A 57,671-nucleotide genomic window follows, 5' to 3' on the forward strand; every position below is an offset into this window, starting at 1 on the left:
GGTCTTTCCCTAAAGAACTGAACTCTACAATACAAAAATTTGAAAATCAGAACTAAACCAAAAATTTAGACATAAAAAAACCCGCTAATTTAGCGGGTTTTTTGTTTTAAGAGGCATCTAGCGGATTCGAACCGCTGTACGAGGTTTTGCAGACCTCTGCCTAGCCACTCGGCCAAGATGCCATTCTTGTAACGGTTGGCAAATTTACATATATTTTGCAGTAACGCAAGTAAATTGAAATTAATTTACATTCAAATTTTATCTTTCTTAAGATTGGCTTAAGAATTTTATAATGTTAAAATTATCTAAAAATAAATTTATATTCGCAAAAATTTATAAGATATTTTAATGAAAAGACTGTGGTACCTAAAATCTGTTTTTAATTTTATAGTAATAGGATTAATTATAACAACCCTGAGCAGGATTATCCTGTTTTCAATTTTTAGCAGCAGGATATTAGATACCCCTCAGTATTGGAAAGTTTTCCCCATAGGTATACGGTTCGACCTCATACTGTTATGCTACCTTTCTTTTCTTCCTTTTGCAATTATAACCTTTGTACCGGCGCGTTTTAGCAGGTATTACAAAGGTTTTTTAAATTTTTACTACACTCTGTTCTTAGTGCTGCTTTTGTTTATGGAGCTTGCAAGCCCAAACTTTATACAGCAATATGATACCAGGCCCAACAGGATATTTTTAGATTACTTAATGTATCCTAAAGAAGTAGTGGGTACGCTGTTTAAAAGCTACCTGCCATCAATAATCATAGCGGTTGTAGTGGTATCTGGCTTTATTTATGCATTGGTAAAAACCAGGAAGAAGCTTTTTGCAGTACCTTACGTATCTTACAAATCAAGGCTGATTATCTTCCCTCTGGCGGGTTTTCTCTTGTTTTTTGGAGCAAGGTCCAGCTTAACCTCAAAAAGGCCTATAAACGCAAGTAACGCCGTTTTTTCGTATGATCAGCTTACCAATTGCATGGGCTTAAATTCGTTTTATACTGTTGCCTTTGCGGGATACTGTTTAAAAAATGAAGGTGACGCTAAAAAAATGTACGGTAAGATGGATAAGGAAGAGGCCTATAACCGTGTAAAAAAATACATGACGGCACAACCGACAGATTTTACCGATGCTTCTAAGCCATTATTACATAACCAGTTGCCCGATAGCCTTAGCAACCAGAAATATAATGTAGTTATCTTTTTGCAGGAAAGCCTGGGTGCGGAATATGTGGGCAGCCTTGGTGGTTTGCCGCTTACGCCTGAGTTTGATAAGCTAACTAAAGAAGGCCTTTTGTTTACTAACCTTTATTGTACAGGCACCCGTAGTGTAAGGGGTATAGAGGCTGTAGTTACCGGGTTTTTACCATCACCGTCAGAAAGTGTGGTTAAGCTTAGTAAATCGCAGTCAGGTTTTTATACCCTGGCCGATCTTTTTAAACAAAGGGGTTACGATACCAGTTTTATTTATGGTGGTATGGCTAATTTTGATAATATGGCATCGTTTTTTAATGGTAATGGTTTTGAAGATATTGTAGATGAAGAGGATTTTGATGCCGATGGCAACAAATATGCTTTTAAAGGCACCTGGGGCTATAGCGATGAAGACCTGGTTACCAAAGCAAACGATTATTTTAAAAAGCAGGGCGGCAAACCGTTCTTTTCGTTAATGTTCTCTACATCTAACCACGAACCTTTTGAATTTCCAGACGGACGCATACAACTTCATGATAAACAAAAAACTACGGTTAATAATGCTATTAAATATGCCGATTTCTCGATAGGTAAATTTTTTGAGCTCGCTAAAAAAGAAGCTTATTTTAAAAACACCATTTTTGTTGTAATAGCCGATCATAACACCCGTACCTATGGTAAAAATCTGGTACCGGTAAATAAATTCCACATCCCGGCATTAATAATTGGGCCTAATGTGGTTAAAGGCAGTAAATACAGCAAATTGTGCAGCCAGATAGATATTGCGCCTTCTTTATTAGACATTGCAGGGATACGGGTGCAAACTCCTATGGCCGGCCGCGATATCTTTAAATTAAACGATGCTGTAAAAGGCAGGTCTATCATGCAGTTTCATGATATTAATGCCTTTAGGGTAGAAGACCAGGTGGTTATAATGCAGCCTTTTAAAGCACCATTGCAGTTTAAAATGATAAACGATACCGAAATGACCCCTGTACCTTTAGACCCTGAGCTGGCTAAAGATGCCCTGGCTCACGTTACGGCAGCCTATAATTTGTATAATGATGGAACCTACACCATACCACATAAAAAAGATACCGGCAATTAGCCGGTTTTTTTTTATGCCCTGTATTCTTCAAGCTGAATGGTAACTGCCTGTACATCGCCACCTATGGGCGGGTTAAGTTTAGATACGGCTAATATAATTTGCGATACCTGTGGCAACTCATTAAACACCCGTTGTACAATGCGTTTGGCCACATGCTCCAATAGTTTAGACCGGATGGCCATTTCTTCCATCACAATTTTATTAAGGTGCACGTAATCAACGGTATCTTCAAGCTCATCGCTATCCATCGATTTTCTCAGGTCGGCTTTAATCTCAAGGTCAACCGAATAATCCGACCCTATTTTGCTTTCTTCTACCAGGCAGCCGTGGTACGAAAAAGTGCGTATGTTCTTTAATTTTATAATTCCCATTTTATTTTAGTTTCTAAGTAGCGGAGTGGCAAAGTTACAAGAAGTCATAAAGTCTAAGGTCATAAAGTCGTAAAGAATTGCATCGGTAAATAAATCATAGTATTTGCTCTAATCTTTATAGACTTTCCACTTTATGACTTTATAGACTTTAGGACTATTTAATTACCTTTGCAATCTTATTTACAAAAGCTATGTCAACTGAAGAGCGATCGCTGAATTTTATTGAACAAATTATAGAAGAAGACCTGTCTAACGGCTTACCGGCAGATAAACTGCGTTTTCGTTTCCCACCGGAGCCTAACGGTTACCTGCACGTAGGCCATGCCAGTGCAATATGCCTTAATTTTGGCCTTGGCCTGCGTTATAATGCACCTGTAAACCTGCGTTTTGATGATACTAACCCTGCCAAAGAAGAGCAGGAATTTGTAGATGCCATTAAAAAAGACGTAGAATGGCTGGGTTATACCTGGGCCGAAGAGCGTTATGCCTCTGATTATTTTCAGGAGTTGTATGACTGGGCGGTTGAATTTATTAAAAGGGGAGTGGCTTATGTTGATAGCCAGAGCAGCGAAGATATGGCCAAACAAAAAGGCACACCTACGCAGCCGGGTACTAACAGCCCTAACAGGGATCGTTCCGTTCAGGAAAACCTGGACCTTTTTGAGAAAATGAGAAATGGTGAGTTTGAAGAAGGTACTTACGTGCTTAGGGCTAAGATAGATATGGCATCTACCAACATGCTTATGCGCGACCCTATTATGTACCGCATATTGCACAAGCACCACCACCGTACGGGCGTAAAATGGTCGATATACCCAATGTACGACTGGGCACATGGTGAAAGCGATTATATAGAGCAGATATCACATTCACTTTGTACGCTGGAGTTTTTACCTCACAGAGAATTATACGACTGGTTCTTAGACCAGATTTATGATAATAAAACCACACGCCCTAAACAGCGTGAGTTTGCCCGCCGTAACCTTAGCCACACCGTTGTTAGTAAGCGTAAGCTTATGCAATTGGTTCAGGAAAAACACGTTACCGGTTGGGACGACCCGCGTATGAGCACCATTAGCGGTATGAGGAGAAGGGGTTTTACACCGGCTTCTATCCGTAATTTTGCCGATACCATTGGCATTGCAAAACGCCAGAACCTTATAGATGTATCGTTATTAGAATTTTGCCTTAGGGAAGACCTAAATAAAACGGCACCACGTGTAATGGCTGTTTTAGACCCGGTTAAATTGGTAATTACCAACTATCCTGAAGGTAAAGAAGAATGGCTTGAAGCCGAAAATAATCCGGAAGACGAGTCGGCCGGTTTTAGGGAAGTTCCTTTTAGCAGGGAACTGTACATAGAGAAGGAAGACTTTATGGAGAATGCTAACAACAAATACTTCCGTTTAACCCTTGGTAAAGAAGTGCGCCTTAAAAACGCCTATATTATTAAAGGCGAAAGTGTTGTAAAAGATGTTGATGGCAATATTATCGAAATTCATGCTACTTATGATCCTGATACCCGCAGTGGCAGCGGTAGCGAGGCAAGCCAGCGTAAAGTAAAAGGCACCCTGCACTGGGTATCTGTACCGCATGCTGTTAAGGCAGAAGTTAGGATATACGACAGGTTATTTACTCACGAAAACCCGGATGGTGATAAAGATGTAGACTTTAAAGAATACATTAACCCTAACTCGTTACAGGTTATAACCGGTTATTTAGAGCCAAGCCTTAAAAGTGCCGAATCAGGTGAGCGTTTTCAGTTTCAGCGCCTTGGATATTTTTGTGTAGATAAAGATACTAATGCAGAGCAGCTCGTTTTTAACAAGACGGTTGGCCTTCGTGATACCTGGGCAAAAGTAGAAAGCAAAGAATAACAATATTTACATAGATTATTAAAAACTCCTGCTAATAGTGGGAGTTTTTTTGTTTTTTGAGATATTTTATAATGCTCTTTAAAATATTTCAAACGTTATCGTAATTATATTATTTAATTTACTAAATTTACAAATGTAAATAATACACTTATTATTTATATCTTATCATGTTACAATGAAAAGGATGATTTAATGCCGAAATGAGTAATTGCTTAGCCGCCCCTAATTACCATTCAGTTTTTTAGTGAAACGATACCTCAATAATTGCGGTGTTGCAACTATAGTGTTAATCAAACCTTTTTATTTTATGAAAAATCAAACCAATTATTCCGCTCAACAAAAAGTTAAGCAATTGTTTATTATTGCTTTATTAGCTATTACCGGCTGCCTATGGGCACAACCGGGAATTCACGACCCATCCAGTACTGTTAGAAATAACGATGGCAGGTACTGGCACTTTGCTACCGGTAATGGTATTTATACCATATCTTCTTCAACCACAAATTTTTCGAGCTGGCAAAACGAAAATACAGTTTTTCCTATAGGTACGTGGCCCGGCTGGATAGCTAACTACGTATCGGGTTTCGCGGGTAACTTTTGGGCGCCCGAAGTAATTAAAATAGGCAATACCTACTATTGCTATTACTCCTGCGCTGGCAATGGTGCAGCGGCTGCTATTGGCCTTGCCACCGCACCTAATCTTTCTGGCCCGTGGACGGATAAAGGCATAATCGTGGCAGCTAATAATGCCATAGACCCATCGGTTATTGTAGATGGTTCTACCATGTATATGGCTTATGGTAACTGGCAAACGGGTATTGATTTAATACAGCTAAACCCCAGCACAGGATTACGTTTAAACTCAAGCCTTTGGGATTTGGTTGCCGGTAGTGTAGAGGCTCCTTATATAATGAAGAACGGCAGCTATTATTATGTGTTTTTTCAAAGGGGTTTATGCTGTAGTGGTGTAAACTCAGGGTACTACACACAGGTTGGGCGCTCTACCAGTATTACAGGCCCGTTTTTAGATCAAAACGGCATTAGCCTTATGAATGACGGAGGCACTACTTTTTTACCCAATAAAAACGGCAGGTACATAGGCCCTGGCCATGTAGGGTACGGAGAATCAAGGCTTAGCTATCATTTTTATGATGGTAATGATAATGGCGCCCCTAAGTTAATGACGTCAACTTTAAGTTTTGTAAACGGTTGGCCGGTAGCGGGTACTGCCAGCCAGATTGTGCCTAATGGTACCTATAAGCTGGTAAATAGGGGCAGCGCTAAATATTTAGATAATTTAGGCTCTACAGTTAATGGCGCGGGTGTGGCACAATGGGCGTCAGGATCATCTAACAACCAGCGTTGGGTGCTAACGTATGCCGATGGTTATTATAAAATAAAATGCGTTTCGGGGGGTAAGTACCTTGATAATGTTAACAATACTGCCGATGGTTCGGCTGTGGCACAGTGGGATAGCAGCCCAAATTTTAACCAACAATGGTCTATTACCTCTGCCGGGCCTTATTACAAACTTACTAACAGGAGCAATGGTAAATGTATAGATACCGGTGGCCTTACTACCAATGGGTCGGTGTTGCAGTTTTGGTATAGTAATGTTAGTGTTAACCAGCAATGGACATTAGAATACATAAACAGTTCTACTGCAAAAATGGGTAATTTAACCGATGCTGATGAAACAAGTGAACCTGTTAATAACAAAAGTTTTTATGTGTGGCCAAACCCTGTTAACGGTAACCAGTTTGAAATTGTTAACAACGACAATGTTGCCGCCAATACCAAACTGGCTATTGTTAATATGTCCGGGCAAACGGTATATTCCCAGGACTTAGGAATTACAGAATCAGGAGTGTTTAGTTATACTATCGATATCTCTTCTTTTTCTAAAGGAATTTATTTTGTGAATTTAGAAAACGGATCGGAAACTAAAACAACTAAGCTTATCGTTAATTAATATTACTCTGCTTATATAAAGCATTCTTATGATTACTTGAGTGTATTATAAGAATGCTTTATTATTTAAAATAGTTATTGATTTAAAAAAGACATAGACACCACCTATCAAAAACGACCCTCTAAAATTGATTGTAACGCATTATTTTTTGTAGGAAATGATAAGGCCATCAGAGGTTTTAAAACACGCTTAAAACGGCTAATTTTCTTTTTTCACATACTTTAGCGTTCAATTAACTACATATTAACATCCTACAAATATTAAATCAGATACCTTTATAATAATTAAAGAAGTAATCAAAAAATATTAATTTTAAAAATTATAATTATGGCTGGTAAAACAGGAACAATAGTAGCTGTGCTTGCAGGCGCAGCAGTAGGTGCAGCAATAGGAATTTTATTTGCACCTGAAGAGGGAGCTAAAACAAGAAGAAAAATAAAAGACGGTGTAGGTAGCAAAGCAGATGAGATTAAAGACAAACTTGCTGAACTTACCGAAACCGTAAAAAGTAAATTTGGTGGCGCTAAACAAGATCTTGAAAGCGGCCTTGATACATTAGTAAGCAATGTAGAAGGTAAAGCAGATGATATTATTGCTACCTTAGAGAAAAAATTAGAGCAGCTTAAAAAAGGTGCCGACGTAGCATCTAAATAATATAAAACCCGGCTAATGGCATTTGAAGAAATAAAAGAAAACGCAGAAGATCTTAAAAATGAGGCCAAGAGGCTTATAGATGCTAATATTGCATATTATAAACTCTGGGGCTTTAAGATCGCAATGAAATCTACGGCATTGATGCTCAAGTTGTTTTTGCTTGCCACTATGCTCATGATCGTTACGTTGTTTCTTTCAATTGCCCTGGCGTTAGGCTTTGGCTACTGGTTTGATAATTTTGCCTACGGGTTTTTAACCGTAGGTTTAATTTACCTTGTACTTGCCATTGTGGTGTATAAAGTTCAGGACAAAATTGTTGAGGGCCCTTTGCTTTCGCAGTTTTCAAGGATATTATTAAAAAAATACGACTAAGCCATGAACACTAAAGTATATAGCACGTTTGACGAGATAAACAAGGAACTACAGATACTTAAAGTAGAAAAAGACCTTGCCTATGCCCGGTTTAAAAAAGACCTGGACCAAACTAAAGAGAGCCTGCAACCGGGTAATATAATTGGGGAAACCCCAAAAAAAATACTTGGAGTTTTAGGTGCCTTTAGCGGCCCAATAAAAAGTGCCCTGCTTACATTTCTTTTTAAAAAGATGTTTTAAGCAGTACTTAAACATAAAACTAAAGGCTTCCCGATTAAGGAAGCCTTTAGTTTTTATTTTTGTTTGGTTGCTGCTTTCTCAGCTTTCTTTTCTTTTTTGTAGGCTTTAAGTTCGGCTTTATCAATAAAAGAATCTTTGTTGGCATCTATGGCAGTAAAGTTTTCTTTCAGCTTTCCTTTGTCTGACTTATCAACTTCGGCTTTGCTTAATTTACCGTCTTTATCGGCATCAAGCGTATCAAACATTTTTACGTGATCGGGCTTTCCTTTAGTAACTTTTTCCTGGGCATTGGCCCCTGTTGTTGCAAATAACACTACAAGCATTATTGCGGCTAACCATTTAGTTTTCATAACGTAAGTTTTTAAATTGTTTATATATAAGACTTTTGTTTCACTTTAAGGTTTAATAATGGTTTAAATTTTAACTAAAGCATCCTTACACTTTATTCTCCGGTGGGGCAGGAGGGGTATCCTCATCCGGTTTATTTTCTGAAAGCTTGTGGTAATCAGGCCTGTCAAAACTTTCTTTAGGGGCACGTTTCTTAGCATTCTTCATAGCTTCGCCAACCTGGTTAGATGCCGTGAACGATGCCACCATGTTATTAAGCATATCGCTGCCCGCCTGTGGCGAATTTGGTAGCAGTATTAGGTTAGAGTTCGTATCGGCGCCAATAGCCTGTAGCGTATCATAATGCTGTGTAACCACAATAAGCGCCGAAGCTTCCTGGCTGTTAATACCCACTCTGTTTAGCACATCTACACTCTCTACAAGGCCACGGGCAATTTCGCGCCTTTGGTCGGCAATACCTTGTCCCTGTAATCTCTTGCTTTCAGCTTCAGCCTTAGCTTTGGCTACAATACGAATACGCTGTGCCTCGGCTTCGTACTCAGCAGCCGATTTCTCCCTGTCGGCCGCATTAATACGGTTCATGGCGTTTTTAACCTGTGGGTCGGGGTCTATATCAGTAATAAGAGTATTAATGATGTCATATCCATACGTAGTCATAGCCTCGTTAAGCTCACGTTTAACGGCAATAGCAATATCATCTTTACGCTCAAAAACGTCATCAAGCTTAAGCTTAGGTACTTCGGCACGAACTACATCAAACACGTAACTGGTGATCTGGTCGTGCGGGTATTCCAGTTTATAAAAAGCATCAAACACATTGGTTTGGATTACTTTAAACTGCACCGAAACCTTCATTTTTACAAACACGTTCTCTTTGGTCTTGGTTTCTATTATAACATCCAGCTGTTGGATCTTTAGGTTTATCCTGCCGGCAATTTTATCTACCACAGGTATTTTTAGCTGAAGCCCTGCATGGCGAATGCTCTGAAATTTACCAAAGCGCTCAACAATTACCGATGTTTGTTGCTTAACGGTAAAGAACGACGACAGGAAAATAAAGAATGCAAAAAACAGAAATACATAAATAGGAATGTTGTCCATAAGATTGGTTTTTAATTGAATGCGTTAATATACGATTTTATCAAACATAAAAAAACCTCCCGTTTGGGAGGCTTAGTATTATTTAAAGTTTGCTATTGCTTTTTGTATTCGGGCAAAGGTTTCTTCTTTACCAATAATTGACATTATATCGAATAGGTGAGGCCCTTTTAAAGCCCCTACAAGGCTTAATCGTAATGGTTGCATCACTTTGCCCATGCCAATGCCTTTTTCTTCAATCCAGGCCTTTGTAACGGCTTCTGTGTTATGCGAAGAGAAATCAAGCGTGTTTTCTAATACCGTAGCCAGTTCATTTAGTATTTCGCCGGTATCTTCTTTCCAGTTCTTGGCTGCTTTTTCATCATAGGTTGTTGGTGCCACAAAAAAGTAATCGCTCAGGTCCCAAAGCTCGCTGGCAAATGTAGCACGCTCTTTAACCAGGCCAACAATAGTTGTAACATCTTCAATATGCCAGTTAATGCCTTTTTGCAACAGTATGTGCGACAAACCTTTTGCAAGGGTTGCGTTATCCTGCCTGCCAAAATACTGGTGGTTAAACCATTTGTTTTTCTCCGGGTCAAACTTAGCGCCTGCTTTGTGTACCCTTTCAAGATCAAAAAGTAAAACCAGTTCATCTAAGGTAAACAGCTCCTGGTCGGTACCCGGGTTCCAGCCCAATAAGGCAAGGAAGTTAACAACGGCATCGGGCAGGTAACCCTGCTCGCGGTAACCCATAGATTTTGTACCGTCAGCGTTTGTCCACTCCAACGGGAAAACTGGGAAGCCCAGCTTATCACCATCGCGTTTAGAAAGTTTACCGTTACCAACCGGCTTTAATATTAGCGGCAGGTGGGCAAATAGGGGAGCCTCCCAGCCAAAAGCTTTGTAAAGCAGTTCGTGCAGCGGCATACTCGGCAGCCACTCTTCGCCACGAATAACGTGGGTGGTTTCCATAAGGTGATCGTCTACAATATTGGCCAGGTGATAGGTTGGCATACCATCGCTTTTAAACAACACTTTATCATCAAGCAAATTAGTATCAAACTTAATATCACCACGAATTATATCATTAAGGAACAAAGTCTCGCCAACAGGAGTCTTAAAACGTATAACATACTCATCGCCATTGGCAATGCGCTGCTGTGTTTCTTCGGCAGGAATGTTAAGTGAGTTATCTAATGTTCCACGATTGCCATGGTTGTAAATAAAGGTTTTGCCATCGGCTTCGTCTTTTTTACGCAGCTCATCTAACGATTCTGCCGTATCAAAAGCGTAATAGGCCCAGCCACTGTCTAAAAGTTGCTGTGCATATTGTTTGTAAATTTCTTTACGCTCGCTCTGGCGGTAGGGGCCGTAGTTGCCCTCTTTGCCCACGCCTTCATCAAACGGAATGCCGCACCAGTTAAGCGCTTCTATAATGTATTCTTCTGCACCGGGTACAAAACGGTTTTGGTCGGTGTCTTCTATCCTAAGGTAAAAAGTACCGCCATGTTTTTTGGCAAATAAATAATTAAAAAGGGCTGTCCTTACACCGCCTATGTGTAAAGGGCCTGTAGGGCTGGGTGCAAAACGCACACGAACTGGCTTAGACATTGTTGATAAGTTTGTTTTAATGTGCAAAGATAGGGGAATCTGTGGATGCTTCGATTTGTGGATGTGTTGATTTGTTGATTCGTGGATGCGTTAATTTGGTTATTTGTCAAACAAGGACACCTTATTGATTTAACTGCCTGGCTTTACCACACTGGTTCTACACAAATTACCAAATCAACAAATCATCAAATTAACTAATTCGACATCCCCGAATTAACAATATTGCATTAATTAAAATTGTATTTTTAGCGGTTATTAACAATACACGCTATTTATAAACATTTTGGAAGCAAAAAACATCATATACGCCAAGCTCGAAAGCTTTATAAAAAAGTACTACACTAACGAACTTATTCGTGGGTCTATCTTTTTTGTGGGCATAGGGTTACTCTATTTAATAGCCACGCTGCTTGTAGAATATTTTTTATGGCTGCCCAGCAGCGGCCGTGTAGCCCTGTTTTGGGTGTTTATTGTGGTAGAGCTGTTTTTGCTGTTCAGGTTTATACTGTTCCCGCTGTTTAAATTATTTAAACTGCAAAAGGGTATTGACTATAAACAGGCATCGGCTATTATCGGCAGCCACTTTAGCGAGGTAAAAGATAAGCTTACCAATTTTTTACAACTGTCGTATGAGCCACAGCAGTCGGAATTGCTTTTAGCCTCTATAGAACAAAAAGCCAACAGCCTGCAGCCTGTACCATTTACCAATGCCGTAAATTTTAAAAAGAATGTAAAATACGTGCCGTATGCTGCCGTACCCTTATTGCTGATATTGTTCTTTATGCTAAGCGGCAACTCGGCCGTGCTTACCAAAAGTTTTGATAGGGTTGTGCATTACGATACCCACTATGCCCCGCCGGCGCCTTTTGAATTTATAGTGGTTAACAACCCGCTTATGGCGCAGCAGGATACCGACTTTGTTCTTGAAGTAAAAACACGTGGAACAGTAATACCGGAAAATGCCATGATTACCATTGGCAACGAAAATTATTACCTGGAGACGGTTAAGCCGGGCGTGTTTACCTATAAATTTGAGCGCCCCACTAAAAATATAAATTTTGAGCTTAAGGCTAACGATGTTACATCGCAGCCGTATGAGCTAAACGTAGTAGCCGTACCTACCATCGCTAATTTTGAAATGACCTTACAGTTTCCCGATTACCTTGGCAAAAAAGCCGAAGTAATAAAAGGATCGGGTAATGCGGTGGTGCCGGAAGGTACTAAGGTAACCTGGAAAATTGATGCCCTTGCCACCAATGCTATCGAGTGGAGCAGCAATGGGAGCACCTCTAACTTCATTTCGGGCGAAAATGGCTTCTCATTATCAAAATCGATACTACAAAACACAGATTACCAAATATATACATCAAATAATAAGATAAAACACCACGATAAATTGCAATATCAGATAACAACCATTAAAGATCAGTACCCAACCATTGCCGTACAGAGCGCCCCAGATAGTTTAAAGCTGAAAAAGGAGATTTTACTGGGTCAGGTTTCGGATGATTATGGGTTGACAAAGTTACAGGTGGTATACTACCCGCAGGATAACCCCGATGCTGCAAAGCGTGCCGGCCTTCCTGTAAAGCGCGAAGCAGTAGACCGTTTTTATTATACTTTTCCTGATGGGCTAACCATTAAGGATGGTGTTAACTACGAATATTATTTTGAGGTTTTTGATAATGATGCCGTGCACAATTACAAGAGCAGCAAGTCGTCGGTTTTCTCGCACAGGGAGCTTACCCAGGATGAGCAGCAAGAGCAGGTATTGCAGGAGCAAAACAGCAACATAAACAGTTTAGAGAAATCCATCAAGAACCAGGACAAGCAGCTTAGCGAGTTAGACAAGCTTCAAAAAATGGGCAAAGAAAAGTCCAACATGGATTTTAAAGACCAGAAAAAAATCCAGGATTTTATTAACCGCCAGCAACAGCAGGACGAGATGATGAAGGAATTTTCTAAAAAACTGGAAGATAACCTGGAGCAGTTTCAGCCGGAAAAGAAAGACGAGTTTAAGGAAGAACTGATGAAGCGCCTTGAAAAGAATGAAAAAGAAGCAGAGAAGAATAAGAAACTTTTAGACGAGTTAAAAGAGCTTACCAACAAACTTAAGGAAGAAGAATTGTTTGATAAGGTAGACCAGCTTAAACAGCAATCTAAAAACAATAAGAAAAACCTGGAGCAGCTGGTAGAGCTTACCAAGCGTTTTTATGTAGAAAAGAAAGCCGAGCAGCTTGCTGATAAACTTGAAAAGCTTGCCGATAAGCAGGACAAGCTATCGGAAGATAAAGACAACAATGCCCAAAAGCAGGATGCAATAAACAAGGAATTTGACAAGATGCAGCAGGAAATGCGCGACCTTGAAAAGCAAAATGAAGAACTTAAAAAACCTATGGATATCCCTACCGATGAAAAGCAGGAGGAGAGTATAGAAAAGGATATGGAAAAGGCTAAGGAAGAACTGGAAAAACCGGGAGATGACCAAAAGCCTAAAAAGGATAAAGCTAAGCCTAAGCAAAAATCGGCTGCCCAAAAGATGAAACAAATGGGCGAAAAGATGGCTATGGAAATGGATGGCGGCGAAATGGAACAGATGGAGGAGGATGTAAAAATGCTGCGCCAGATATTAGACAACCTCTTGGCTTACTCATTTTCTCAGGAAGATGTTATGGGCCAGTTTAAGGGTTCTAATAACCGTACGGCTAATTTTGCTAAGTACCTAAAAAGGCAGCAGGACCTTAAACTTCAGTTTGGCCATGTAGATGACAGCCTTTTTGCAATGTCGTTGCGTAACCCAAAAATAACCGAAGAGATAACTAAAGAGGTGGGTAACGTGCATTATTATGTAGATAAAGCTTTGGCTGATCTTGCCGATAACGTTGTGCCACGTGGGGTATCTAACCAGCAATATGCCATAACATCGGCTAATAAATTGGCCGACTTTTTGAGTGATGCGCTTAACAGTATGCAAATGCAGCTTAACGGTTCCGGCCAGGGGCAGGGTAAAGGCAAAGGCAAGAATGGCGAGAGTTCAGATCCGCAGCTGTCGGATATCATCCAAAAGCAAAAAGGGTTGGGTCAAAAAATGCAGGACGGTATGTCGCCCGGAGCTAAACCCGGAGAGGGACAGCCCGGCGGACAACCGGGTCAGAAGCCCGGCGGTCAGGGAGGCCAGGGAGAAGGTGGAGAGGGCAGTGAGGGCGATGCCGGTAAACTACTTGAGATTTATAAAGAACAGCAGGAGCTACGCGAGCAATTGCAGCGCGCTTTAGAGAAAGAAGGTATGGGTGGCAATGGCCAGGCCGCCATGAGGCAGATGAAGGATATAGAAAAGCAATTGCTTAATAAAGGGTTTAATGCCCAAACGATGCAAAAGATGCAGAACCTAAACCATGAGTTACTCAAGCTTGATAAAGCTATGAAACAACAGGGCGAAGAGAATAAAAGGCAAAGCCAAACCAACAAGAAGGAGTTTAACAACACAGCTGCGCAACTGCCTGAGGCACTAAAAGAATATTTAAATAGCGTAGAGATTTTAAATAGACAAACCTTACCTTTGCGCCCAAATTTTAACCAAAAGGTGCAAACCTATTTTAAGAAGAATGATTAGTTTTAATTACGAGAATGATTTTGAGCTTAACGATGAAGCTAAGTATGAAGAGTGGATATCTGAAATTATAGATTCAGAGGATAAGACGGAAGGCGAAATCAATTACATATTTTGTAACGACGATTACCTTTTAGAAATGAACATTGAGTTTTTAAACCACGATACACTTACCGATATTATAAGCTTTGATTACTCTATGGGTAACCTTATTAGCGGCGATATCTTTATTTCTACCGAAAGAGTAAAGGATAATGCAGTTGATTTCAACGTTTCGTTTGAAGAAGAATTAAAGCGCGTTATGGCGCATGGTGTATTGCACTACTGTGGCTACAAGGATAAATCTGAAGATGATTCTAAGGTAATGCGCGTTAAAGAAGAAGAGAAGATTGCTCTGTTCCACGTGGAACAGTAGTTAAACCTCTCTTTCAAACATATAGTTTGTTCCACGTGGAACAACTATTTTTTACTGTAAGTTTTATAATCGTTCCACGTGGAACAATGAGAGGAAGAATATAATGTTTAATGAAGTTTATGATGTTATAGTGGTTGGCGCAGGGCACGCAGGTAGCGAAGCTGCTGCGGCTGCGGCTAACATGGGCTCTAAAACCTTACTGGTTACAATGAGCCTGCAAAACATAGCCCAAATGTCGTGCAACCCTGCAATGGGGGGTATAGCAAAGGGGCAAATTGTACGCGAAATTGATGCGCTTGGTGGTTACTCAGGTATTGTTTCAGACAAGACTGCGATCCAGTTCAGGATGCTCAACAAGTCAAAAGGGCCTGCCATGTGGAGCCCACGTGTACAGAGCGACCGTATGCGTTTTGCCGAAGAGTGGAGGCTGATGCTGGAGCGTACACCTAACCTTGATTTTTACCAGGAAATGGTGTCGGGCATTATAATCGAAGATGGCAAAGTAAAGGGTATCCGTACCTCATTAGGTATCGAGATCAAAGCCAAATCGGTTGTGCTTACCAACGGCACGTTCCTGAACGGGCTCATCCATATCGGAGAGAAACAGTTTGGCGGGGGCAGGGCAGGAGAGAGTGCTGCCTATGGCATTACCGAAGATCTTGTTCGTGCAGGGTTTGAAAGTGGCCGTATGAAGACCGGTACACCACCACGTGTAGATGGAAGATCGTTAGATTATTCTAAAATGATAGAGCAGCCCGGTGATGTAAACCCGGATAAATTCTCTTACATGGATATAACGCAGCCCCTAAAGGAGCAGCGTTCCTGTTACATGACGTATACCTCTCAACTGGTGCACGACATCCTTAAAGAAGGGTTCGACAGGTCGCCTATGTTTAATGGGCGTATCAAAAGCCTTGGCCCGCGTTATTGCCCAAGCATAGAAGATAAGATAAACCGCTTTGCCGATAAAGACCGCCACCAACTTTTTGTAGAGCCGGAGGGCTGGAACACGATAGAGGTGTATGTAAACGGCTTTTCAACCTCCCTTCCGGAGGATGTTCAGTTTAAGGCACTGTGCAGCGTAGAGGGCTTTGAGAAGGTAAAATTCCTTCGTCCCGGCTACGCTATAGAGTACGATTACTTTCCGCCAACCCAGCTTAAGCATTCGCTTGAAACCAAACTGGTAGAAGGATTGTATTTCGCCGGACAGATTAATGGCACTACCGGTTACGAAGAGGCAGCATCGCAGGGCTTAATGGCGGGTATTAATGCCAGCTTGAAAGTACAGGGTAGGGATCCTTTTATTCTTAAACGTAATGAGGCTTACATAGGTGTTCTTATAGACGACCTTATCACTAAAGGCACCGAAGAGCCGTACCGTATGTTTACTTCCCGCGCCGAATATCGTACATTACTACGCCAGGATAATGCCGATTTCAGGTTAACGCCATTGTCGTATAAAATTGGATTGGCTAAAGAAGACCGTCTTCGCCGTATGGAAAAGAAACGCGATGCGAGCGATGCGTTTGTAAACTTCTTTAAAGAAACCAGCGTTACAGTTGCAGAGGCAAACCCTATATTGGAAGCCAAAGAATCAAGCCCAATTGTACAGGCGGATAAAATGTTCAAGGTATTCTCACGTCCGCAGATTGACTTGGAAGACATCCTTAAATTTGAAAAGGTTCAGGAATATGTTGCAGAGCACAACCTGGATAGGGAAGTGATAGAGCAGGCTGAAATACAGGTTAAATATTCGGGTTATATAGAAAAAGAAAAAAACAATGCTGATAAGCTTAACAGGCTTGAGGATGTAAAAATCCCGGCCGACTATGATTATTCTAAAATAAAATCATTGTCGTATGAAGCGAGGGAGAAGCTTAAAAATATAAGGCCAGTAACCATATCGCAGGCATCCCGCATTAGCGGTGTATCGCCAAGCGATGTGTCAGTACTGTTAATCCATATGGGGCGATGAGAAAATTGTTTCACGTGGAACGTATAATAAAACCCCTTTTTTCTATAAAAGGGTTTTTGGCATTAATGCTCGTGGGGTATTTAGTAACCTCGTGCATTACACCAAGGCATACGGTAGAAATTAATGATTATATTTTAGTACCCAATGGCAAACCGGTTTTGGGCAGGGAAAAAGGCCTTACCGCTTTTGTTTTTGAAAACAATCCACGTAAAATGGTTTTTGCACAGTTTCTTGCCAACAAATATAATGTAGGCAAATATACCGAGGTTGAATACTGGACAGATATAGACGGCCATCGACTTAAGGTAATGCTGTACGAGAATGCCGAATTTGAAAAATATTTTGATGCATCAGAATATATGGTAACCAATGTAGAGCCCGATATAAATATTGTAGGATCGCGGGCAAAGTTCATTGCCCTCTCGGTAATGTCTGAAACTAACGACGATTGCCTTGCCGATGACTCGCTGTACAAAAATATTGTTACCAATTACCTTAAAAGTTTAAAAGACGAATACAACAACCTATAAATGGATTTTAAAGACGCTACTGTTTACATTACTGTAAAAGATCATTCTGTTTCCGGTGAAACATTTCAGCTCCTGCTTAACGAGGAGCTTCAGCTTTTAAAAACGCATCCGCAGCCTTTATCAGATGATCTGAGTCGTTACTATGACAGTGACGATTACATATCGCATACTGATGGTAAACGATCGCTGTTTGAAAAGCTGTACCATGTAGTAAAAGAAAAAGCCCTCCGCGATAAAGTAAAGCTTATAGAGAACTTTCACGCGGCTAAAGGCAATTTACTGGATATTGGTGCCGGTACCGGAGATTTTTTAGTAGAGGCTAAATATCACGGCTGGTCGGTTATTGGGATAGAGCCAAGCGCAAAGGCTAAAGCCCTGGCACAATCGAAACAAATACGTTTTGCCGAAAGCCTCGCGGAAATAGAAGACCACACTATGGATGTCATTACAATGTGGCATGTACTGGAACACGTTCCTGATATTGAAAGCCACATAGCCGAATTAAAGCGTGTTCTTAAACCGGATGGGGTTATTGTTATTGCGGTGCCTAATTATAATTCGCATGATGCAAAACATTATGGCATTTATTGGGCTGCCTATGATGTACCAAGGCACCTTTGGCATTTTAGTAAAACGGCCATTAAAAAACTTTTTGCAGTACAGGAGTTGGAGCTGATAAAAATCCTGCCAATGAAATTTGACAGTTTTTATGTGAGCCTGCTATCTGAAAAATATAAAACCGGAAAAATGAACTTTTTTAAAGGTTTTATTAACGGATTACGCTCTAACATGAAAGCGAAGAAAAATTTGGAATATTCATCGCATATATACGTGCTAAAAAACGCTAAAAATTAAAATAAAGCGATTTCTGAACGTTTCACGCGGAACAACAGGGCTTTTGTTGCTGAAATTTTAAAAATCGCTTAGAGGGCTTTATTTAAAGCCGGTTTTGATTTAATAAATTGATAGTGTCATCAATATCCATAAATAAAAATTATACCGTAAAAATTAATAAAAAACAATGATTTTGGTAGGTTGTAAGGATTTGTTACATTTACCAAAAATTATAAAACTTAAATTCAGGAAATGAAAAAATCGTTAATACTACTTGGCCTTTCTCTTGCACTATTTTCATGTAATAATGATAAAGGCACTGCTGCTTCCGGTTTTAAAACAGCGTATGTAGATACCTCTAAATTATCTAAAGAGTACGAAGCGTTTAAAGACCTTGAAACACAAAGCAAAGTTAAGCAGGAAGAAATGGGCAGGGGCCTTAGCGCAAAAGAACAACAATTAAGGCTTGATGCTGCAAGTTTTCAGAACGAAGCCCGTGCTAAAGGTGAGCAGTGGGCACAGGTTAAAATGCAGGAGCTACAGGAAAGGCAAAGAAACCTGGGCATAGAGCAGGAAACCATTATAAAACAGCTTCAGGAAGAGTTTGGTGCTAAAAACGACAGCGCTGTAAGCAAAATGAAGAAGTACATTAAAGATTACGGCAAGAAAAACGGTTACGATTACATATACGGCAGTGGCGATGTTGCTACAAGCATTATATACGCTAAAGACGGTTACGACCTTACAGATGAAGTACTTAAAGGCCTAAACAGCGAATATAAAAGTTCTGCACCTGCAAAACCGGCTGTAGCTCCGGCAGCAGAAGCTGAAAAAAAATAATTTACTCTGTTTAAATAGTTTATAAAATGCTTCCCATTTGCGGAAGCATTTTTTTTAGCATTACACAATAATTTTTTGTAAAAATCATTATTTTTCACACCGCAAATTATACCCATTATGGAAGATATTTCGGCAGCAGCCTCTTACGCTTTACGCTTTATAAATCAGACTAACAGGTCGGTATTTTTAACCGGTAAGGCGGGTACGGGCAAAACTACGCTGCTAAAAGAGATCATCCGTACCACGCACAAAAACGTGGTGGTAGTGGCACCAACCGGTATCGCCGCGCTAAATGCAGGCGGAGTTACCATACACTCCATGTTTCAGCTGCCGTTTGCGGGTTTTTTACCTACGCACAGCCAGCCGCCGCATTTTTCTGATACTGTGCGCTTTGAGACGAAAGACAGCCTTCGCCGCCACTTTGCCATGCGTGCTGAAAAGAAATCGGTTATCCTGAATATGGAACTGCTGGTGATTGATGAAGTAAGTATGCTTCGCGCCGATTTGTTAGATGCTATTGACTATATGCTGCGCAGCATCCGCCATAAAAATATGGCGTTTGGCGGGGTGCAGGTGCTCTATATTGGTGATTTGCTACAGCTGCCGCCTGTAGTGCGTAATGAAGAATGGGCCGTACTGCAAAACTATTACAGGGGCAAGTTCTTTTTCCACTCGCAGGTGGTGCAGCACAACCCGCCGGTGTACATAGAGCTGGATAAAATTTACCGCCAAACCGATGCCCGCTTTATAGGTGTGCTTAATAACCTGAGGAACAATATTATAACTAATGATGACCTTAAGGTGCTTAACGAATTTGTTAACCCCAACTTCGACCTTAAGAACAACCAGGGCTACATTACCCTTACTACACACAATGCCAAGGCCGATGCCATGAACGCCACCGCACTGGATGAGCTTGATGGCAAGGAGCATTTTTACGTACCTGAAATTGTAGACGATTTCCCGGAGAAACTATACCCCGTAGAGCATACGCTAAGGCTGAAGGTAGGGGCACAGGTAATGTTCGTTAAAAACGACCTTTCGCCAGAAAAGCGTTATTTTAATGGTAAGATAGGGGTAATCAAGTCGTTATCTAAAGAAGAGGTACTGGTGCATTTTCCTGAAGATAACATTACCATTGAGGCCGAACGTTACGAGTGGCAAAATGTGCGCTACGTGGTAGATGACATTACCAAAGAAATAAAAGAAGATATACTGGGCACGTTCGTGCATTACCCGCTTAAGCTGGCGTGGGCCATAACAGTACACAAGAGCCAGGGCCTAACGTTTGACAAAGCTGTGCTTGATGTATCGCAGGTTTTTATGCCGGGGCAGGCTTACGTTGCTTTATCGCGTTTACGTTCGTTAAACGGGCTTATTTTGCTTTCTCCGATGCGTATGAACGGCATTAGCAATGATGCCGACGTGATGGACTATGCCAGCGGCAAGGCCGGCGAAGATGAAATGGAGCATTCGCTACAGCGTGAAACCGTAAACTTTGTAGGTAACTTTTTAAAGGACAGCTTTGACTGGCAGGACCTTGCCACGCTTTGGCAAAAGCATAAGATGAGCTACCTGCACGAGGGCGAAAAATCGGTTAAGCACCGCTATCGCGAGTGGGCGTACCGCCAGGAAGACAACATACATAATGTGCTGGATGCATCGGGTAAGTTCATGAAGCAGCTGGACAGCCTTTTTGCACAGCAAGAGGTTGATATGGCGTTTGTAAACGAGCGTATTTTAAAAGCGGTTGACTATTTTTTCCCGGCGATGGACAGCATGGCCACAGGCCTGTACAGTAAAATGGAGGAGGTAGTGCGCCTTAAACGCGCCAAGGCTTTTTTTGAAGAACTGGCCGAACTGGAGGAACTGCAAACCGCAGCGCTGATGCGGTTGTTAAAATCGAAACGGCTTATGGAGGTGGTGCTTGCCGGCGAAACTATTAGTAAAGAGAGCCTTATAACGGCACAGATACAAAATTACCGCAAAAATAAAATTGAGGATATAAGGGCTATAATGCGTGCCAACCCAACCACCATTGTTGAGGAAGAAGGGGAGGACTACACCGCACAGCGCTATGCCCCTAAAAAGAAAAAGACCGGCGAGCCTAAAAAGACCACGCTGGAGGAAACGTATGACCTGTGGAAACAAAACCTTACCGTAGCCCAGATAGCCGAAAGGCGCAAACTTACCGAGACTACCATTTTAAGCCACTTTGCAGGCCTTATACAAACGGGTAAAGCCATTATTGAGGATGTACTGGCGCAAGATAAGATTGAGGCGCTAAGGGAGGCTTTTATTGGTTTTGACGGCGAATCGCTTAACGGGTTAAAAGAAAAATACGGTGACCGCTTTACATGGGGCGAACTCAGGCTTTACAAAGCCGGGCTGGGCGTAACAAAATAAGCCGCCCTGTTTAGGACGGCTTAATAGGCTTTATATTCTAAAATTATACCTACAAGGTCTCAAAGACCTTGCAGGAATCTCAAATAAGTTTAATTTATCACCTGTAGGTTTCAAAAACCTTGTAGGTTAAGAATGCCTAAGCAACTATTTTTTTACTATAATGCTGCTGGTAACCGTTTTGCTACTGGTTACTTTTACAATATAATTTCCTGCTTTAAGCGTAGCCATGTTAAGGCTGCCGCTGTTAGCGTTCCAGTCTTCAGACTGAATGGTTTGCCCAAGCATGTTGTAAACCGTTACATTGTTTATGGTAGCTGGCGCATCTATCTGTAAGGCAGTTGCTACCGGGTTTGGATATAGCTTAATTGTAGCGGCGTTAAAACCGGGTGTTCTTAAAACCCCCTGGTATTCAAAAGCACCAAGATCTACAAGATCATCATAAATACGTTCGTTACCCTCAAGGTCGGTTTCAATACCCGATAGGTCAGGTGTTTGCCCTTCAGCAAAAAACGTGTTGCTGCCTGCGTTTATGGCAGGGCTATCGGTATACAATGTAAAACTGTTACCATAAAATAGGGGGTCGGCATCAATGTTGTTGCCACCATCTATACCAAGAGGGTCCCATGTTACTGTGCTTGACTGTACCAGGCTGTATGAAAATACGGGTGCACTACCGTCAAAATTAAAAATGTTTACACCGGCGGTATCAGTATTGCCAAACAGAATACTGTTCCTGAACAATGGGCTCGAAGCATTGTTAGATACCCCGCCACCCTGAGATGAGACTGTGTTTGCAGTAATGGTAGCATTGGTAAATACGGTATTAGACCCTGCGTTATTAAACACCCCGCCACCGGAAACAGCCATATTACCTGTAAAAAGTGCGTTGGTAATTACAGGTGTAGAGGCATTATTGTAAATACCACCGCCAAAAGATGAGGCCGTGTTGCCTGTAACCTTTACGTTGGTAAATTGGGAATCAGAACCATCGTTGTTATAAACCCCGGCACCCCTAACGGCAGTATTGGTATTGATCTCAACGTTATTAAAAATAACCGGCGAATTTGCAAAATTCATAACAGCGCCTCCCAGTTGGGTTGCAGTGTTATCGGCTAATATAGTTTCGTTTAGTACCGGTGCCGAATCTTCGTTATACATACCGCCACCGTGCTGCGTAGCCTGGTTTTCTGAAATAAAAGCAATGGTAAATACCGGTGCAGAATCTTCGATATTGTAAACGCCACCACCATCTATCGCTGTATTGCCCGTAATGCTCACGTTGTTAAGGGTGGGTGCCGATCCTGTATTATACAGGCCGCCGCCGTTGCCATCGGCCGTATTTTCGGTAAGGGCAACATCAGTCAGTATGGGCGATGAATCGCTGTTAAACATACCGCCGCCACTGCCGCCTTGTGCATAATTGCCTGCAATTACTGTATTGCTTATGGCAGGGCTTGCATCCTGGTAGTTATAAACTCCACCGCCTGCAAGGGCTATATTGCCCGATATTACAGCATCTGTAATGGTTGGCGATGCATTAATGTAATTAACAATACCACCACCAATAGTTGTGCCTATATTTACCATTACAGTAACGTTGCTTATAGAAGGCGACGAGAAATCACGGTTGTATATACCACCGCCATAACTTGCCGCATTAGCCATAATAACAAGGTGAGAAAGCGTGGGCGATGCAAATCCGTAATTTGCAATACCGCCACCGGTAAATCTGCCTATGTTTTGTCCGTTCACGGCAATGTTGGTAAAAGCAAGTGTTGCGTTACCGCCGGAGATGGTAAATCCATCTAATATAGTGGCTGATGTTACCGGAAATTCTTCCGAGCCGGCACTGATAACCACGTGTGTAGCATTTTCTATATTATTAACAATAGAAAATTCGGCACTATCATCTGTAGTTAGTACCTGGTCGTCGCCTAAAAAGTCGCCGCTAAGTGTACTTACGTTTTCGCCAAGCGTTAGGTCGCGCTCTTCCAGCGTAGCCTCGGTACCGGCAAAACTTCCGTATACGGCAACACCTTCTTTAAGTACAAAAGCGTTATCTGCATTAGCTTCAACAATAACTGTAAGGTCGTTGGCTTTACGGTTGGGCTTGTAGGTTCCCGCAGCAACCCAAACCTGGTCGCCTGCTACGGCTGTGTTTATAGCAAGCTGCAAATCGGCTCCGGCATTTTCCCAGCTGGTACCATCGCCGGTTCCTGTAGCCTCGGGCTTAACGTAATAAGTGGTTTGCGCCATAGCGCCTGTACCCATAAATAGCGAACCAAACAACAGCAACGTGCGCAGTCTTCGATTACCTAAAAGGGCTTTTAGCATAGTAGTTTTTTTATTCATATAATTTTATTTTTAATGAGGGTATTGATTATCTACGTTCTACAAAAATTAAGAAAAATTAGATACAAACCAATACTATTGCAGTATTTTTTAGATGATTGTAATAAATTACCGATTAAAGTTATGTTTTGATAATTGTGGACCGAGCAGCAATGAAAAAGCCGCTCCAACAAATCGTGGGGCGGCTTTGTATGCCTAATGATCTAAAATACCAATAATCTAACAATTTTAAAGCCAGCTCAGCAGCAATATTGCCGGGATAAAATAGATAACAATAGTACGGGCACCATCATAATCTTTAGCCATGCGCTGGCCCAGTAACAGGAAAAGCAACGTTATGGACGACATTAATGCTGCAATGAAAGCGAACAAAGTACCCTCGTTTACATACAATTGTATGATGCCAATAACGGAAAATGCCCCGGAAAATATTTCTAAAACCAGAATCAATAAAAGCGACTGCGGCACGGAGTTTTTAATGGGCGTGTTGGCAAAGTGCCCTTTAAGCCAGGCAATGTTGCCGGCCCAGTCCATTATTTTGTCGTAGCCCGATTGTATAAACGTAATGGCAAAAAAAGCCAGTGCTATAATTATGGCAGGTTGTAAATTCATAAGTATCTATTTTTTATGGATTAAACGTGTAAGTTTTATAGAAAGGTCGGTTAATATTATCTTGGCATTACCGTTACGCTCTATGTGGTACAGCGCATCGCTAAGCTCTTTAAAAATGTCGTTAATGTTGCTACCGTTTACAAAAGGGGCAAAATTCTCCAGTTTAAATTTTTCTACTGTAGGCTCCATGTAAACCAATTCCTTAGCATTGTAATTAATGAGCAATGCCTGCCGAAACATATCGATACAAAAATTAAGGAACTGCTTTTGCGCCTCGCGGCCTATGCCGGCAATTTGCTCGCTCCAGGCAATAAGGTCGTGTATGGCTGCGGCGTTGCCTTTTGCCCTAAAGGCGGCACGCACCCACATAACAAACCACTCTTCAAAAGGCAGCTCATCGTTAGTTTTGTGCAGCAAATGCAGGGCTTTGTTGTAGTTGCCCTGTGCCTGGTGTGCCATTTTAAGTGCCGTTTTAGGCTCAACGTTTTTGCGGGTAACAAGCCCATCGGCAATAACCTGCTCCGGCAGGGCATTAAAATGCAGGATCTGGCAACGGGAAAGTATGGTTTGCAGCAGGTCGTCTTCGCTTTCGGCAATAAGCAAGAAAACCGTTTTTTGCGGCGGCTCCTCTAAAAGTTTCAGGAGCTTGTTTGCCGTAGCCGTATTCATTTTATCGGCCATCCAAATGATCATCACCTTATAACCGCCTTCATACGCCTTCAGCGAAAGCGACTTAACGATCTCGGTAGCTTCATCAACACCAATCTGGCCCTGTTTGTTGGCAATGTCAATTTTCTTGTACCAGTCAAACAGGCTGCCGTAAGGGGTTTCGGCCACAAACTCGCGCCAGTGCTTTAAAAAGTTGGCACTCACGGGGTGGCTTTTAACCTCGCTGTTAGCTGCCACCGGAAACACAAAGTGCAAATCGGGGTGCGACAGGTTTTGGAATTTAAGGTTACATGCAGCGTTGCCCTCTTTGTTCTCGCCATTGGTATTGGCGCACAAAATATATTGGGCATAAGCTATGGCCAGCGGCAGGGTACCGCTGCCCTCGGGGCCTATAAATAACTGGGCATGAGGTATACGGCCGCTGTTGGCACTGGTAGCCAAATGGCTCTTTATGTGGTCCTGGCCTAAAATTTCTGAAAAAAGCATGGGGCAAATATAGGAGATTTTAGGAGATGTGGGGTGTTATGGTTTTTAGAGGCGTTTACTTTAAATACCCGTTACCGTCTTTGCGAGCGAAGTGTAACGGAGCGCGGCAATCAGTATTCACTATAAATCAGTAACAGATTGCTTCGTCGTGCCTTCTAGCAAAGACGTGCGTGAAGAAGATTGCGTATGGAGTTGTACGTACACTACCCGTTACCGTCTTTGCGAGCGGAGTGTAACGGAGCGCGGCAATCAGTATTCACTATAAATCAGTAACTGATTGCTTCGTCATTCCTCCTCGCAAAGACGGTACGTGAAGAGTGTAACGTAATGTACCCGCTACCGTCTTTGCGAGCGAAATGCAATGGAGCGCGGCAATCTAAACGAATTACAAATATTTTTCCAAGTCATAATAAGTATCATTCCAATGAGGATTGATACTCTCAATTAATTTTACTTTTTTAATTCTCGATCCTCCTTTTAACTGCTTTTCTCTTGTGATTGCATCTTCGATCATTTGAAAAGATTCGATATATACCAATTTGTTGAGGTTATATCTCGCCGAAAAAGAATCAGGGTGCAGCTTATCTTTATGCTGTTTTATACGGGCATGTATATCAGATGTTACACCTACATATAATGTGGTATTTGTGTAGTTAGTAAGTATGTATATAAACCCTGGTTTCATTAATTTAGATAGATGGTGCAAGATAATAATTACTTTGAAAACAGATTGCTTCGTCGTGCCTTCTCGCAAAGACGTGCGTGAAGAAGATTGCGTATGGAGTTGTACGTACACTACCCGTTACCGTCTTTGCGAGCGGAGTGTAACGGAGCGCGGCAATCTTGATTTATTATCATCATAAATCCATAGCAGATTGCTTCGTGGTGCCTCCATTCAAAGATGTTGCATAGGATGATATATTCCCTAAAACTGCCCAAATCAGCATTATGTAGGAATTTTGCCAAGGCACGAATACGTTGTAGTTGTAAGGCAATAAATTTTTTGGTTACATAAAACTACCGTCTTGTGTTGCATTAAAAAATTTAACACAGCAATAAACATTTGTATCACAGTTATTTATTGCTATTGTGCAAATGTTTGTCAACAATTAGTTGGCAACTTATTAACAAAAAAAACTATATTTGCCTTTCCACATATTTTAAATCAACGCAAACACAGTTTATGAAAACCCTTTCTGATATTAATTTTAAAGATAAAAAAGCAGTTATACGAGTAGATTTCAACGTTCCTTTAGATGAGAACTTTAAAGTTACCGATGCTAACCGAATTGAAGCTGCAAAACCAACCATCGATAAAATTATAGCAGACGGCGGAAGTGTTATCCTTATGAGCCACTTAGGCAGGCCAAAAGGTGTTGAGGAAAAATATTCACTTAAGCATATTGTTGATAAAGTAAGCGAGGTACTTGGCGTTGAAGTTAAGTTTGTAAACGACTCTATTGGCGAAAAAGCCGAGAAAGCTGCTGCCGATCTTAAACCGGGCGAAGTACTGCTTTTAGAAAACCTTCGCTTTTACAAGGAAGAAGAAGCCGGCGATGAGGAGTTTGCAGGCAAGCTTGCTAAACTGGGCGATGTTTATGTTAACGATGCCTTTGGTACCGCGCACCGCGCACACGCTTCTACAACGATAATAGCAAATTTTTTCCCTGATGATAAAGTTTTTGGTACGCTGCTTGCTAAAGAGATCGAAAGCCTTGACAAGGTGCTTAAAAACAGTGAGAAACCGGTTACAGCCGTATTGGGCGGTAGCAAAGTTTCTTCTAAAATTACGGTTATTGAGAACATTCTTGATAAGGTAGACCACCTGATAATTGGCGGAGGGATGACCTTTACCTTTATTAAGGCACAGGGCGGCAGCATTGGCGACTCTATTTGTGAGGACGACAAGCAGGAACTTGCCCTGGAGATTTTGGCTAAAGCCAAAGAAAAGAACGTACAGGTACATATTCCTGTAGACGTGATTGCAGCCGATGGCTTTAAGAACGATGCCAACACTAAAGTTGTTGATGTTAGGGAAATTCCTGACGGATGGCAGGGGCTTGATGCCGGGCCTAAGTCGCTGGAAAACTTTAAGAAAGTTATCCTGGAGTCTAAAACTATTTTATGGAACGGCCCATTAGGGGTATTTGAGATGGAAAACTTTGCCAAAGGCACTATTGCCCTTGGTAATTTTATAGCCGAAGCAACTGAGAAAGGCGCATTTTCGCTGGTAGGCGGTGGCGACTCGGTAGCTGCAGTTAAACAATTTGGCCTTGAAGATAAAATGAGCTATGTATCTACCGGTGGTGGCGCCATGCTCGAAATGCTTGAAGGTAAAACACTGCCCGGCATTGCTGCCATTCAGGGCGAGTAGTGTTAAAGTTTACAATACATTTAAAAAATCAAAGTTATAGTTAACATTGTTGCTTTGCAATACGTTGTAATTTAACTACCTAAAGAGTAAATTATGAATAAAAAAAGAACACTGTCCTTAGTACTTGCAATGCTTTCGCTTGGGGTTTTTGCCCAGGAAAGTGCGCAGGCAGACATCTCGATCGCACGACCGGAAATTAAATTGTCATACTTAGACTCGCTTAAAAACACTTTTGTGCACAACTCACAATGTGCCAAGATTGACAGCCTTTGGCTAAATGAGCTTAATAATGACGACCTGTTTGTTAACATGCAGGAAGACCTGGCAAGAATCAATCCTGATGAGGAGGTAGATTTTAGCCTTAGTACATCGCTGCTTAAAGAAAGGCTTGCAAAGCTTGATGCCAAATCGCCTTTTAACATTGAGTACAGCAAAGGACTTGAAAACATAATAAAAGCATACTTAAAGAACAGGCCTAAAAGCTATGAGCGCTTAATGGCCATATCAGAATACTATTTTCCAATGTTTGAAGAGCACCTTGCCAAGTACAATGTGCCTTTAGAGATAAAATATCTGGCTGTTATAGAGTCGGCCTTAAACCCAAGGGCAAAATCAAGGGTTGGCGCTACAGGCTTATGGCAGTTTATGTACCCTACGGGTAAACAATACAACCTTGAGGTTAACAGCTATGTAGATGAGCGTAGCGACCCTTTAAAAGCAACTGAAGCTGCTTGTCAGTACCTTAGCAGCCTTTATAACATTTTTGGCGACTGGGACCTTGTTCTTGCATCATACAATGCGGGCCCGGGTAACGTTACCAAGGCTATTCGCCGCAGCGGATCGTACAAAAACTACTGGAACATCCGTAAAAACCTTCCTAAAGAAACACAGGCTTACAACCCTACCTTCTTAGCTACCATGTATATTTACGAATATGCTAATGAGCACGGTATTAAAGCTAAAAAAGCACCGCTTACGTATTTTGAGACTGATACCGTTATGGTAAAACGCCAAATGTCGTTTAAGCAAATCGCACAATTGTTAGATGTGCCGGTTAACCAGCTACAGTTCTTAAACCCTATTTACAAGCTTGATGTTATACCGTATACTAAAGAGAAAGCCCACTATTTAAGGCTTCCGAAAGATAAGATAGGTATGTTTGCCAGCAATGAGGCAGGTATTTATGCTTACATTGACTATGAAGACAGCAGGAGGGAGAAACCGCACTTTAACGCTACTCCTGAAAGGACTAAAGACAGCAGCGCTATTGCATCCAACTACAGTTCAAAATCTAAAGCATCGTCGTATACCAAGAAAAGCTCTGTTACTACCAAAACGTACGTGATTAAGCGTGGTGACAACCTTGGCGAGATTGCCGATAAGAATAATGTTACGGTTGCCGAGCTTAGAAAGTGGAACAAGATTAAGGGTAACAACATTATGGCAGGCCAAAAGCTGAAGATTCAGAAAACGGTTATCACTAAGATTCCGGTTGCTAACGATGAAGAGGTAGAAGCCATTGCATTTAAAGAAACTAAGCCGGCAAAAGAAAAGACAACTGTGGCTCCTGCTACAGAAGCCGCTAACGATGTTGCCGATGCTACGGTTTGTGATGAACCGGTTGATACCAAAAATACTGCTATTGCTGCGGCCTCTAAACGTGCCCGTGAGGCAAGCTACCAGGAAGCCAGCATGTATATTGTACAAAAAGGCGACTCACTGTTTAGCATTGCCCGTAAACACCCGGGTGTAACGGTAGAGAACCTTAAAAAGTGGAACGAAATTAACGGCGAAAGCATTAAGCCGGGAATGAAACTGAAAGTGGGCGACGTTAACTAAATGCCTAACAACATATTTTTTATGAAAAGAGTGCAGCATATAATGGCTATTATGGTAGTTATGTGCTGCACTTTTTCGTGCAATAAAACTACCGATGCCGGTGGTGAGTCGGCGGGGGATATAAATGAGATATCCATTATCATCAGCGATGTGCTGTGGAATGGCGAAGTGGGCGACAGCCTGCGCAAAAAGCTCGCCGCCCCGGTAGATGGCCTTACTATGGAGGAGCCCCTTTTTACCCTTAACCAGTACCATGAGCAGTCGTTTAGCGGCGAGCTTAAAAACGGCCGCAACATTATTTATATTGATAAAGGCCCCAAAAAGGGCTTTAAGATAAAACAGGACGGTGCCTGCAAGCCGCAAAATATGTTTACCATTACGGGTAAATCTATCGATGAGCTGCTGATGGAAATCCAGATGCATGCCGATGAGATGATACGCGTTATAAGGCAAACAGAGATATCTGAAAACCAAAAGCGCAACGAAAAGGCAGGGCTGCTTAACACCGCCGATTTTGCTTCACGCTACGGTATAAGCATTAAGATGCCGGCCAGTTACAAATATGCCCTTAAGAATAATGAGTTTTTATGGCTTAAAAAAGACATACCCGGCGGTAACGCCAACATGCTGTTTTACAAAGTGCCTTACACTACTATTGAGAACCATAAGGATATTGCAGGCAATATTATAAAAATGCGTGATTCTGTAGGCAATATGTACATACACGGACAGGATGTAGGTACCTACATGGTTACAGAGGAGGCGTATTCGCCCTACCTGTTCATGACCAGCTTTAACGAAAGGCGCGCTTTTGAAACCCGCGGCAACTGGGAAATGGCCAACGATTTTATGAACGGCCCTTTTGTTAACTATGCCATTCGTGATGACAAGCACAATTGCTACCTTGTTATAGAGGGTTTTATTTACAGCCCGTCATCACCTAAAAGGGATCTTATAGTAGATCTTGAGTCCATAATTAAGTCGGTTAAATTTCAATGAGCATACAATTCAAAATAAAGCCTTTTAACGCACTTTCTGTACAGGAACTATACGAGAGCCTCAAGGTGCGCGCAGATGTGTTTGTGGTGGAGCAAAATTGCGTTTACCCCGATGTTGACGGCAAGGATGATAAAGCGCTGCACCTGCTTGGCACGTTTGATGGCAAAGTAGTGGCTTACGCCCGCCTTTTTGCACCCGGCTATTATTTTGACAATGCCTCTATAGGCCGCGTGGTTATAGATGCCGCCTACCGCGACCGCAAATGGGGGCACAACCTTATGCAGGCAGCCATTACAGGAATACAGGAATATTATAACACTACTGCCATAACCATTTCGGCACAATTGTACCTTAAAAAGTTTTATGAGGGCCACGGTTTTGTTCAGGAAGGTGAGGGTTATCTGGAAGATGACATCCCGCACATCAGGATGAATAGGCTTTAGGAAATTCCAAGTTCCAAATCACGAATTTCAAACTGAGGGAAAAATTCCAAATCACGAATCTCAAAATTTGGGCATAAAAATTCAACTCAATTTCCGGATTTGGGCATCGATTTTTTAAACCTCAAATCGTTCAGTTTTTAAATCTCCAAAAAAAGCCAATCTCAAAGTCCAAAAGTGAAATATTAAGCTTTTTGGCTTTAGGAAACTTTTTTACGATATATCGTGAAAAATGGCTTGGTAGATTAAAAACGGGTATTGGTATACAAAACCGCTCCCTACGTATATTAGTTTTTTGGCTAACCCTTCTTTACCGTTACTTTGTATAAACCTTTAGAATTAGCAGCCGGCACACCGGCTACAGATATTTAGAGTTTTATGTTAAATTGGTTATTTGTTGGTTAGCCCGTAAAGATTCATAGCTTTACGGGCTAAGGTTTTTATAAGATATTGCTAATTAGCTACTTTAGTAACCAGTATCTCTACACGTTTGTTGTCGCTTTCGGCGCCATTGGGTATGGGGTACTGCCTGCCGTAGCCGTTAAAGGTCATACGTTCTTTAGCTATTCCATTCTTTAGTAAGTAGTTATAAATAAATCGCGCACGGTTTAGGGAGAGGTGGTTTTCCTGGGTATCTTCATCTACGGCATCCTTCTGGTAGCTGTAAATGCAGCACACATGGCCCTGTATCTCAAAGTATAACTGCGGGTTACGCTTAAGGTAGGCCAAGAGGTCTACGAGAGCCTTTCCCGATCGTTTCCTGAGTTCGCTGCGCCCGCCAATAAACACCAGCTTATCCAACAGCAGTCGGTCGCCCACCTGTAAGTTGTCGCTAAAGGCTTTGTAAACAAAGTGTTCCGGCTCGGGTTCTTTAGGGGCAATGGCGGTAACCGGTGTGATATTGGTAACAGGAATGTCTTCTATAGCCAACTTAGTAGCTGAAATATAGCGTATTACGATATCGGTACGCCTGTTCTTGCTGCGTGCGGCGAGGGTATCAATAGTATTTTCGAGGGGTAGCTCCCCAATCCCTTTAATTTCGATACTTACAGGATTGTTTTTAAAGTAGTTAGCAAAGTACTGTGCCCTTTTTTGCGACAGCGCTACGTTATATGCAACGCTTCCGGTATCATCGCAGTAGCCGGTAAGGGTAACGTTTTGTATGGTAATTGTATCCAGTATTTTGGTAAACGACAGGAAGCCATCCATCTGAACATCAGTGGGTACGGCCTTATCATTATCAAAATAGGCGGTATATTTCAGGGTCTGCCCACAAGCTGAAAAGCCTGTAAGCAGCATTGCTATTGCAACAAGCCTGAGCATACTTATGCTTTAGTGATTACAAGTTCAACACGGCGGTCGTACTCGGTACCTTTGCCCAGGGGCTGGGTGTTACCATAGCCTTTGTAGGTCATGCGTGTTGAGGCTATTTTTTTGGAAACCAAAAACTTAAACACAGTAAAGGCCCGGTTTTTAGAGAGTTCGCGCTTGCGGGTGTCTTTGTCTATGGCCTCTTTCTGGAAGCTTGGCGTACAGCAAATATGCCCCTGGATCTCAAAGTTGAGGTTCTTGTACTTTTGCAGCAGGCGGGCAACCTTTTCCAGCTCCAGCCTTGATTTTGCCGTTAGCTTGCTGCTGCCGCGCTCAAACAATATGTTTTCCAGGTAAATGCGGTCGCCCACAATTAAATCCTTTTTAAGGGCGGTATAAAAGCCCGGCATAGGTTTGGGTGGGGGCACAGGCTTAAAGTTAACCACAACGTCTACACGGCGGTTCTTAGAGCGTGCCTCGCTCACGTTGTCTATGTCTTCTTCAAGCAATATACGGCCTTTGCCCTCTATGGTAACAATGATCTTGTTCTTAATGCCTCGGCCTATAAGCGTATCGCGAATGGTGTTGGCGCGGTTGTTAGAGAGCTTAAAGTTGTAGGCATCCTTACCGCGGTCGTCGCAATAGCCAAATATCTGGATGGTTTCTATACGGGCGGTGTCAATGGCCTTTATGAATGCCACCGCATTGTTGCCCTGTTTTTCGTCGAGATTATATTTATCAAACTCAAAGTAGACAGAAAACACCGTCTCTTCCTGGGCTATGGCAAGTACAGGGAGTATGAGCAGCAATAAATATATCAAACGTTTCATGTACTAATTATGATGGTGGTGGTGCGGGTCGTCTATCCTGCAAAGGCTTATATCCTCCGGCGGGTGTATCACGATAGGGAATTTCTCTACTTTAACCGAGCTGCTGTCAAGCCCAAACGCACGCCCTTCGGATAAACTCACTTTTTTAAGCATAAAGTAAATATCAAGGATAACACGTTCGTACCAAGGCAATTCGTTATCGTAAGAAAGGAACTTCTCTATAATTACAAACTTAAAATCGCCAATAACATTGTTTCGGTTAAGCGATAAATAACGGCTGGTAATATCTACCTCGCCTTTTTTAACCATATCGCGAACTACCTGCTTAAACATCAGGTTAATACGCGGCTGAACCCTAAAGCCAAGGTAAAAATCTACACGTATAACATCATCCTTCATAATTTCCCTAACGCGGTAGTCCATACGGTACGGTTCATCAACCACATTTACGTGTACAAACCAGTAAATATCAGCACGTTTTGGGCGTTTTTGTAGAATCGAATAGATAATTTTCGACTCAATTTCGTCGCCTAAATTTGCATTAGTCATGTACACCAGGTGGGTGGCATATTTAGGTATGGTATCGTCGTTACTCAGCTCGGCAAGTACGTTCTTGTAGTTGTCTATCTTGGTAAACTCGGTATATTCACTGCGAATACGTTTTGCCGCATGCCACACGCCCATGGTTGCCGCCAGCATGCCCGCTATAATAAGCGATACATAACCACCGTGGTTAAACTTGCTCATGTTAGCAATAAGGAACGAAAATTCTATAGTAAAGTACACAGCTACAATTAATATTATAAGGAACTTGTTGTAGCGTTTCATAACCATGTAGTAGCCTAACAGGGTGGTAGTCATTATCATACACATTACAATAGCAAGGCCGTAAGCTGCCTCCATATTGCCCGATTCTTCAAAATGCAGTACTATAAATACACAGCCCCAGAATAACAGCCAGTTGATGGATGGGATGTATATCTGCCCCTTAAGCTCGGTTGGGAATTTAATAGAAACCTTAGGCCAGAAGTTAAGGCGCATGGCCTCACTTATTAGTGTAAACGACCCACTAATTAAGGCCTGGGAGGCTATAACCGCTGCCGATGTTGCAATGGCGATACCAAACGGAAGGAACCAGTCCGGCATTAGCAAGTAGAATGGGTTAGCCGGTACACCCGGATTTGGGCTAAGCGTGGCAAGTGTTTTGCCTTCGTGCGCTATAAGATAGGCACCCTGCCCAAAGTAGTTGATGACCAGCATACTTTTTACAAATATCCAGCTTACCCTGATGTTGCTTCGCCCGGTGTGGCCCATATCGCTGTACAGCGCCTCGGCCCCGGTGGTACACAAAAATACAAAGCCCAGTACATAAAATCCATCGGGGTGTATGCTTAGCAAATGTATAGCGTAATAAGGGTTAAGTGCCTTTAAAACAGAAAGGTGCTCAAACATGGGTATAATGCCCAGTATGCCCAGCATACCAAACCACAATAGCATCATAGGGCCAAAGAACTTGCCTATTATAGATGACCCGAATTTTTGTATGATAAAGAGTATGAACAGGATACCAATAACAATAGGCACTGTATTAAGTTCCGGCCTGTAAATTTTAAGCCCTTCTACAGCAGAAGATATAGAGATGGGTGGGGTAATAATACCATCGGCGAGGAGGGCGCTACCTCCAAGTATCGCCGGTATAATGAGCCCTTTTTTCTTAAGCCTTTTTACAAGGGTGTACAGTGAGAAAATACCACCTTCGCCCTTGTTATCTGCCTGGAGCGTAAGGATTACGTATTTTAAAGTGGTTTGTAGTGTAAGTGTCCAGAAAATACAGGATAAAGCACCAAGTACTATTTCTGCATTTATAGGATCTTTTCCTATCAGAGGTTTCATTACGTACAGGGGCGACGTACCTATATCTCCATAAATAATACCCAATGTAACTAATAGTCCGCCTACTGTTACCTTGTTAAGGTTTTTGTGACTCACAGTAAAATTGAATTAAACAACAAAGTTACAAGATTTTAAATCAATAGCCATTGTTAGGGCCTAATATTTAATGCTTAGCAAAACTGAAGGTTTATGCCAAATAGTTTGCATTTACTGCCCGATTTTATACTGTTTTTTGCCAACTTAAACGCTTTTTGACTATTACAGTAATAGTACGTAATTGCGTTATGTATTTGTTAAGCGCTTGTTGCCAGTTTTTTACCGCTGCGCGACCACTCGCTCCACGAGCCAACGTATAATTTTGGGATGGGAAGCCCGGCATAATCCATAGCTAAAAGGGTATGGCAGGCCGTAACGCCCGACCCGCAATGTACTATTACATTCTGTGGATCGATATTGGCTAAAGCATCGGTATATTTCTCTCGTAAGGCTGTAGCCGATAGGAAAAGCCCATCACCATCTAAATTACCGGAAAACGGAATGTTAACTGCACCGGGAATGTGCCCTGCAACAAGGTCGATAGGTTCGGTAAGCCCATTGTAACGGTTGGCATCGCGAACATCAATTACCATAGCATCTTTATTGGTAGCTGCAATTTCTACATCATCGATAGTAGCAAGAGGCAGTTGCCATCGATAATAAGTATTTGGGAAAAGATCTAAAATTGGGTGCTGAGGTAGTTCTGTGCCACTGCATACAGGAAAACCGGCATCAACCGCCGCCTGAAAACCGCCGTTTAGCACCTGTACTTTAGCAAAGCTGGCAGCCTGATACATCCACCAAAAACGGGCAGCGGCATTGGCTCCATTCTTATCATCATATACCACAATACGATTTCGGCGTGCTGTACCTAACCTGTTTAATACTTGTCCAAACTTTTCTATCGTCGGCAAGGGGTGCCTGCCACCATTTTTTGGATCCGCAGGAATTTCGGCAAGCTCGGTATCTAAATCAACATATAGAGCCCCTGCAAGATGCTGTTTGTAATAGTTTTCACGCCCCTGCGCCCCTGCACTTGCATCTATAAGGATGAGGTTTTCTTTGGGCAGCTTGATAAGCTCATCTGCCTGGATAATTGATGCTGCATAGTAACCTTCTTCGAACCTTCTTGTCCATTTTTTCATGTAAACGTCAAAATCAACATCCCAAAAAAAAGGTGAAGGGCAAAAGGCCACTATTTCTTCTGCTATGTCGGCAAAGCGCCTTTCGAATAGCGTATCGGTTTCAAAATTATAAGACTGGTCGTAATAAATGCTATTCAAAAAATTACCATTGTCTAAATCTTCTTTTTTAAGGCCTTGATCTTTAAGTATTGCGAGCCATGAAAATAAATCAACAATAAACTTTTCGTAAGAAGCTACATCCATATCTTTCATATACCCGTATGAAAGTTTTTCCTTCAGGATATTTTTTACATCATCTAACTTGTAGGGTGTTTCCATAATTATATAAAAATCCCCATCAGGTTGTTACCAAATGGGGATCTTGTTTTACTTCTTAGTCAGTATCGCTTTATATTCGGCGTTGTTAGCCAGGAGTTTGGCTGCCTTTTGTATCTCGGTATTGCTGGTTGTGTAATACTTGTACAGGCCTTCTTTATACTGGTAGCGTTTAATAAGCTCATCGGTAAGGAGCTGTTTAATTTCCTGCTTGTGTGCAGTAAGTTCTTTCTCCTCGCTTTTTTGCAGTGCTGCGAGCAATGCCTGGTACTCTGCATTAATGCTGGCATCAACCTTTTCTTTTTTGGCTACCACAAGGGTTTCCTTAAGGGCTACCTCAGTTTCGGTATCAAATTCAAATTTTTCCTTTTTAAGGTAGGCTTTAAAGGCTTCAAATTCAGCATCGCTAACGGCAGGTATGTTGTTGCCCACGTTAGGGTTTTTGTAGTAGTAATTGGTAGCGTAGTTAAAAATACCGTCCTTGCGCACAAGGGCATCGGCAATGGCGCTTTGTTTCGATTCTTCCAGCTCAACATCCGGCAGGATGCCGCCACCATCATAAACGGTACGGCCCGCACGGGTTTTAAAGGCATTGTAGTTGGCTTTATCGATACGGATGGCTTTACCATCGGCATCTTTGTGAGTATAGTCCAGAGCCTGTATACCACGGCCACTTGGCGTGTAATAGCGCGAAATGGTAACTTTTACCTGTGTGCCATACGTAAGGTCTAACGGGCGTTGTACAAGCCCTTTGCCAAAGCTCCTGCTGCCCACAATAACAGCACGGTCTAAGTCCTGCAGGGCGCCCGAAACAATTTCTGAAGCCGAGGCGCTTTTGCCATCAACCAGGACAACCAACGGGATCTCGGTATCAACCGGGGGTTTCGTGGTTTTATAGGTATTGTTATACTTTTCGTTTTTAGATTTTGTGGTAACGATAATTTCGCCCTGCGGAATAAACAGGTTACAGATGTTAACCGCCTCATTTAAAAGCCCGCCCGGGTTACCGCGAAGGTCTAAAATAATGTTTTTAGCGCCCTGGCCTTTAAGGTCGGTTAGCGCGGCTTTGGTTTCCGCCGAAGCCTTGCCGTTAAACTGCGACAGCACAATATAGCCCGTTTCTTTACCTACAAGGCCATAAAAAGGCACGGCCTTAACATCTACCTCGCTTAGTACAAGTTCTGTACTATTGGGCTTGCCCTGGCGCAGGTACTTAATATTTATCTTGGTATTTTTAGAGCCCTTAAGCAGTTCGCTGGCATCTTCCTTAAAATCGGCAAGGATAATGTCGCCAATCTCAATAATTTCATCGCCTGCCTTAAGGCCTGCTTTATCAGCCGGGTAATCTTTATACGGCTCTTTAATGATAAGCTTGCCCTCCTTACGGGTAATAAGCGCACCAATGCCGGTATATTCGCCGGTGTTGTTTATTTTAAACTTGGCAACATCGGCCTCGTTAAAATAGTTGGTGTAGGGGTCCAGGTCGGCCAGCATGCTTTTAATGGCTTTATCCATAAGCTGCCCGGGGTTGGTTTCGTCTACATAATTGGTGTTTACCGTTTTAAACAGCGTTGTAAATATTTCTATTTGCTTGGCAATCTCAAAAAAATCGTCTTTAAAGCCTGTTCCCACAAATAAAAACCCCACAGCAACTGCCGGCAACACATATCGTTTCTTTAGTTTATTAAGCATGGTTATCTTTTTTTCTGGTATTTTTTTTATAAATGAAGTATCCAATCACGAAAATAAGGATAATTGGCCATATGTACAGCAAACCGAGAAGGAAACTTGAAAGCCCATTAAAGCCCGACTTTACCGCTACCCAAATTTTAGACCCGTACGATACCGTTGCGGTTTCCTGTGCCGCTGCGGTTTTGTAAAACTCAATATTTATGGTGCTTAACAATACGCGGTTCCGTATAAAATTGAGCCTGCCCTGCTGGCCCTCTATCTGTTCGCGTATTATCGCTAGTTCTTTTTCTATTTCAAGTATTTCCGAGATCTTGTTAGCCCTTTTAAGCAGTTCAAAATAACGCTCTTCTAAAACACGTTTGGCCTTTAGGCGCGACTCTATATCTACATATTCTTCCGATACATCTTCGGACGTTATCTCCCTACGCTCAAAATAATCGACACCCTTACTGATATCGGCAATGAACTTATCAAAGTTTTGTGAGGGTATGCGCACTGTAATGCTTCGCAGTAGCGAACTGCCCTCGTTGCCCTGTGTATCGGTTTGTACAACGGCACTGTATTTTGCCGTGGCATCCTGTACCTTTCGGGCTGTTGTATTCAGGTCGGCTGTTTCAAAGCGCAGGTTGGCAGTTTTAATAAGCATTTGCGTAGATGCAACCGGTGCTGTTTCAGCTTTAGCTTCAGGTAAATTGGCGGTAGGTGCCGCAGCGTCGGCAGACTCAGATGTAGCCACTACTTCGCTTGAAGCGATTGATGATGGGGTGTTTTCGCCTTCTTTTTTGCATGCCGTTAATGCTAAAAGAAGCAGTAGGGGGTAAAGTGTATTTTTCATGTTTTAACTGGTGGTTTACACCTACAACGCAAAACCCGGTTGCGTTATTACAACACTGTAAATTATAGCAATTTACAACCCTTCCTGAGCCAGGAACTTCTCAAAGATCTGGATGGTTTTGGTGTTGATGTCCTCATAGCTAAGCCTATCTTTGGTTTGGTACAAAAACATGATGGAGTAGGGCTTATCCAGCTTATCTAAAAGTAAATGCTTGTTATGGCGGTAGGTTTCGCGCAGAACGCGCTTGAAATAATTACGGTCGGTTGCGCGCTTAAAATGCTTTTTAGATACCGATATGCCCATTTGCAGCAGGCCCTCCTGTGGTTCGGGCGCCGGGATGTACACCAGGCGCAACGGGTATTTAGATACCGTTTTGCCTTCGGTAAATAAAAGGCCTATGGTGGTGCGGCTTTTTAGTTTTTCGTGTTTGGGGTAAGTGTAACGGGTCTCTTCCATGCGGGGGCAAAGGTACAAAAGGCAATTGCAATATTTAATTTATGCGAAATAAATTGAACTTATTAGTAACGACCTCACCCCCAACCTCTCTCCGAAGGAAAGGGAGTAGCTGCACTCCAGTGTTATGATAGGTCTTTATTGCCAAACGATACCCGTTATTGGCTCCCCTCTCCTTCGGAGAGGGGTTGGGGGTGAGGTTTTAAATATCATCTTATATAAACAAAAAAATCCCGGTAGTGAGTACACACACAAACCACCGGGAAGAAATAAAACAAAAACTAACTTACTTAACTATTGTAACAGGGCGTAATGAAATGTAGGATTGCCCCTTTCGCCCGACTGGCTTAACATAGATGTAAACCTTAGTTTATATACATTGCCTGCCGGATCTTTTATTACGTAAAAACGATCTGAATATAATTCTATAGGGGTAACGTTACGCCAGTTTGCGCCTATAGACCTTTGATCTGTTGCGGCATCAAAATTGGCTTCGCTTACGTTAGCCAGGGTAAAGTTATCGTATGCTGTTGCCGATGTTGGTACCTGGTATGATTTTGCGCCGCCTTTAATGTTGGTAATTACAAAATCAGAGAAAAAGTAGGATCCCGCCGAAACATTCTCGGTACTGAAAACCTCATTGGTAAAGGTGGTAAAGTTAAGGTCCCATGCTGCTTTTTGCGGCTCTGCCTGTACTGGCGCGCCGTTTATTAGGCTAAAAAAGCTAAAGTTATACGCCTGGTCTTTAGTAATGGTAACGGTGTTGTGGGTAGTGGCATTAATATCGGCATACTGTAGCATATAGCCCTCGCCATTTCTCAACACCCTGATTTTTTTCCAGCCCCTCGCACTGCCCGCCACACTAACCGATCCCGGCGCTGCAGGTATGGTAGGTATGCTGTAGCCCATGTTTACGATATACACTTTGTTATCATCATCATTAGCGCTAATCTCTGCAATGGCAGTACCCGTAAGCGCACCGGTTGGGCTGTCTACAAAGGCAAGGTTGGCAGGATCAAAAGTGCCAATGGCCACAGTAGGGTCGCTGGTTTGCGGTAGGTCGATATTGTTGGTAGCAAGCTGTTTTGTTGCCATGGCAACAGATCCGTTTATAACCACCCTAAAATCGGTGCCTCCATAAAATCCTAGGTCCCAAGTAGTCCTGTTCACTGCCGTGTACTGGCCGGTGCTCAGGTCAAAATATACCTGGTTGGGCTGGTTAGAGCCGCCCACACTTGGGGTTGCCTGCCCACCAAGTGATGGCATATCGTTAAAGTTAAGCTGAACCGACGTGTTACCGGTAATTTCTATCTCTGATGCTGAGATCTCAGCAATGGTAAACACTACGTTTTTAACTTCACCTTCGGCAGCATCGGCAAGTTTGGTAAAGTTAAAGGCAATGTTTGTAGCGCCTGCGTTAAACGGTACGGTAAACTGCCCGCCTTCGCCAGTGGTATCAGTAGTAAAATCTACACCATAAGCCACATTGTTTGCGGTATAACTTACCGTTACAAAGCCGCTTGTTGGCGCGCCGCTGCTAAACACAATGCTTACAGGCGTTACGGCATCGGCAAGGTTAACCGACTCGCTTGCAAACGATACGCCCATGCGCGGTGCGTGGGTATCATCATCACTGCACCCGGTTATGATAAGGGTAGATACTACTAAAAAGAGATAAAGTAATTTTTTCATGCTCATTACCATTAAATGTTAATATTGTAAGCCAGTTTTAAAAAGTAAGAACGCCCGTAAGCCGTAGGCAAATCGGTACTGCCGCCGCCGTGGCCTTCGGTACCGCCCTGTGCAATGCTGCTCCTTACGTTAGTAACGTCTAACAGGTTACGTGCCCCTGCGGTTACCTCAAAACGGTTGTTAAAGAACGCTTTACGAACCGATGCATTTAACCAGCTGAACGAACTTATGCGGGCAATATCCAGTACTGCATCGTTATTACTATCTGTTTGTACCACTTGCTGCTGCCTGCCGTTGAGCTTATAGAAAACCGAGAAATCCGTCTTCCACTTTGGAACGACATAGTTCAGCGTTCCGTTTACCTGTGGTGAAAACAGGTATTTGGTGTCGGATGTAACAGCCCCGGTATCTATATTTTGCGATACACCCACTATGGCTACGCCAAATTTTACCGAAAGGTTTTGATAATCAAACTGGTGGTTGGTGGCAAAGTTCCAAACCTTATAGGTGTCTATGTTTATGTATTTGTAGTGCAGCCCCACGGTAGCATCGGTAAGTACCTGGCCTATCCTGTCGTTAACATTAAGGTAGGTAACCATAAAGCTGTTGGCCATTTTAACCCCCGATGAAAAATCGGTGGTCTTTTTAATATTGGCTTCTACCGAGATGCTTTCTTCCGGAACCAGGTCTTCGTTGCCCTGTACATCGTGGTTGGCATCTACAAAATACGTGTATAGTTCTTCGAAGTTAGGGGAGCGGTATGATTTTCCGAGTGACGAGCGCAGCTCTATGTTATGGTCAAACAGGTAGCGTAAGCCCACTGAAGCAGCATACTGGTCTTCAAACTTGTTCTGGAAGGAGTAGCGCAAGCCCGCACGGCCCGAAAAGCGGTCGTTTACGGCAATTTCGGCAGCGGTATAGGCATCAAGGTTCCTTAGGGTGGCGTTCTTGTCAGACGCGCCAATATCCGGATCCAAAAACAGGCCTGATTCTGCCGATGCAAAACCTTTTTCGTTTACAAACTCGTAGCCTGCCTGCAAGTTGAATTTTTTGTTGTTTAACAAATTGGCTATGTTACCGGTAGAGTAGGCAACCTCGGTACTCTGGTAGGTAAGCCTGTTGCTCTCTGCCTCGCGGCGCTCTTCTATAAAGTATTTAAAATCTTCAAAATCGCGGGTCTGCTTTTGGTATGAGGCCGATATGGTATAGGTTTGGTTGGTAAATACATGGCCCGATGCGTTTAAGTGGTGGTAGAGCCTCTCTGTCTTGTAACGCCTGTCGTTACCAAAAAGTACATCCCAAAAAGGATAGTTGGGCTGTATACTGATGATTGGATTGTAATAATCTATATTCTCGTTAAAGTAATCGAACTTATAAAATACCCTTGTCTGGTTCTTTTTATAGCTTACCATGGCGTTAGCCACGTATTGCTCTTTAGGCAGCCAGCTAAAGCCACGCTGTTTGTTTACATCTGTTTCGCTGGTGGTGTAATTTTGACCGCCCCTTTGGTCCTGAAAGCCAGAAAAATCGTTCCTGTTACCACCTATGGATGCAAACCAGTGTTCTGATATGTTGTGCGATATTTTAAGCGATTGTATGTGTCGGCCCTGGTTAAAGGCAGCATATTCTTTACCAACGGTTTCCTCCTGTGCAAAGGCGTTGATCTCCCATTTATGCAGGGTAGATTTTTTGGTGATGATGTTAATGATACCCGAAACTGCATTGGCACCGTGCGTTACACCCATTGAGCCTTCTATAATTTCTACCTGCTGTACATCGTCAAGGTTTATCTGGGTAAGGTCTATATTGTTACCAAGCCCGGTGTCGCTAACAAGCGGAACGTTATCTACCAGTACTTTTAGGTACTGGCCATCAAGCCCAAACATGGATACGGTAGAGCGGCCCTGGCCGGTATCCTGCGTTACGTTGATGTTAAGGTAAAAGTTCATCAGGTCGGCCATATTGTTTGCTGCCTGTCGGTCTATATCGGCACGGGTTATAACGCGAACGTTAGAAACTGATTTTTTAAGCGACTGCGGTTCTATCTGACCTGTAACCACCACTTCGTCTAACTGGCGGGAGTGTACGGTATCGATCACATGCTCCTGTGCAAGTGTAGAAAGGCTGATTAATGAGAGAACAGATAAAAACGCTTTAGTAGGGGTATGCATTACTAACTTTAGTTAGATTAATTCTAAATTACGGCAAATCTAAGACCTGTGGGTTAGATATGCAAATTATTTTTATTAATTCTAAATAAGATTGACTGACATATATTATATCCTGCCTTACAATTTTCGTATGGGTAGTAAACTCAACGTCTGAAAGTGAAATAGTAAAACAAAAAAACTGCCCTTGTGAGGCAGTTTTGAGATTTTATTTTGATGTAGGATTTACAGATCGAAACCTATATTAACACCTAATTTAGATGCAATAAGTTTTGTGATGCGGTCTTTAAGTTCAGGGATCCTGATACTCTCTATAACTTCGTTGCTAAAGGCATACATAAGCAGGGCTTTGGCCTCTTTCTTAGGGATACCACGGCTTTGCATATAAAACATGGCGCTTTCATCTAACTGGCCCACAGTACATCCGTGCGAACATTTAACGTCATCGGCAAAGATCTCAAGCTGAGGTTTTGCATTGATGGTAGCTTTTTCGCTTATAAGGATGTTGTTGTTTTGCTGAAAGGCGTCGGTTTTTTGGGCTTCTTTCTCCACGTATATCTTACCGTTAAACACCCCGGTAGAGCTGCCATCAAAGATACTCTTGTAGTTTTGGTGGCTCTCACAGTTAGGCGTAGCATGGCGTACCAGTGTATAGTGGTCTACGTGCTGCTTGTCGCCAATAATGGTAATGCCTTTCAGAGTGCTGTCTATGCGCTCGCCTTGGTGGTAAAAATTAAGGTTGTTACGTGTAATGTTGCCCCCAAAAGAGAACGTGTGCACAGAGGCGTTGCTATGGCCTTTTTGGGCTATATAGGTATTGTCTACCAGGTTGGCCGTTTGAACGTCATTCTGGATCTTGTAATAATCGGTAATACTGCGTTCCTGGGCAAAGATCTCTGTAACACTGTTGGTAAGCACCGGGTTGCTGTTAAGGCTCTGGTGGCGCTCTATAATTTGTACCTGGGCGTTTTCGCCAACAATTATAAGGTTACGCGGCTGCACCATTAGTGCGGCCTCGTTACCTGTAGAAAGGTACATGATCTCGATAGGCTTATCGGCTACCTTACCTTTAGGGATGTTAATGAACGCACCCTCGTTAGCAAATGCCGTGTTTAATGATGTAAGGCTATCATCAAGGTTAGTGATCTTGTTGAAATATGTATCGATGATTTCCTTGTATTTAGGCTTTGTTAAGGCCGACGACATAAGGCAAACATCAATACCATCATGGGTAGTACTCGATAAAAACGAACTGAAGATACCATCTATAAACACCAGCTTATAGGTATCTATCTGGTGTAAAAAGAATTTTTTTACATCAGGGTAGTTAATAGCGTTGTCCTGTTTAGGGAATACGCTAAAGTCGTTTTTAAGCACCGCGTTAAGCGATGTATATTTCCAGGCCTCATCCTTTTTGGTAGGGAAGCCTTTATTTTCAAAATTCTTAAGGGCTTCTGTACGAACATTGTGTAAATCAGTGTTTACATCGATACGCTCCTCAAAAGCCATAAAAGACGATAATAGTTTTTCTTTAAGGTCCATTCTTTAATTGTTTCAAGTTTCAGGTTTCAGTGTTTCAGGTTGCTTACTCAGGAGTGAAAACTGATACCGAAAATTGTTCCTAATAATATTGTGAAGGCCATCTTCCAGTTTATTACTGAAATTTATTGCCTTTAAAATCTCTTTTGTTGAGGTAAGTTATGAAATTACTTATCTTACCACTTAACTTTAAATAATCTGCTTTTAGAATTTCGAATACTTCTTCGGTTATGTAACCGCTGTCAAAAATTCTATATAATTGTGATCTTACTTCTCCGGCAGAGCCTTTAGATATTGAAAGAAATTGCCTGAATTCCATGTTGCCATCTCGTTCAAACCCTTCTGCTATATTATCCATTACAGATCCCGAAGAATTCTTAACCTGGTTCTTTAATCCAAAATCGTTTTTAAGTTCAGTTTCTACGCAAAGAATATGAATTTCTTTTGCGAGCCTTCTTGCCTCCTGCCAAATTTCTAAATTTTCAAATCGGGTTATAGTAGCCATACAGAACTTTAAAAACCTGAAACTTTAAACCTGAAACTAATTCTCTGATTTAATCCAGTCGTAGCCTTTTTCTTCAAGTTCGTATGCCAGTTCTTTACCGCCCGATTTTACAATCTTACCATTGTAAAGTACGTGTACAAAATCAGGGACAATATAATCTAAAAGCCTCTGGTAGTGGGTAATAACGATAACAGCATTGTCTTCGCTGCGCAGTTTATTTACACCATTGGCAACAATGCGCAGTGCATCAATATCAAGGCCGGAGTCGGTCTCATCAAGAATAGCCAGTTTAGGCTCCAGCATTGCCATCTGGAAGATCTCATTACGCTTTTTCTCACCGCCTGAGAAACCTTCGTTAAGCGAACGCGATAAGAACTTACGGTCGATCTCTAATAGCTCCGACTTCTCGCGGATCATTTTAAGCATTTCGTTTGCCGGCATTTCTTCCAGCCCATTAGCCTTGCGGCTTTCGTTAATGGCGGTTTTCATAAAATTGGTAACCGATACGCCCGGTATCTCTACAGGGTACTGAAACGAAAGGAAAACACCTTTGTGTGCCCTTTCTTCCGGTGCAAACTCGCTGATATCTTCGCCTTCAAGATAAATATTACCCTCGGTTACTTCATAATTTTCGTTTCCGGCAATTACCGATGATAATGTACTCTTACCGGATCCGTTCGGACCCATTATGGCGTGTACTTCACCGGCCTTAACCTCAAGGTTTATACCTCTTAAAATATCTTTGTCTTCTACGCGAGCGTGTAAATTCTTAATACTTAACATTGCTTTGTTTAAAGTTTCAGGTTTCGGGTTTCAGGTTCTTGCTCGAACCTTACAACCTACCTTAAAATTGTTATTTATTCTATTTTGGTATTCCAGCAATCAACTTTAAAATAACTTTAAACCTGAAACCTGAAACTAGTTCTTTATCCTACAGACCCCTCAAGGCTTATTTCCAGCAGCTTTTGTGCTTCAACGGCAAATTCCATTGGCAGTTTGTTTAGTACCTCTTTACTAAAGCCGTTTACAATAAGTGCAATAGCTTTTTCTGTAGGTATGCCACGCTGGTTGCAGTAAAACACCTGGTCTTCGCCAATTTTACTGGTGGTAGCCTCGTGTTCTATTTTAGCGGTTGTGTTTTTAGACTCAATATACGGGAACGTATGCGCACCGCAGTTGTTACCCATTAGCAGCGAGTCGCACTGAGAGAAATTACGTGCATTTTCGGCACGGCTTCCTATCTGTACAAGCCCGCGGTAGCTGTTTTGCGATTTACCCGCACTAATACCTTTAGAGATAATGGTACTCTTGGTGTTTTTACCAAGGTGTATCATTTTAGTACCGGTATCGGCCTGCTGGTAGTTATTGGTAACGGCTATCGAATAAAATTCGCCTACCGAGTTATCGCCTTTAAGGATACAGCTTGGATATTTCCAGGTAACGGCAGAGCCGGTTTCTACCTGTGTCCATGATATTTTAGCGTTCTTTTCGCAAAGGCCGCGTTTGGTTACAAAATTGTATACCCCGCCTTTACCTTCTTTATTGCCCGGGAACCAGTTTTGTACAGTGCTGTACTTAATTTCGGCATCGTCCATAGCAATAAGCTCTACCACGGCAGCGTGAAGCTGGTTCTCGTCGCGGCTTGGTGCCGTACAGCCTTCAAGGTAGCTAACATAGCTGCCTGCATCGGCAACTACAAGCGTACGCTCAAACTGGCCGGTACCCGCCTGGTTGATACGGAAGTAGGTAGACAGTTCCATAGGGCAACGAACCCCTTTAGGGATGTAGCAAAACGAACCGTCGCTAAATACAGCCGAGTTAAGGGCTGCATAAAAGTTATCTTTTTGCGGTACTACGCTGCCTAAATATTTTTTAACCAATTCCGGATGCTCTTTAATAGCCTCTGAAATCGGACAAAAAATGATGCCTTTTTCAGCCAGTGTTTTCTTGAATGTTGTAGCTACCGAAACAGAATCAACCACAATATCCATTGCTACGTTGTTCATCATCTTTTGCTCGTCTATAGAGATGCCCAGTTTTTTGTACATCGCTAACAACTCAGGGTCTACATCATCAAGGGTTTTATTGGCATCTATTTTTTTAGGTGCCGAATAATATGATATTGCCTGAAAATCAGGTTTTTGGTAATGCACATTAGCCCATTCAGGCTGCGTCATTTGTGTCCATGCGCGGTACGCCTCAAGGCGCCATTCGGTCATCCATTCAGGCTCCTCCTTCTTTTTAGAAAGCGCTCGAACAATGTCTTCATTAAGCCCGTTGGGGAATGTATCACTCTCTATGTCAGTATAAAAACCGTACTCGTACTCCTTGGTTTCGAGCTCGATCTTTAAATCATCTTCTGTATACTTGTTCATTTTTAGTTTGGTTTCAGGTTTAAAGTTTCAGGTTTAAAGTTGCTTACTCTTGCCTTAAACTGCAACTGAAATTATTATTGTGATTAAGTTTCAGGTTTAAATTTCCATGCTGGCGGGCAACCTGAAACTTTAAACCTGAAACTTTAAACTTTTTTAAAGAGAAAAACTCTCCCCACAACCGCAGGTGCGGCTTGCGTTAGGGTTGTTGAAAACAAAGCCTTTGCCGTTAAGGCCACCGCTAAACTCCAGTATAGTACCGGCAAGGTACAGTACACTTTTTTTATCTACGGCTATTTTAACGCCATTGTCTTCAAATACTTTATCATTTTCGCTTAGCGCATTGTCAAATTTTAATTCATATGACAAGCCTGAACATCCTCCACTTTTAACGCCTACCCTTATATAATCGGTAGTAGCGTTAAAGCCGTCATCTTCCATAAGCATGACAGCTCTTTTCTTTGCCGAATCAGAAACTTTTATCATAATCTAAACCTTATTATTAGTGTAAATTTTGTGCAAAGATACCACATTTTTGCGTAATGCAACAGGCGGTACCCTTTTTATGCATATGCTTGTATAAGCAAGAGTTATGCCCATTGTATGCTTAAACCCCGCTTTTATTTTTGTTAGACGCAACGGGAGCACTATAAATAAGAAAAAGGCTTCAAAATGAAGCCTTTCCATAGAAATATCGGGTTTGAGTTAGTTAATTTGCCTGTTTATATAAATCCACCCTGTTTTGCTGTTACCGCTTTCAGGTTCAATTACATAGTAGTAAGTGCCTGTTGGCAGGTCTTTATTGTCGTCGGTCTGGCCATACCACTCATCGGTATAATTATTTTTGTTATATACCTGCATGCCGTAACGGTTGTAAATACTCAGTTTGTGTACTTTAAGATAAGTCAGATCAAAATTATCATTGAGGTCATCACCGTTAGGCGATATACCCTTTTGTATGTCGCAATTACCGGTTGTAATGGTAATAGGGCTAACAGCACTACAGCCTTGGGTATTTTGGGCGCGTACAAAAGCAATAGTGCCGTTGTAGCTTTGCGGGTTTGCAATGGCATTCACGGCCTGCTGTGCATCGGCCTCCGTTGCATAGTAGTCAAATTCTAATCCGCTTAATCCTGATACAGCATCGGTAAGGTTAAAAGGCGCACAGCCAATTAGCTGAAGGTCGTCCAAAAACGGAACATCAATCACCTGCAACGAGAAGTTGCTTACAACATAACAACCGTTGCCGTTACTTACCCTTGCATAAATGGTTTGTGGGTTAGTAGTATTGATAAAACTTTGCGTATTAGCGATAGCATTTGTAGCAATATCGGCATCAGCCTGAGAGGTATAGTAGGCTATGGTTACATTAGCCTGTCCCTGTAGCAACACTGTATCCTGTTGCGATAGGTTAAATGATGTAAAACCATCCTGAACATCGGTATCGCAAAGCTGAAGCGCAGGAGCCTGCACAGCTACGGGAGCCGGTAGCGTAATAAGGCTGAATGATGTTGTGCCAAAGCAGCCTGTATTGGTATCCTGTACCCTTACATAAATGGTTTGCGGGTTGGCAGTACTGGTATAGCTTTGTGGTGTTGCTATGGCATTTGTAGCAGCATCGGCATCGGCCAGGCCGGTGTAATAAGAAACAACCGCGTTTGCCTGCCCCTGTAGCAGGGATGCATCCTGCTGCGATAAATTAAATGCCGTAAAACCATCCTGTGTGCCGGTATCGCAGGCCGAAAGGTTAGGTACCTGCGGTGGTACGGGAGCAGGTACAATTTGCAAATCAAACTGTGTAGTTGCATAACAACCGCCCCCTGCTACATCTACCCGCACAAAAACAGTTTGCGGGCTGGTAGTGTTTGTAAAACTTTGTGGTGCAGCTATGGCGTTAGTTGCAGTATCGGCATCGGCCTGGCTGGTATAGTAGTTTATTGTTGCTCCTGGCTGGCTTTGCAGCAATGCAGCGTTTTGTACCGTAAGGTTAAATATGGCAGTGGTTGTACCGCAAAGTTGCAGATTAGGCAATGTAGGCAGTACCGGGGCTGGGGCTATCTGCAAAGTAAAATGGTTAATTTGCCACTTGGTGGGCGATACCTGTACCCGTGCATAAATAACTTGTGGATTGGTAGTATTGGTAAAAGCCTGTGGGCTTGCAATAGCATTAGTGCCTGCATCGGCATCAGTAGGGGTGGTGTAATATGTTATTGTGGCATCGGGCAGGCTTTGCTGCAATACCGCCGTTTGGTTGGTAAGGTTAAACGGAGCCGTATTACCTTCGGCACATACAGTCAAAGGATCTGAATCTCCTAATTTAATGACCCACGCGTCATTTTGGTTGGAATGGTTACCGTCTACATATTCATTATCAGAGTATGACCATCCTGCCAAAAGATAACCGTTATCAGATGTTTGGTAAAACGTAAATAAGAAATCGCTGTTATTACCTCCATAGGTTTTTTCGTTAAGCAGGTCGCCATTTTCGGCTACTTCAAAGATCCAGAAATCACCTGGGTAAAAAAAGGTAATAACATCGGTTAATGGTTCAGTACGGCCACCTATCATATAAGTTCCCTGGGGCGTACGGTATAGGGCACTACCGCGATTATCGGTCTCATTACCGTATGATTTTTCCCAAAGCAGGCTGCCCTGTGCATCAAGTTTTAGCAGCCACGTATCATAACTGCCAAAAGACTCTGATTTATTACCGCCAGACCCATAAGTACCTGCCAAAACCAAAAAACCCCCGTCAGGTGTTTCTACAATGTCATTAAAATCATCAAAATAAGTTGTTCCATATAATTTTTGCCATAGTACGGCACCGGTAGTATTTATCTTTACTATCCACACATCCTGGCCGCCCTGCCCAACAACCATACTGTTGTTTCCGGCTATAGATGATCCTCCAAAAATATAATTACCGTCGGATGTTTCTTTAATACGCCAGGCAACGTCGGCATTCAGGCCCGGACCACCGTAAGTTTGCTCCCATGCGGTAGTACCATTTGCATTTAATTTAACAATAAGTGCATCATAGCTAACATTAAAACCGGGCGAATACCTTTCGCCTGCAACAAGATAGCCGCCGTCGGATGTTTGTGTAATGCTTTGCCCGTTAAGGCCAATTATGTTTTTTGCCCATACCACGTTGCCGTTGGTATCAAATTTAACAACAAGTGCATTTTTATCAGGGGGGTTAGGCAGCGGTATATCGCCATTAAAAGAAGTGGTAGACCCGGTAATAATAAAGCCCCCATCGGTAGTTGGAGTAACAAATTCTACCCAGTCGTTCCAGGTCCCGCCAAATGTGGTCTTCCAGATAACATCGCCCTGCGGCGATAACTTAACGATCCAGATATCGTCGGCACCATTATTGTCCTCAACATCACCGTTAGTAGATGCAGCAATTCCGGCCATGATATAATTGCCATCAGTAAGTTGTGTGATGCCGTAGGCCGAATCCTGGTTTGTGCCCCCAAGCACTTTTTGCCAATGCAAATCAGGAATCTGCGCGTAGGATAACGCAGATACAATGAGCAGAAGCGCCATGTAAGTAATTTTTTTCATTGCAATTTGTTTTTTTGGTGATTAACTTTTTCATTACAAATAACTTACTATAAAATAAATTTTAATGGTCGGTTTGAGTATATGCCACTTCTCAATTAGTATTGGCAGTATTTAAATTAGTATTTGTAAGAAAATGTGGATTTGATGATTCGGGATTTGGTTATTTGGAGAACCGGGGATTTGATAATTTGTTGATTTGTGGATTTGGTTGTTGGAGAACCGAGGATATGATAATTTGGATATATGGTTATTTGGTCTGTGGTCGGAAAATCAAATAACCAAATCCCCGAATAACCAAATTAACTTTTTGAAGGTGGAGTTAATCAAATAACCAAATCCCCAAATTATCAAATTAACTTATAAAGCCAATTCCAAAGTCCGAAAGTGAAATATTAAGCATTTTTTTGAAGGGGGATTTGTTAATTTGTGGATTTGGTTATTTGTTTAAAATTGTATGCTGAACTCGAAGTCCAAAAGTGAAATATTAGGCCATTTTTTTTGTTATAAATTTTTGGTTTGGTCGAATTACCAAATCCACAAATTCCCGAATCCACTTTTTTTTGCCTAATTTGCATCATCAAAACAAACAAGCTTTACAATGAAATTATACCCTATAGAAAGTGGCAATTTTAAGTTGGATGGCGGCGCTATGTTTGGCGTTGTGCCAAAATCGATATGGAATAAAACCAACCCTGCCGATGCTAACAACCTGATAGACATGGCCGCACGTTGCCTTCTTATAGAAGATGGCGACCGCCTTACTCTGATAGATACCGGTATGGGCAACAAGCAAAACGACAAGTTTTTTGGCTACTATTCGCTTTGGGGCGACCATAGCATAGATAAATCGCTGGCACAGTGGGGGTTTAATCGTGATGATATTACCGACGTTTTTTTAACCCACCTGCATTTTGACCATGTTGGCGGTGCCATACAATGGAACAAAGACCGAACAGGCTATGAACCGGCCTTTAAGAATGCCCATTTCTGGACGAACGATAACCATTGGGAATGGGCCACCAAGCCTAACGCCCGTGAAAAGGCATCGTTCCTGTCAGAAAATATACTGCCCATGCAGCAAAGTGGTCAGCTTAAGTTTGTTAACCGCCCTGAGGGTGCGTTTTTAGAGCAGTCGGAACTTAGTTTTGGCATCCTGTTTGCCGATGGCCATACCGAGAAGCAAATGCTGCCCCACATAAATTACAACGGTAAAACCATTGTATATACTGCTGATTTACTGCCCACTGCCGGGCACATACCGCTGCCTTATGTAATGGGGTATGATACCCGCCCGCTGTTAACCATAGATGAAAAGGAGAAGTTTTTAAACGAGGCGGCCGATAACGGTTATTACCTAATGCTTGGGCATGATGCGCACAACGAGATAATTACGGTACAAAAAACAGATAAAGGCGTGAGGCTCAAAGAAGTTTTTACCTGTGCAGATATACTAATTTAATGTTAATACTTATCTTCGTGTAACAAATTCGGGATAATTTAGACCAATTTTTCAAAAAGTAACATAACTCAGTAATGAAATTTAAATCCATTTACCTTTCGGCTGCCTTAGCACTATTTCTTGTTAGCTGTGGCGCCTCTAAAAAAATTACGGCCGAACCTCTTGCCATAACAACCCCAATTACAGCTAAAAAGGCTAAACTTGGCGAAGACCAGGAAAAACGCTGGAGCGACCTGGACCTTTTAAGGGATACCATTCCGGGTATGAGCGTAGACCGTGTTTACGAGATATTAAAAGACCGCAAAGCCAAAAAAATTATTGTTGGTGTAGTAGACTCAGGTGTTGATATAGAGCACCCAGACCTTAAAGATGTTATCTGGACGAACACTAAAGAGATAGCAAACAACGGTATAGACGATGATAAGAACGGCTATATTGATGATATTCACGGTTGGAACTTCCTTGGCGATATAGAACACGAAAACATGGAGTTTGTGCGTATCCTTAAAAAAGGCGACGACGGCAGCGAAACGTATAAAAGGGCTAAAAAAGAGTACGATGAGCAGGTTAATGAGGCTAAAGCCGGTAAACAGCAGATGGACTTTATCTTAAAAGCAGATAAAACTTTTGTGGAAAAAACAGGCAAAACCAACTATACGGTTGATGACCTTAAAAAACTTGAGCTAACAGATCCTACACAAAAGGCTATTAAACAAAGGTTTGAGCAAATATTGGCTAACGTAAGCCGCGAAGACCTTGTTAAACAGCTTAACGATGGTGTTGAACATTATGACAGCGAGCTTAAATACCACCTTAATAAAGAGTATGATGCCCGTAAGATACTTAACAACAACCCAGACGACTGGAATACTAAAAGCTACGGTAACAATAACGTAATTGGCCCTGAAAAAGAAGGTGCTAAGCACGGTACGCACGTTGCAGGTATTATTGCGCAGGGCAGGGGTAACAACCTGGGCGGCGATGGTGTTGCTACAAGTGTTGTAGAAATTATGGCCGTTCGTGCCGTGCCGGATGGCGATGAGTACGATAAAGATGTGGCACTGGCATTACGCTATGCTGTAGATAACGGTGCTAAAGTAATCAACGGTAGTTTTGGTAAATACTATGCAACACACAGCGACTGGGTATATGATGCTATTAAATATGCTGCCGAAAAAGATGTACTTATTGTATTTGCTGCCGGTAACGAAGGTTTAGATCTTGATAACGAAAGCGGCGAGCGTTACCCTAACGATGATAAAAATACACTTACTGAATATACGGATAATATCTTAACTATTGGCGCACTTACCTATGAGTACGGCCCTGAGCTGGTTGCCGATTTCTCTAACTACGGAAAAACCAAGGTAGATGTTTTCTCTCCTGGTGTGCGTATTTATGCTACAACACCTAACAATACCTATTCATTCCTTCAGGGAACATCAATGGCATCGCCAAATGCGGCTGGTGTAGCGGCGCTTATACGCGCGTACTACCCAACGCTTAAGTCTGCGCAGGTAAAACAAATTATCATGCAGTCCGGCCTTCCTATTAACTTTGATGTTGTTTTAGGTGGAAACCCTGAGAACACAAAGCCATTTGCTGAAACATCACGTTCAGGTAAAATTGTAAATGCTTACAATGCTATTATCCTGGCCGACCAAATGTCAAGAAAATAGTAGGTACTGCCTATAATATAAAACCCCAAGCCGTAATGGTTTGGGGTTTTTTGTTTGTTTAGTAGATATGTACTATGTAATATTTTTACTGATGATTCAGATATTAAAGCTATCACACTAGTAAAGAGTGGATTAAAACTTTAGTCTTTAACTTGTTTAACTAAATCTGAAAGTTCGCCGTGTACCTCTAACCTAAAACTGGTTTCATCTTTAGGGGCAGGGGGCCAAAACTCAACCATATAAGATTTTGTTTTGCCGCCTTTAAGCTTAAACTCAAGATTGTGAGGGTTAGTGTTTATGCCCATAGACATTGCGATCTTAACATAATATTTGTTGTTTTTGCTGTCAACCAGTTTAACGGTTTCAAAATCAATAGGCTGCTCTTCCTCGGTATTGTTCTTAAATTCAAACATAACCGTCCTAAATCGGCTATCGCCTTTAGCAATAGTTGTTTTGCCATTTTCGGCATCCGATATCTTCGTGGTTTTTATACGTGTCATCCTAAAATCCACTCCGGCAGAGTAGGGTTGGTAGTCCATCTCTATTTTTTGTGCCGATGCCGTACAGATAATAAATAAGGTTAACAGGGTAAATAGTTTCTTCATAAATAAGGTTTAAGAGTTGGTGCTGACTAAAATACAAATTTTAACATAGTGTTTTATAACAGGTTAAAAAAAATCTTTCACAATTATTTAGCTGAAGTTTAAACGATTATTCAACAACCAGTCTTTGCGAATACGTTGCCTTGCCTGTTGTTAACTGTACCTGATACACACCTGCTGCTAAATTTGGTAATAAAACCATTGCCTGTGTCACCTTATCACTATATACCAACTGTCCTAACGTAGAATATACATTTAGTGTAGCATTATCTAAAACAATATCGCCTCCTATAGTAAATATGCCATTATTAGGGTTGGGATAAAGGGTTAGGGTGTTTTTAGTTGAATTTTTGAGACCTAATACATCAGGTGATAATTTTACCAGCCAGGCATCAAACGCACCATTGTTTTGGGTAAGGTCGCCATCATTAGATGTTGAGGTGCCCGAAAGTATAAATCCGTTATCATCGGTTTGTTTAAAGGCGTAAAACCGTTCAAATAAATTGCCGCCAAAAGTTTCTTCCAAAAGTACAGTACCCTCTTCATCAATTTTAAAAAGCCAGGCATTAGGCCCTGCGGCACCCATTTCGTCTGCTGCAGTATAGCCGCTAACTACATAACCACCGGTTACAGGCACTATGCCCCAGGCAAGGTCATCGCCGGGACTGCCATAGCTTTTTGCCCATTCCTGCACGCCATCGGCATCAATTTTAAGCAGCCAGGCATCAGCTCCGCCAAGGTTATCTGTAATATCGGTCGAATCGTCCTGCCCGGCAATAATATAACCGCCATTGGGCGTAAAGGCAATATCGTACGGACTGTCATGCCAGCCACCGCCAAAAGTTGCCCCCCAAACCGTTGTGCCTTCGCTATCTAATTTATAAACACCATATTCAGATGGATTGTCCGGCGGTTGTACAGCACCGGTAACAATAAAGTCTCCATCGGGAGTTTCTGTAGCCATATAGCCATAATCGGCGGTTTCGCCGCCCAGGCATGCTTGCCATTCAATTTCAAATTCGGTGTCCAGTTTTACCACCCACATATCATAATCGCCGTGGTTACCCAGCACATCACCATCATTAGAGAAAGTATAGCCGCACATAACATAGCCACCATCAGATGTTGGTTCAAAAGAACTCAGGAACTCGTTATCGCTGCCGCCAAATGTTTTAGACCATACTTCATTACCTTCACTGTCAATTTTTAAGAGCCATATATCCGATAGAATCGCGGCACTGCCCTCGGGGGTAGATGATGTTTCGCCGGCAATAAGGTAAGTGCCATCGGTGTTTTGCAATACTTTCCTGGCACGCTCGTCACCCAATCCTCCGTATAAATGCTGCCATTGCAACTCGCCGGCAGCATCAGTTTTAACCATTATAGCGTTAACTGCGATATTATTAGGATAGGTAGGGTCGTGAGTGCTAAAACCGGCTGATATATATCCCCCATCGAGTGTGGGCGCCACATCATAAAAAATATCATCGCCTACAGAGCCAAAGCTTTTTTGCCATTCAATTTCCGGGGCTTGGGCTGTAGCAGTATGTCCTGCCAGTAAAAGTGTGCAAAGCGCAAAAGTCTTTTTAAGAGTAATTTTTTTCATAAGTAAGGATGTATCAGTTTATTAATCTGTGATGATTTCAAATCTAATAAAAAATTAAAAGCATTATATTTTATTTTTTAATGCGATACGGGTTTTCGTAATCGATATAGTAAAACTTTAAAACTAGTTTATTTTTATGCGTTTTTATATGGTCGATTTACAAAATCTATACTTTTATACTGCATAGTATCATAAGCTTATGAAATGCGAAATTTAAAATCTGTTGCATATTTTTAGGTATTTTTAAGATAAAAAAATGCATTATGTAATTTTTGGTTATCAATACTTTAAAAAATATCCACTTTATACTCATTATAAATTAGCGTGTAAAGGTTGTGGTTTGTGTCTTTTCGCCTTAAATTTGTTTGATTTTTTAAAAACTTTATCTTTTTAACCAAACATTATGGCAAAATCTGCACTTTTAAAGTCGTCTCTCGCCAAGAAATACTGGATGGCTTTAACAGGTTTATTTCTCTGCCTGTTCCTTGTCGGGCACTTGCTGGGTAACCTGCAGCTCATATTTTCTGATGCATTAGCGTTTAACCTGTATGCATTGTTTATGACTACTAACCCAGCCGTTAAAATCCTTTCTTATGTAACTTACATTTCTATCCTTTTCCACGCGATAGACGGTATCCTGCTTACGATTCAAAATCAAAAAGCAAGGCCGGTAAAATACGTAATGAATAAGCCGGAAAAAAACACAGTATGGGCATCGCGTAACATGGCAGTATTGGGTACTATTATCCTAATATTTATTGT

At 42.0% G+C, this 57,671-nt stretch carries 46 protein-coding genes and 1 tRNA gene (2 of these 47 cut by a window edge); 21 read left to right on the forward strand and 26 right to left on the reverse strand.

Annotation, left to right across the window (positions count from 1 at the left end; genetic code table 11):
- Positions 1-56, forward strand: the 3' end of a protein-coding gene (locus tag FMM05_RS18460) for a LysE family translocator (protein ID WP_143374908.1). 631 nt of this gene lie to the left of the window's left edge; 56 of the gene's 687 nt are visible here — the last part of the coding sequence; its start codon lies beyond the left edge, outside the window; it ends in the stop codon at positions 54-56.
- A 55-nt stretch (positions 57-111) separates the two neighbouring features.
- Here the strand turns inward: FMM05_RS18460 and FMM05_RS18465 are convergent.
- Positions 112-182 (reverse strand) — tRNA-Cys (locus FMM05_RS18465).
- A gap of 166 nt (positions 183-348) precedes the next feature.
- Between FMM05_RS18465 and FMM05_RS18470 the strand changes: the two genes are divergently transcribed.
- Positions 349-2,301, forward strand: a complete 1,953-nt coding sequence (locus FMM05_RS18470; protein WP_143374909.1) for an LTA synthase family protein — start codon at positions 349-351, stop codon at positions 2,299-2,301.
- Positions 2,302-2,312: 11 nt separating this feature from the next.
- On the opposite strand, the gene folB is transcribed toward FMM05_RS18470, so the two are convergent.
- On the reverse strand, positions 2,313-2,672 hold the full coding sequence (gene folB, locus FMM05_RS18475) for a dihydroneopterin aldolase (protein ID WP_143374910.1): 360 nt from the start codon (positions 2,670-2,672) through the stop codon (positions 2,313-2,315).
- Positions 2,673-2,863: 191 nt separating this feature from the next.
- Between folB and FMM05_RS18480 the strand changes: the two genes are divergently transcribed.
- The 5 genes from FMM05_RS18480 to FMM05_RS18500 all read left to right on the forward strand — a co-directional run bounded on the left by FMM05_RS18480 (position 2,864) and on the right by FMM05_RS18500 (position 7,787).
- Positions 2,864-4,549, forward strand: coding sequence for a glutamine--tRNA ligase/YqeY domain fusion protein (locus tag FMM05_RS18480; RefSeq protein WP_143374911.1), 1,686 nt, complete (start codon positions 2,864-2,866; stop codon positions 4,547-4,549).
- A 307-nt stretch (positions 4,550-4,856) separates the two neighbouring features.
- Positions 4,857-6,521, forward strand: a complete 1,665-nt coding sequence (locus tag FMM05_RS18485; RefSeq protein ID WP_143374912.1) for a family 43 glycosylhydrolase — start codon at positions 4,857-4,859, stop codon at positions 6,519-6,521.
- A gap of 327 nt (positions 6,522-6,848) precedes the next feature.
- On the forward strand, positions 6,849-7,175 hold the full coding sequence (locus tag FMM05_RS18490; RefSeq protein ID WP_143374913.1) for a YtxH domain-containing protein: 327 nt from the start codon (positions 6,849-6,851) through the stop codon (positions 7,173-7,175).
- A gap of 15 nt (positions 7,176-7,190) precedes the next feature.
- Positions 7,191-7,547 carry a competence protein gene (locus FMM05_RS18495; protein WP_143374914.1) on the forward strand — a complete coding sequence of 119 codons (357 nt, stop codon included), beginning with the start codon at positions 7,191-7,193 and terminating at the stop codon, positions 7,545-7,547.
- A 3-nt stretch (positions 7,548-7,550) separates the two neighbouring features.
- Positions 7,551-7,787, forward strand: a complete 237-nt coding sequence (locus FMM05_RS18500) for a DUF6327 family protein (protein WP_143374915.1) — start codon at positions 7,551-7,553, stop codon at positions 7,785-7,787.
- A gap of 53 nt (positions 7,788-7,840) precedes the next feature.
- Here FMM05_RS18500 and FMM05_RS18505 read toward each other — a convergent pair whose 3' ends face one another.
- From FMM05_RS18505 to gltX, 3 genes are all read right to left on the reverse strand, one after another.
- Positions 7,841-8,137 carry a hypothetical protein gene (locus tag FMM05_RS18505; RefSeq protein ID WP_143374916.1) on the reverse strand — a complete coding sequence of 99 codons (297 nt, stop codon included), beginning with the start codon at positions 8,135-8,137 and terminating at the stop codon, positions 7,841-7,843.
- Positions 8,138-8,222: 85 nt separating this feature from the next.
- Complete coding sequence (locus FMM05_RS18510) at positions 8,223-9,236, reverse strand: SPFH domain-containing protein (RefSeq protein WP_143374917.1); 1,014 nt, start codon at positions 9,234-9,236, stop codon at positions 8,223-8,225.
- 78 nt (positions 9,237-9,314) lie between these two features.
- Positions 9,315-10,826, reverse strand: a complete 1,512-nt coding sequence (gene gltX, locus FMM05_RS18515; protein ID WP_143374918.1) for a glutamate--tRNA ligase — start codon at positions 10,824-10,826, stop codon at positions 9,315-9,317.
- A gap of 283 nt (positions 10,827-11,109) precedes the next feature.
- On the opposite strand from gltX, the gene FMM05_RS18520 reads away from it, so the two are divergent.
- The 7 genes from FMM05_RS18520 (at position 11,110) to FMM05_RS18550 (ending at position 21,436) form a co-directional block, all read left to right on the forward strand.
- Entirely contained in the window at positions 11,110-14,439 is a 3,330-nt protein-coding gene (locus FMM05_RS18520; RefSeq protein WP_143374919.1) for a DUF4175 family protein, read from the forward strand.
- Positions 14,432-14,851: an rRNA maturation RNase YbeY gene (gene ybeY / locus FMM05_RS18525; RefSeq protein ID WP_143374920.1), complete on the forward strand. Its 420-nt coding sequence runs from the start codon at positions 14,432-14,434 to the stop codon at positions 14,849-14,851. Before FMM05_RS18520 ends, ybeY begins: the two co-directional genes overlap by 8 nt.
- Before the next feature lie 103 nt (positions 14,852-14,954).
- Complete coding sequence (gene mnmG, locus FMM05_RS18530) at positions 14,955-16,826, forward strand: tRNA uridine-5-carboxymethylaminomethyl(34) synthesis enzyme MnmG (protein ID WP_143374921.1); 1,872 nt, start codon at positions 14,955-14,957, stop codon at positions 16,824-16,826.
- Positions 16,827-16,840: 14 nt separating this feature from the next.
- Positions 16,841-17,356 carry a hypothetical protein gene (locus tag FMM05_RS18535; RefSeq protein WP_143374922.1) on the forward strand — a complete coding sequence of 172 codons (516 nt, stop codon included), beginning with the start codon at positions 16,841-16,843 and terminating at the stop codon, positions 17,354-17,356.
- Positions 17,357-18,211, forward strand: a complete 855-nt coding sequence (locus FMM05_RS18540) for a class I SAM-dependent methyltransferase (RefSeq protein ID WP_143374923.1) — start codon at positions 17,357-17,359, stop codon at positions 18,209-18,211. It abuts the gene before it with no gap.
- A gap of 231 nt (positions 18,212-18,442) precedes the next feature.
- Positions 18,443-19,030 carry an OmpH family outer membrane protein gene (locus FMM05_RS18545; protein WP_143374924.1) on the forward strand — a complete coding sequence of 196 codons (588 nt, stop codon included), beginning with the start codon at positions 18,443-18,445 and terminating at the stop codon, positions 19,028-19,030.
- 117 nt (positions 19,031-19,147) lie between these two features.
- Positions 19,148-21,436: a helix-turn-helix domain-containing protein gene (locus tag FMM05_RS18550; RefSeq protein WP_143374925.1), complete on the forward strand. Its 2,289-nt coding sequence runs from the start codon at positions 19,148-19,150 to the stop codon at positions 21,434-21,436.
- A gap of 144 nt (positions 21,437-21,580) precedes the next feature.
- Here FMM05_RS18550 and FMM05_RS18555 read toward each other — a convergent pair whose 3' ends face one another.
- From FMM05_RS18555 to FMM05_RS18570, 4 genes are all read right to left on the reverse strand, one after another.
- Positions 21,581-23,788 (reverse strand): beta strand repeat-containing protein, encoded by a 2,208-nt coding sequence (locus FMM05_RS18555; protein WP_143374926.1) that lies wholly within the window; start codon positions 23,786-23,788, stop codon positions 21,581-21,583.
- Positions 23,789-24,016: 228 nt separating this feature from the next.
- Positions 24,017-24,400: a DoxX family protein gene (locus FMM05_RS18560; protein ID WP_143374927.1), complete on the reverse strand. Its 384-nt coding sequence runs from the start codon at positions 24,398-24,400 to the stop codon at positions 24,017-24,019.
- A gap of 6 nt (positions 24,401-24,406) precedes the next feature.
- Positions 24,407-25,555 (reverse strand): DNA polymerase III subunit, encoded by a 1,149-nt coding sequence (locus tag FMM05_RS18565; protein WP_143374928.1) that lies wholly within the window; start codon positions 25,553-25,555, stop codon positions 24,407-24,409.
- A gap of 385 nt (positions 25,556-25,940) precedes the next feature.
- Entirely contained in the window at positions 25,941-26,240 is a 300-nt protein-coding gene (locus tag FMM05_RS18570; RefSeq protein ID WP_143374929.1) for a GIY-YIG nuclease family protein, read from the reverse strand.
- Between the two features lie 498 nt (positions 26,241-26,738).
- Here FMM05_RS18570 and FMM05_RS18575 point away from each other — a divergent pair, with 498 nt between their 5' ends.
- The 4 genes from FMM05_RS18575 (at position 26,739) to FMM05_RS18590 (ending at position 31,210) form a co-directional block, all read left to right on the forward strand.
- Entirely contained in the window at positions 26,739-27,929 is a 1,191-nt protein-coding gene (locus FMM05_RS18575; RefSeq protein ID WP_143374930.1) for a phosphoglycerate kinase, read from the forward strand.
- A 93-nt stretch (positions 27,930-28,022) separates the two neighbouring features.
- Positions 28,023-29,768 (forward strand): LysM peptidoglycan-binding domain-containing protein, encoded by a 1,746-nt coding sequence (locus FMM05_RS18580; protein ID WP_143374931.1) that lies wholly within the window; start codon positions 28,023-28,025, stop codon positions 29,766-29,768.
- Between the two features lie 21 nt (positions 29,769-29,789).
- Positions 29,790-30,767 (forward strand): DUF4837 family protein, encoded by a 978-nt coding sequence (locus FMM05_RS18585; protein WP_235894430.1) that lies wholly within the window; start codon positions 29,790-29,792, stop codon positions 30,765-30,767.
- Positions 30,764-31,210, forward strand: coding sequence for a GNAT family N-acetyltransferase (locus FMM05_RS18590; RefSeq protein WP_143374933.1), 447 nt, complete (start codon positions 30,764-30,766; stop codon positions 31,208-31,210). The genes FMM05_RS18585 and FMM05_RS18590 overlap by 4 nt, the downstream gene beginning before the upstream one ends.
- 450 nt (positions 31,211-31,660) lie before the next feature.
- Here FMM05_RS18590 and FMM05_RS18595 read toward each other — a convergent pair whose 3' ends face one another.
- The 15 genes from FMM05_RS18595 to FMM05_RS18665 form a co-directional block, all read right to left on the reverse strand.
- The gene (locus tag FMM05_RS18595; protein WP_143374934.1) at positions 31,661-32,530 is read right to left on the reverse strand and encodes an OmpA family protein; all 870 of its coding nucleotides are present in this window, start codon (positions 32,528-32,530) and stop codon (positions 31,661-31,663) included.
- 2 nt (positions 32,531-32,532) lie between these two features.
- On the reverse strand, positions 32,533-33,348 hold the full coding sequence (locus tag FMM05_RS18600) for an OmpA family protein (protein WP_143374935.1): 816 nt from the start codon (positions 33,346-33,348) through the stop codon (positions 32,533-32,535).
- A gap of 3 nt (positions 33,349-33,351) precedes the next feature.
- Complete coding sequence (locus tag FMM05_RS18605) at positions 33,352-35,337, reverse strand: KUP/HAK/KT family potassium transporter (protein WP_143374936.1); 1,986 nt, start codon at positions 35,335-35,337, stop codon at positions 33,352-33,354.
- Between the two features lie 197 nt (positions 35,338-35,534).
- Positions 35,535-36,740 carry a sulfurtransferase gene (locus tag FMM05_RS18610; protein WP_317129578.1) on the reverse strand — a complete coding sequence of 402 codons (1,206 nt, stop codon included), beginning with the start codon at positions 36,738-36,740 and terminating at the stop codon, positions 35,535-35,537.
- A 48-nt stretch (positions 36,741-36,788) separates the two neighbouring features.
- Complete coding sequence (locus FMM05_RS18615; protein ID WP_143374937.1) at positions 36,789-38,429, reverse strand: S41 family peptidase; 1,641 nt, start codon at positions 38,427-38,429, stop codon at positions 36,789-36,791.
- Entirely contained in the window at positions 38,422-39,264 is an 843-nt protein-coding gene (locus FMM05_RS18620) for a DUF4349 domain-containing protein (RefSeq protein WP_143374938.1), read from the reverse strand. The genes FMM05_RS18615 and FMM05_RS18620 overlap by 8 nt, the downstream gene beginning before the upstream one ends.
- A gap of 72 nt (positions 39,265-39,336) precedes the next feature.
- Entirely contained in the window at positions 39,337-39,720 is a 384-nt protein-coding gene (rnpA, locus tag FMM05_RS18625) for a ribonuclease P protein component (RefSeq protein WP_143374939.1), read from the reverse strand.
- A 291-nt stretch (positions 39,721-40,011) separates the two neighbouring features.
- Positions 40,012-41,409, reverse strand: a complete 1,398-nt coding sequence (locus FMM05_RS18630; protein WP_235894431.1) for an HmuY family protein — start codon at positions 41,407-41,409, stop codon at positions 40,012-40,014.
- An 11-nt stretch (positions 41,410-41,420) separates the two neighbouring features.
- The gene (locus FMM05_RS18635) at positions 41,421-43,580 is read right to left on the reverse strand and encodes a TonB-dependent receptor plug domain-containing protein (protein ID WP_143374940.1); all 2,160 of its coding nucleotides are present in this window, start codon (positions 43,578-43,580) and stop codon (positions 41,421-41,423) included.
- Between the two features lie 222 nt (positions 43,581-43,802).
- Complete coding sequence (sufD, locus tag FMM05_RS18640; RefSeq protein ID WP_143374941.1) at positions 43,803-45,119, reverse strand: Fe-S cluster assembly protein SufD; 1,317 nt, start codon at positions 45,117-45,119, stop codon at positions 43,803-43,805.
- Between the two features lie 112 nt (positions 45,120-45,231).
- The gene (locus tag FMM05_RS18645; RefSeq protein WP_143374942.1) at positions 45,232-45,621 is read right to left on the reverse strand and encodes a four helix bundle protein; all 390 of its coding nucleotides are present in this window, start codon (positions 45,619-45,621) and stop codon (positions 45,232-45,234) included.
- A gap of 36 nt (positions 45,622-45,657) precedes the next feature.
- Positions 45,658-46,404 carry a Fe-S cluster assembly ATPase SufC gene (gene sufC / locus FMM05_RS18650; protein WP_143374943.1) on the reverse strand — a complete coding sequence of 249 codons (747 nt, stop codon included), beginning with the start codon at positions 46,402-46,404 and terminating at the stop codon, positions 45,658-45,660.
- A 143-nt stretch (positions 46,405-46,547) separates the two neighbouring features.
- On the reverse strand, positions 46,548-47,996 hold the full coding sequence (gene sufB / locus FMM05_RS18655; protein WP_143374944.1) for a Fe-S cluster assembly protein SufB: 1,449 nt from the start codon (positions 47,994-47,996) through the stop codon (positions 46,548-46,550).
- A 153-nt stretch (positions 47,997-48,149) separates the two neighbouring features.
- Positions 48,150-48,479, reverse strand: coding sequence for a HesB/IscA family protein (locus tag FMM05_RS18660; protein ID WP_143374945.1), 330 nt, complete (start codon positions 48,477-48,479; stop codon positions 48,150-48,152).
- Positions 48,480-48,698: 219 nt separating this feature from the next.
- Positions 48,699-51,563, reverse strand: a complete 2,865-nt coding sequence (locus tag FMM05_RS18665) for a gliding motility-associated C-terminal domain-containing protein (RefSeq protein WP_143374946.1) — start codon at positions 51,561-51,563, stop codon at positions 48,699-48,701.
- Between the two features lie 598 nt (positions 51,564-52,161).
- Between FMM05_RS18665 and FMM05_RS18670 the strand changes: the two genes are divergently transcribed.
- Positions 52,162-53,022, forward strand: a complete 861-nt coding sequence (locus tag FMM05_RS18670; protein WP_143374947.1) for an MBL fold metallo-hydrolase — start codon at positions 52,162-52,164, stop codon at positions 53,020-53,022.
- 74 nt (positions 53,023-53,096) lie between these two features.
- Positions 53,097-54,701 carry a S8 family peptidase gene (locus tag FMM05_RS18675; RefSeq protein WP_143374948.1) on the forward strand — a complete coding sequence of 535 codons (1,605 nt, stop codon included), beginning with the start codon at positions 53,097-53,099 and terminating at the stop codon, positions 54,699-54,701.
- A 140-nt stretch (positions 54,702-54,841) separates the two neighbouring features.
- Here the strand turns inward: FMM05_RS18675 and FMM05_RS18680 are convergent, their stop codons facing one another.
- Both FMM05_RS18680 and FMM05_RS18685 read right to left on the reverse strand, forming a co-directional pair.
- Positions 54,842-55,306, reverse strand: coding sequence for a hypothetical protein (locus FMM05_RS18680; RefSeq protein ID WP_143374949.1), 465 nt, complete (start codon positions 55,304-55,306; stop codon positions 54,842-54,844).
- A gap of 106 nt (positions 55,307-55,412) precedes the next feature.
- Positions 55,413-56,909 (reverse strand): T9SS type A sorting domain-containing protein, encoded by a 1,497-nt coding sequence (locus FMM05_RS18685; protein WP_143374950.1) that lies wholly within the window; start codon positions 56,907-56,909, stop codon positions 55,413-55,415.
- 403 nt (positions 56,910-57,312) lie between these two features.
- On the opposite strand from FMM05_RS18685, the gene FMM05_RS18690 reads away from it, so the two are divergent.
- Positions 57,313-57,671, forward strand: partial view of a succinate dehydrogenase cytochrome b subunit gene (locus FMM05_RS18690; RefSeq protein WP_143374951.1) — the 5' portion only. The gene runs 538 nt beyond the window's last position; only the first 359 of its 897 coding nucleotides appear in the window; it begins with the start codon at positions 57,313-57,315; the stop codon falls past the right edge of the window.

Origin of the sequence: Flavobacterium zepuense (genome assembly GCF_007097145.1) — a bacterium.
Classification (GTDB): domain Bacteria; phylum Bacteroidota; class Bacteroidia; order Flavobacteriales; family Flavobacteriaceae; genus Flavobacterium; species Flavobacterium zepuense.

What these genes read in the sequence shown, in the direction of transcription:
- FMM05_RS18470 (WP_143374909.1), top strand. Translation starts at nt 349, where the DNA reads ATGAAAAGACTGTGGTACCTAAAATCTGTTTTTAATTTTATAGTAATA.
- folB (WP_143374910.1), bottom strand. Translation starts at nt 2,672, where the DNA reads ATGGGAATTATAAAATTAAAGAACATACGCACTTTTTCGTACCACGGC.
- FMM05_RS18480 (WP_143374911.1), top strand. Translation starts at nt 2,864, where the DNA reads ATGTCAACTGAAGAGCGATCGCTGAATTTTATTGAACAAATTATAGAA.
- FMM05_RS18485 (WP_143374912.1), top strand. Translation starts at nt 4,857, where the DNA reads ATGAAAAATCAAACCAATTATTCCGCTCAACAAAAAGTTAAGCAATTG.
- FMM05_RS18490 (WP_143374913.1), top strand. Translation starts at nt 6,849, where the DNA reads ATGGCTGGTAAAACAGGAACAATAGTAGCTGTGCTTGCAGGCGCAGCA.
- FMM05_RS18495 (WP_143374914.1), top strand. Translation starts at nt 7,191, where the DNA reads ATGGCATTTGAAGAAATAAAAGAAAACGCAGAAGATCTTAAAAATGAG.
- FMM05_RS18500 (WP_143374915.1), top strand. Translation starts at nt 7,551, where the DNA reads ATGAACACTAAAGTATATAGCACGTTTGACGAGATAAACAAGGAACTA.
- FMM05_RS18505 (WP_143374916.1), bottom strand. Translation starts at nt 8,137, where the DNA reads ATGAAAACTAAATGGTTAGCCGCAATAATGCTTGTAGTGTTATTTGCA.
- FMM05_RS18510 (WP_143374917.1), bottom strand. Translation starts at nt 9,236, where the DNA reads ATGGACAACATTCCTATTTATGTATTTCTGTTTTTTGCATTCTTTATT.
- gltX (WP_143374918.1), bottom strand. Translation starts at nt 10,826, where the DNA reads ATGTCTAAGCCAGTTCGTGTGCGTTTTGCACCCAGCCCTACAGGCCCT.
- ybeY (WP_143374920.1), top strand. Translation starts at nt 14,432, where the DNA reads ATGATTAGTTTTAATTACGAGAATGATTTTGAGCTTAACGATGAAGCT.
- mnmG (WP_143374921.1), top strand. Translation starts at nt 14,955, where the DNA reads ATGTTTAATGAAGTTTATGATGTTATAGTGGTTGGCGCAGGGCACGCA.
- FMM05_RS18540 (WP_143374923.1), top strand. Translation starts at nt 17,357, where the DNA reads ATGGATTTTAAAGACGCTACTGTTTACATTACTGTAAAAGATCATTCT.
- FMM05_RS18545 (WP_143374924.1), top strand. Translation starts at nt 18,443, where the DNA reads ATGAAAAAATCGTTAATACTACTTGGCCTTTCTCTTGCACTATTTTCA.
- FMM05_RS18550 (WP_143374925.1), top strand. Translation starts at nt 19,148, where the DNA reads ATGGAAGATATTTCGGCAGCAGCCTCTTACGCTTTACGCTTTATAAAT.
- FMM05_RS18555 (WP_143374926.1), bottom strand. Translation starts at nt 23,788, where the DNA reads ATGAATAAAAAAACTACTATGCTAAAAGCCCTTTTAGGTAATCGAAGA.
- FMM05_RS18560 (WP_143374927.1), bottom strand. Translation starts at nt 24,400, where the DNA reads ATGAATTTACAACCTGCCATAATTATAGCACTGGCTTTTTTTGCCATT.
- FMM05_RS18565 (WP_143374928.1), bottom strand. Translation starts at nt 25,555, where the DNA reads ATGCTTTTTTCAGAAATTTTAGGCCAGGACCACATAAAGAGCCATTTG.
- FMM05_RS18570 (WP_143374929.1), bottom strand. Translation starts at nt 26,240, where the DNA reads ATGAAACCAGGGTTTATATACATACTTACTAACTACACAAATACCACA.
- FMM05_RS18575 (WP_143374930.1), top strand. Translation starts at nt 26,739, where the DNA reads ATGAAAACCCTTTCTGATATTAATTTTAAAGATAAAAAAGCAGTTATA.
- FMM05_RS18580 (WP_143374931.1), top strand. Translation starts at nt 28,023, where the DNA reads ATGAATAAAAAAAGAACACTGTCCTTAGTACTTGCAATGCTTTCGCTT.
- FMM05_RS18585 (WP_235894430.1), top strand. Translation starts at nt 29,790, where the DNA reads ATGAAAAGAGTGCAGCATATAATGGCTATTATGGTAGTTATGTGCTGC.
- FMM05_RS18590 (WP_143374933.1), top strand. Translation starts at nt 30,764, where the DNA reads ATGAGCATACAATTCAAAATAAAGCCTTTTAACGCACTTTCTGTACAG.
- FMM05_RS18595 (WP_143374934.1), bottom strand. Translation starts at nt 32,530, where the DNA reads ATGCTCAGGCTTGTTGCAATAGCAATGCTGCTTACAGGCTTTTCAGCT.
- FMM05_RS18600 (WP_143374935.1), bottom strand. Translation starts at nt 33,348, where the DNA reads ATGAAACGTTTGATATATTTATTGCTGCTCATACTCCCTGTACTTGCC.
- FMM05_RS18610 (WP_317129578.1), bottom strand. Translation starts at nt 36,740, where the DNA reads ATGGAAACACCCTACAAGTTAGATGATGTAAAAAATATCCTGAAGGAA.
- FMM05_RS18615 (WP_143374937.1), bottom strand. Translation starts at nt 38,429, where the DNA reads ATGCTTAATAAACTAAAGAAACGATATGTGTTGCCGGCAGTTGCTGTG.
- FMM05_RS18620 (WP_143374938.1), bottom strand. Translation starts at nt 39,264, where the DNA reads ATGAAAAATACACTTTACCCCCTACTGCTTCTTTTAGCATTAACGGCA.
- rnpA (WP_143374939.1), bottom strand. Translation starts at nt 39,720, where the DNA reads ATGGAAGAGACCCGTTACACTTACCCCAAACACGAAAAACTAAAAAGC.
- FMM05_RS18630 (WP_235894431.1), bottom strand. Translation starts at nt 41,409, where the DNA reads ATGAAAAAATTACTTTATCTCTTTTTAGTAGTATCTACCCTTATCATA.
- FMM05_RS18635 (WP_143374940.1), bottom strand. Translation starts at nt 43,580, where the DNA reads ATGCATACCCCTACTAAAGCGTTTTTATCTGTTCTCTCATTAATCAGC.
- sufD (WP_143374941.1), bottom strand. Translation starts at nt 45,119, where the DNA reads ATGGACCTTAAAGAAAAACTATTATCGTCTTTTATGGCTTTTGAGGAG.
- FMM05_RS18645 (WP_143374942.1), bottom strand. Translation starts at nt 45,621, where the DNA reads ATGGCTACTATAACCCGATTTGAAAATTTAGAAATTTGGCAGGAGGCA.
- sufC (WP_143374943.1), bottom strand. Translation starts at nt 46,404, where the DNA reads ATGTTAAGTATTAAGAATTTACACGCTCGCGTAGAAGACAAAGATATT.
- sufB (WP_143374944.1), bottom strand. Translation starts at nt 47,996, where the DNA reads ATGAACAAGTATACAGAAGATGATTTAAAGATCGAGCTCGAAACCAAG.
- FMM05_RS18660 (WP_143374945.1), bottom strand. Translation starts at nt 48,479, where the DNA reads ATGATAAAAGTTTCTGATTCGGCAAAGAAAAGAGCTGTCATGCTTATG.
- FMM05_RS18665 (WP_143374946.1), bottom strand. Translation starts at nt 51,563, where the DNA reads ATGAAAAAAATTACTTACATGGCGCTTCTGCTCATTGTATCTGCGTTA.
- FMM05_RS18670 (WP_143374947.1), top strand. Translation starts at nt 52,162, where the DNA reads ATGAAATTATACCCTATAGAAAGTGGCAATTTTAAGTTGGATGGCGGC.
- FMM05_RS18675 (WP_143374948.1), top strand. Translation starts at nt 53,097, where the DNA reads ATGAAATTTAAATCCATTTACCTTTCGGCTGCCTTAGCACTATTTCTT.
- FMM05_RS18680 (WP_143374949.1), bottom strand. Translation starts at nt 55,306, where the DNA reads ATGAAGAAACTATTTACCCTGTTAACCTTATTTATTATCTGTACGGCA.
- FMM05_RS18685 (WP_143374950.1), bottom strand. Translation starts at nt 56,909, where the DNA reads ATGAAAAAAATTACTCTTAAAAAGACTTTTGCGCTTTGCACACTTTTA.